At 73.6% G+C, this 55962-nt stretch carries 51 protein-coding genes, 1 pseudogene and 1 riboswitch (2 of these 53 running past the window's edge); of the genes and pseudogenes, 21 read left to right on the top strand and 31 right to left on the bottom strand.

Going from position 1 to position 55962, the window contains the following annotated elements; all coding sequences use genetic code 11:
* Positions 1-422, top strand: partial view of an aldehyde dehydrogenase (NADP(+)) gene (locus tag QUY26_RS30985; RefSeq protein ID WP_289952492.1) — the 3' end only. Its footprint begins 1120 nt before the window's first position; 422 of the gene's 1542 nt are visible here — the last part of the coding sequence; its start codon lies beyond the left edge, outside the window; it ends in the stop codon at positions 420-422.
* A 4-nt stretch (positions 423-426) separates the two neighbouring features.
* Positions 427-1053 carry a DUF1349 domain-containing protein gene (locus QUY26_RS30990; protein WP_289952493.1) on the top strand — a complete coding sequence of 209 codons (627 nt, stop codon included), beginning with the start codon at positions 427-429 and terminating at the stop codon, positions 1051-1053.
* Between the two features lie 3 nt (positions 1054-1056).
* Here the strand turns inward: QUY26_RS30990 and QUY26_RS30995 are convergent, their stop codons facing one another.
* Positions 1057-2178: a Gfo/Idh/MocA family protein gene (locus QUY26_RS30995; protein ID WP_289952494.1), complete on the bottom strand. Its 1122-nt coding sequence runs from the start codon at positions 2176-2178 to the stop codon at positions 1057-1059.
* Between the two features lie 62 nt (positions 2179-2240).
* Here QUY26_RS30995 and QUY26_RS31000 point away from each other — a divergent pair, with 62 nt between their 5' ends.
* The 3 genes from QUY26_RS31000 to QUY26_RS31010 all read left to right on the top strand — a co-directional run bounded on the left by QUY26_RS31000 (position 2241) and on the right by QUY26_RS31010 (position 4743).
* A complete protein-coding gene (locus tag QUY26_RS31000) occupies positions 2241-2624 on the top strand; it encodes a winged helix-turn-helix transcriptional regulator (protein WP_289952496.1) in 384 nt (127 codons plus the stop codon).
* A 99-nt stretch (positions 2625-2723) separates the two neighbouring features.
* Positions 2724-3458, top strand: coding sequence for a DsbA family oxidoreductase (locus QUY26_RS31005; protein ID WP_289952501.1), 735 nt, complete (start codon positions 2724-2726; stop codon positions 3456-3458).
* A 136-nt stretch (positions 3459-3594) separates the two neighbouring features.
* Positions 3595-4743, top strand: a complete 1149-nt coding sequence (locus tag QUY26_RS31010; protein WP_289952503.1) for an aminotransferase class V-fold PLP-dependent enzyme — start codon at positions 3595-3597, stop codon at positions 4741-4743.
* A gap of 49 nt (positions 4744-4792) precedes the next feature.
* Here QUY26_RS31010 and QUY26_RS31015 read toward each other — a convergent pair whose 3' ends face one another.
* Complete coding sequence (locus QUY26_RS31015) at positions 4793-5335, bottom strand: MarR family winged helix-turn-helix transcriptional regulator (protein WP_289952506.1); 543 nt, start codon at positions 5333-5335, stop codon at positions 4793-4795.
* 180 nt (positions 5336-5515) lie between these two features.
* Here QUY26_RS31015 and QUY26_RS31020 point away from each other — a divergent pair, with 180 nt between their 5' ends.
* Positions 5516-6586, top strand: a complete 1071-nt coding sequence (locus QUY26_RS31020) for an alkene reductase (protein WP_289952508.1) — start codon at positions 5516-5518, stop codon at positions 6584-6586.
* Positions 6587-6705: 119 nt separating this feature from the next.
* Here QUY26_RS31020 and thpD read toward each other — a convergent pair whose 3' ends face one another.
* The 5 genes from thpD to QUY26_RS31045 all read right to left on the bottom strand — a co-directional run bounded on the left by thpD (position 6706) and on the right by QUY26_RS31045 (position 11648).
* A complete protein-coding gene (thpD, locus tag QUY26_RS31025) occupies positions 6706-7605 on the bottom strand; it encodes an ectoine hydroxylase (protein ID WP_289952510.1) in 900 nt (299 codons plus the stop codon).
* Positions 7606-7672: 67 nt separating this feature from the next.
* The gene (locus QUY26_RS31030; protein WP_190116602.1) at positions 7673-8074 is read right to left on the bottom strand and encodes an ectoine synthase; all 402 of its coding nucleotides are present in this window, start codon (positions 8072-8074) and stop codon (positions 7673-7675) included.
* Between the two features lie 80 nt (positions 8075-8154).
* Positions 8155-9426, bottom strand: a complete 1272-nt coding sequence (gene ectB, locus QUY26_RS31035; protein WP_289952516.1) for a diaminobutyrate--2-oxoglutarate transaminase — start codon at positions 9424-9426, stop codon at positions 8155-8157.
* Positions 9427-9535: 109 nt separating this feature from the next.
* Entirely contained in the window at positions 9536-10093 is a 558-nt protein-coding gene (gene ectA, locus QUY26_RS31040; RefSeq protein WP_289952518.1) for a diaminobutyrate acetyltransferase, read from the bottom strand.
* Positions 10094-10547: 454 nt separating this feature from the next.
* Positions 10548-11648 (bottom strand): pyridoxal-phosphate-dependent aminotransferase family protein, encoded by a 1101-nt coding sequence (locus QUY26_RS31045; protein WP_289952519.1) that lies wholly within the window; start codon positions 11646-11648, stop codon positions 10548-10550.
* A 152-nt stretch (positions 11649-11800) separates the two neighbouring features.
* Here QUY26_RS31045 and QUY26_RS31050 point away from each other — a divergent pair, with 152 nt between their 5' ends.
* Positions 11801-12898: an amidohydrolase family protein gene (locus QUY26_RS31050; protein WP_289952520.1), complete on the top strand. Its 1098-nt coding sequence runs from the start codon at positions 11801-11803 to the stop codon at positions 12896-12898.
* 167 nt (positions 12899-13065) lie between these two features.
* On the opposite strand, the gene QUY26_RS31055 is transcribed toward QUY26_RS31050, so the two are convergent.
* The gene (locus QUY26_RS31055) at positions 13066-14520 is read right to left on the bottom strand and encodes an arylsulfatase (RefSeq protein WP_289952521.1); all 1455 of its coding nucleotides are present in this window, start codon (positions 14518-14520) and stop codon (positions 13066-13068) included.
* A 349-nt stretch (positions 14521-14869) separates the two neighbouring features.
* Here QUY26_RS31055 and QUY26_RS31060 point away from each other — a divergent pair, with 349 nt between their 5' ends.
* Positions 14870-15811, top strand: coding sequence for an SCO1860 family LAETG-anchored protein (locus QUY26_RS31060; protein WP_289952522.1), 942 nt, complete (start codon positions 14870-14872; stop codon positions 15809-15811).
* A 155-nt stretch (positions 15812-15966) separates the two neighbouring features.
* Here the strand turns inward: QUY26_RS31060 and cobC are convergent, their stop codons facing one another.
* The 6 genes from cobC to cobM are packed head-to-tail and all read right to left on the bottom strand — an operon-like array spanning position 15967 to position 22614.
* The gene (cobC, locus tag QUY26_RS31065; protein WP_289952523.1) at positions 15967-17052 is read right to left on the bottom strand and encodes an Rv2231c family pyridoxal phosphate-dependent protein CobC; all 1086 of its coding nucleotides are present in this window, start codon (positions 17050-17052) and stop codon (positions 15967-15969) included.
* The gene (locus tag QUY26_RS31070) at positions 17036-17980 is read right to left on the bottom strand and encodes a sirohydrochlorin chelatase (protein ID WP_289952524.1); all 945 of its coding nucleotides are present in this window, start codon (positions 17978-17980) and stop codon (positions 17036-17038) included. The genes cobC and QUY26_RS31070 overlap by 17 nt, the downstream gene beginning before the upstream one ends.
* A complete protein-coding gene (locus QUY26_RS31075; RefSeq protein ID WP_289956195.1) occupies positions 17977-18582 on the bottom strand; it encodes a precorrin-8X methylmutase in 606 nt (201 codons plus the stop codon). The genes QUY26_RS31070 and QUY26_RS31075 overlap by 4 nt, the downstream gene beginning before the upstream one ends.
* A 5-nt stretch (positions 18583-18587) precedes the next feature.
* Positions 18588-20420: a precorrin-3B C(17)-methyltransferase gene (gene cobJ / locus QUY26_RS31080; RefSeq protein WP_289952525.1), complete on the bottom strand. Its 1833-nt coding sequence runs from the start codon at positions 20418-20420 to the stop codon at positions 18588-18590.
* Positions 20417-21796, bottom strand: coding sequence for a precorrin-6y C5,15-methyltransferase (decarboxylating) subunit CbiE (gene cbiE, locus QUY26_RS31085; RefSeq protein WP_289952527.1), 1380 nt, complete (start codon positions 21794-21796; stop codon positions 20417-20419). Before cbiE ends, cobJ begins: the two co-directional genes overlap by 4 nt.
* On the bottom strand, positions 21793-22614 hold the full coding sequence (gene cobM / locus QUY26_RS31090; protein WP_289952529.1) for a precorrin-4 C(11)-methyltransferase: 822 nt from the start codon (positions 22612-22614) through the stop codon (positions 21793-21795). The genes cbiE and cobM overlap by 4 nt, the downstream gene beginning before the upstream one ends.
* A gap of 247 nt (positions 22615-22861) precedes the next feature.
* On the opposite strand from cobM, the gene QUY26_RS31095 reads away from it, so the two are divergent.
* Positions 22862-23593 (top strand): ZIP family metal transporter, encoded by a 732-nt coding sequence (locus QUY26_RS31095; RefSeq protein ID WP_289952532.1) that lies wholly within the window; start codon positions 22862-22864, stop codon positions 23591-23593.
* 20 nt (positions 23594-23613) lie between these two features.
* Here the strand turns inward: QUY26_RS31095 and cobI are convergent, their stop codons facing one another.
* From cobI to QUY26_RS31130, 7 genes are all read right to left on the bottom strand, one after another.
* Positions 23614-24354, bottom strand: a complete 741-nt coding sequence (gene cobI, locus QUY26_RS31100; protein WP_289952535.1) for a precorrin-2 C(20)-methyltransferase — start codon at positions 24352-24354, stop codon at positions 23614-23616.
* Positions 24351-25835, bottom strand: coding sequence for a cobyrinate a,c-diamide synthase (locus QUY26_RS31105; protein ID WP_289952536.1), 1485 nt, complete (start codon positions 25833-25835; stop codon positions 24351-24353). Before QUY26_RS31105 ends, cobI begins: the two co-directional genes overlap by 4 nt.
* Entirely contained in the window at positions 25829-26437 is a 609-nt protein-coding gene (gene cobO, locus QUY26_RS31110) for a cob(I)yrinic acid a,c-diamide adenosyltransferase (protein ID WP_289952537.1), read from the bottom strand. Before cobO ends, QUY26_RS31105 begins: the two co-directional genes overlap by 7 nt.
* Entirely contained in the window at positions 26437-28452 is a 2016-nt protein-coding gene (locus QUY26_RS31115; RefSeq protein ID WP_289952539.1) for a putative cobaltochelatase, read from the bottom strand. The genes cobO and QUY26_RS31115 overlap by 1 nt, the downstream gene beginning before the upstream one ends.
* A 148-nt stretch (positions 28453-28600) precedes the next feature.
* Entirely contained in the window at positions 28601-32251 is a 3651-nt protein-coding gene (cobN, locus tag QUY26_RS31120; RefSeq protein ID WP_289952541.1) for a cobaltochelatase subunit CobN, read from the bottom strand.
* Entirely contained in the window at positions 32248-33756 is a 1509-nt protein-coding gene (locus tag QUY26_RS31125) for a cobyric acid synthase (RefSeq protein ID WP_289952542.1), read from the bottom strand. The genes cobN and QUY26_RS31125 overlap by 4 nt, the downstream gene beginning before the upstream one ends.
* The gene (locus QUY26_RS31130; RefSeq protein WP_289952544.1) at positions 33753-34745 is read right to left on the bottom strand and encodes a cobalamin biosynthesis protein; all 993 of its coding nucleotides are present in this window, start codon (positions 34743-34745) and stop codon (positions 33753-33755) included. Before QUY26_RS31130 ends, QUY26_RS31125 begins: the two co-directional genes overlap by 4 nt.
* Before the next feature lie 123 nt (positions 34746-34868).
* Positions 34869-35018, bottom strand: a riboswitch (cobalamin riboswitch).
* Positions 35019-35234: 216 nt separating this feature from the next.
* Here QUY26_RS31130 and QUY26_RS31135 point away from each other — a divergent pair.
* Positions 35235-35441 carry a DUF397 domain-containing protein gene (locus QUY26_RS31135; protein WP_289952547.1) on the top strand — a complete coding sequence of 69 codons (207 nt, stop codon included), beginning with the start codon at positions 35235-35237 and terminating at the stop codon, positions 35439-35441.
* A gap of 257 nt (positions 35442-35698) precedes the next feature.
* On the opposite strand, the gene QUY26_RS31140 is transcribed toward QUY26_RS31135, so the two are convergent.
* From QUY26_RS31140 to QUY26_RS31155, 4 genes are all read right to left on the bottom strand, one after another.
* Positions 35699-36280 (bottom strand): hypothetical protein, encoded by a 582-nt coding sequence (locus QUY26_RS31140; protein ID WP_289952550.1) that lies wholly within the window; start codon positions 36278-36280, stop codon positions 35699-35701.
* Between the two features lie 42 nt (positions 36281-36322).
* Complete coding sequence (locus QUY26_RS31145; protein WP_289952552.1) at positions 36323-37180, bottom strand: helix-turn-helix domain-containing protein; 858 nt, start codon at positions 37178-37180, stop codon at positions 36323-36325.
* Positions 37181-37546: 366 nt separating this feature from the next.
* Positions 37547-37783 (bottom strand): hypothetical protein, encoded by a 237-nt coding sequence (locus tag QUY26_RS31150; RefSeq protein WP_289952553.1) that lies wholly within the window; start codon positions 37781-37783, stop codon positions 37547-37549.
* A 12-nt stretch (positions 37784-37795) separates the two neighbouring features.
* A complete protein-coding gene (locus QUY26_RS31155; RefSeq protein ID WP_289952554.1) occupies positions 37796-39064 on the bottom strand; it encodes an inorganic phosphate transporter in 1269 nt (422 codons plus the stop codon).
* Positions 39065-39502: 438 nt separating this feature from the next.
* Between QUY26_RS31155 and QUY26_RS31160 the strand changes: the two genes are divergently transcribed.
* From QUY26_RS31160 to QUY26_RS31170, 3 genes are all read left to right on the top strand, one after another.
* On the top strand, positions 39503-40207 hold the full coding sequence (locus QUY26_RS31160; protein ID WP_289952556.1) for a class II aldolase/adducin family protein: 705 nt from the start codon (positions 39503-39505) through the stop codon (positions 40205-40207).
* 162 nt (positions 40208-40369) lie between these two features.
* Complete coding sequence (locus QUY26_RS31165; RefSeq protein WP_289952557.1) at positions 40370-41506, top strand: alpha/beta hydrolase; 1137 nt, start codon at positions 40370-40372, stop codon at positions 41504-41506.
* A gap of 121 nt (positions 41507-41627) precedes the next feature.
* On the top strand, positions 41628-43358 hold the full coding sequence (locus tag QUY26_RS31170) for a hypothetical protein (protein WP_289952560.1): 1731 nt from the start codon (positions 41628-41630) through the stop codon (positions 43356-43358).
* Positions 43359-43388: 30 nt separating this feature from the next.
* Here QUY26_RS31170 and QUY26_RS31175 read toward each other — a convergent pair whose 3' ends face one another.
* Both QUY26_RS31175 and ypfJ read right to left on the bottom strand, forming a co-directional pair.
* Entirely contained in the window at positions 43389-43802 is a 414-nt protein-coding gene (locus tag QUY26_RS31175) for a VOC family protein (protein WP_289952561.1), read from the bottom strand.
* Between the two features lie 94 nt (positions 43803-43896).
* On the bottom strand, positions 43897-44784 hold the full coding sequence (gene ypfJ, locus QUY26_RS31180) for a KPN_02809 family neutral zinc metallopeptidase (RefSeq protein WP_289952563.1): 888 nt from the start codon (positions 44782-44784) through the stop codon (positions 43897-43899).
* A gap of 779 nt (positions 44785-45563) precedes the next feature.
* Between ypfJ and abc-f the strand changes: the two genes are divergently transcribed.
* The 3 genes from abc-f (at position 45564) to QUY26_RS31195 (ending at position 48821) form a co-directional block, all read left to right on the top strand.
* On the top strand, positions 45564-47162 hold the full coding sequence (gene abc-f / locus QUY26_RS31185) for a ribosomal protection-like ABC-F family protein (protein ID WP_289952564.1): 1599 nt from the start codon (positions 45564-45566) through the stop codon (positions 47160-47162).
* A gap of 413 nt (positions 47163-47575) precedes the next feature.
* Entirely contained in the window at positions 47576-47797 is a 222-nt protein-coding gene (locus QUY26_RS31190; protein ID WP_016645426.1) for a helix-turn-helix domain-containing protein, read from the top strand.
* Positions 47798-47984: 187 nt separating this feature from the next.
* The gene (locus tag QUY26_RS31195) at positions 47985-48821 is read left to right on the top strand and encodes an enoyl-CoA hydratase/isomerase family protein (RefSeq protein ID WP_289952566.1); all 837 of its coding nucleotides are present in this window, start codon (positions 47985-47987) and stop codon (positions 48819-48821) included.
* Between the two features lie 39 nt (positions 48822-48860).
* On the opposite strand, the gene QUY26_RS31200 is transcribed toward QUY26_RS31195, so the two are convergent.
* Positions 48861-49691 (bottom strand): nucleopolyhedrovirus P10 family protein, encoded by an 831-nt coding sequence (locus QUY26_RS31200; RefSeq protein ID WP_289952568.1) that lies wholly within the window; start codon positions 49689-49691, stop codon positions 48861-48863.
* Between the two features lie 91 nt (positions 49692-49782).
* Here QUY26_RS31200 and QUY26_RS31205 point away from each other — a divergent pair, with 91 nt between their 5' ends.
* From QUY26_RS31205 to amaP, 5 genes are all read left to right on the top strand, one after another.
* Entirely contained in the window at positions 49783-50268 is a 486-nt protein-coding gene (locus QUY26_RS31205) for an Asp23/Gls24 family envelope stress response protein (protein WP_289952570.1), read from the top strand.
* A gap of 208 nt (positions 50269-50476) precedes the next feature.
* A complete protein-coding gene (locus tag QUY26_RS31210) occupies positions 50477-50662 on the top strand; it encodes a hypothetical protein (RefSeq protein WP_289952572.1) in 186 nt (61 codons plus the stop codon).
* A 3-nt stretch (positions 50663-50665) separates the two neighbouring features.
* A complete protein-coding gene (locus QUY26_RS31215; RefSeq protein ID WP_289952573.1) occupies positions 50666-51061 on the top strand; it encodes an Asp23/Gls24 family envelope stress response protein in 396 nt (131 codons plus the stop codon).
* Positions 51058-51741 carry a DUF6286 domain-containing protein gene (locus QUY26_RS31220; RefSeq protein WP_289952575.1) on the top strand — a complete coding sequence of 228 codons (684 nt, stop codon included), beginning with the start codon at positions 51058-51060 and terminating at the stop codon, positions 51739-51741. The genes QUY26_RS31215 and QUY26_RS31220 overlap by 4 nt, the downstream gene beginning before the upstream one ends.
* A gap of 7 nt (positions 51742-51748) precedes the next feature.
* Positions 51749-52327, top strand: a complete 579-nt coding sequence (gene amaP / locus QUY26_RS31225) for an alkaline shock response membrane anchor protein AmaP (protein WP_289952576.1) — start codon at positions 51749-51751, stop codon at positions 52325-52327.
* A 532-nt stretch (positions 52328-52859) separates the two neighbouring features.
* On the opposite strand, the gene QUY26_RS31230 is transcribed toward amaP, so the two are convergent.
* The 3 genes and pseudogenes from QUY26_RS31230 to QUY26_RS31240 form a co-directional block, all read right to left on the bottom strand.
* Positions 52860-53615 carry an SDR family oxidoreductase gene (locus QUY26_RS31230; RefSeq protein WP_289952577.1) on the bottom strand — a complete coding sequence of 252 codons (756 nt, stop codon included), beginning with the start codon at positions 53613-53615 and terminating at the stop codon, positions 52860-52862.
* Between the two features lie 4 nt (positions 53616-53619).
* Entirely contained in the window at positions 53620-55497 is a 1878-nt protein-coding gene (locus QUY26_RS31235) for a glycoside hydrolase family 15 protein (RefSeq protein WP_289952578.1), read from the bottom strand.
* Between the two features lie 391 nt (positions 55498-55888).
* Positions 55889-55962 (bottom strand): annotated as a pseudogene (locus QUY26_RS31240) (SURF1 family cytochrome oxidase biogenesis protein); its annotated part runs 700 nt beyond the window's last position; the annotation flags it as partial.

Here is a 55962-nt window from a genome sequence, read left to right on the forward strand (position 1 = left end):
AAGAGTGCTTCGGGCCGGTCACCGTCGTCGCCCGGTACGCGGACGAGGCCGAGATCAGCGCGGTGCTCGCCCGGCTCCCCGGCAACCTCACCGCGACCGTGCACCTGTCCGCCGACGAGGCCGCGGACGCCCCGGCCGCCCAGGGCCGCGGCCCCCGGCTCCTGGCCGAACTGACCCCGCTGGCCGGGCGGGTCCTGGTCGACGGCTGGCCCACCGGCGTGGCCGTGGCCCCCGCCCAGCAGCACGGCGGCCCCTACCCCGCCACCACCAGCACCTCGACGTCCGTCGGCGGCACCGCCATCGAGCGCTGGCTGCGCCCCGTCGCGTACCAGAACACCCCCGAGGCGCTCCTGCCGCCGGAACTCCACGACGCCAATCCCCTCGGTCTGCCGCGCCGCTACGACGGACGCCTGGAACACTGACGGCATGAACGCCAAGCAGACCGGAAGCCTCACCCTGCCCGAACTCCCCTTCACCTTGCGGCCGTACGGCCCCGAGGGCGACTGGAGCTACGAGAACGGTGTCCTCACCGGCTGGGCGGGCCCCCGCCAGGACCGCTTCGTGCCGCCCACCGGCGAGGCCCTCGACCCGGCGTCCGACGCGCCACGGCTGCTCGGCGCGCCCGAGGGGGACTTCCAGCTGATCGCCCGCGTCACGGTCGGCTTCGCCGCCGCCTTCGACGCGGGGGTGCTGTACCTGCACGTGGGGGAGCGCGAGTGGGCCAAGCTCTGCTTCGAGCGCTCCCCGGACCGCCCCACGATCTGCACGGTGGTCACCCGGGGCCGCTCGGACGACGCCAACGCCTTCGTCGTGGACGGCTCCAGCGTCTGGCTGCGGATCAGCCGCACCGGCACGGCGTTCGCCTTCCACGCCTCGACGGACGGCGCGCACTGGACGTTCGTGCGCATCTTCCAGCTCGGCGACGCGGAGGCGGCCGCCGCGGCGCTCGTGGGCTTCCTCGCGCAGTCGCCGCAGGGCGAGGGGTGCGTGGTGACGTTCGAGGAGATCGAGTTCCGCCCGAACTGGCCGAAGGGCCTGCGCGACGGCTCCTGAGCCTCAGAGCGTGACGCGCGTCCCCGTCGCTGCGGCCCGCTCGACCGCGTCGAGCAGCCGCTGGCGCCGGGCCGCGTGCGCGAAGTCCGGCACGGTAGGGGTTCCTTCGCGCAGGTCCCGCAGGATCCTCGCGTACTGGACCCCGACGTTGTACGCGGGGTCCGCACGCAGCCCGTCCAGCTCGGGTACGTCGAAGTACCGGCCGGGGACGGGGAGTTCGGCGATTTCCGTGTCCGCGCCCCGGGCGCCCCGCACCGTGAGCCGGGCCTGCTGCAGATGCCCGTGGTCACCGGTCACGACCAGGTCGCCGTCCGTGCCGTTGATCTCCCAGTGGAAGTCCGTGCCGCGTGCGAGCCCGCCCCGGAAGTGCACGGAGGCGACGGCGCCGGAGGCGAGCCGTCCGCTGACCGCGATCTGGTCCTCGGCGGTCATCGGGACGGCGCGCCCGCTGCCCTCCTCGGTGACGAGCGGCCGCCGGACCGCCGTCGTCGCCGACACCTCCGCGAACTCGCCGAGCACCATGGTCAGCGCGTCCACCGTGTGACCGAAGGGGATGGTGAGCATCGTGCCGCCGTTCTCCTTGTCCAGGAGGTAGGCGCCGCCCGGCTCGAAGGTGGGACCCCAGCGGCGGCCCGAGGCCACGAGGCTCGTGGACAGCACTTCGCCCACGAAGCCCTCGGCGACGAGGTCGCGCAGGTGCCGCACGGCGGGCGCCACGCGTGCCTGGAGCCCGGCGAAGGTCCGCACCCCGGCGCGGGCCGCCGCCGCGGCGAGGTCCTCGGCCTCCGTGACGCCCCTGCCCAGCGGCCACTCCGACAGGACGTGCTTCCCGGCCGCCAGCGCCGCCAGGACCGCCTCCCGGTGCCGGGGCACCCGGACGCTGACCACGACCAGGTCCACGGCCGGGTCCGCGGCCAGCTCGGCGGCGGACCCGTGGGTGCGCCCGATCCCGTACGTCTCGCCTGCCGCGCGGGCCGACTTCGGCGTCGACGCGGCCAGGGCGCGCAGCCGGTAGCCCGGGAGGCGGGTGAGGGCGGGGAGGTGGGCCCGCGCGGCCCAGCCGGAGCGGGCGGAGAGGCCGACGATGCCGACGCCGACGGCGGTGTTCCCGATGTCCTTGATCATGCCCGGACCGTAGGGCCCGGAGCCCGATCACCCGCAAGGGCCCCAACTATATTCTGGAAACCATGACAGCTCAGAGCCGCTTTACGCCGCCGTCGGCGGCCACGGAGCACCGGCACGACATCTACGGCCTGCTGTGCCCCGGCCGGGAGATCTTCGAACTGCTCGCCACGAAGTGGGTCGGCCTCGCGATCACCGCCCTTGAGGACGGCCCCCGCCGCTTCGGTGAACTCCGCGCCCGCCTGGAGGGCGTGAGCCCCAAGGTCCTCACCCGGACGCTGCGGCGCCTGGAGGACCACGGCCTGGTGCGCCGCACGGTCTACGCGGAGGTCCCGCCCCGGGTGGAGTACGAACTCACCCCCCTGGGCAGGGGCGCCCTGGAGCCCCTGTCCCACCTCCGCACCTGGATCCGCACGAACACTCACCGCTTCGGCCCCGGGGCGGGGTGAGGGCGCGGCGGGGAATGGAAGGGGAATGGAAACGGCCGGGCCCGGGTTGCACAGACGCGGAGGACGTCTCCGTTTACGTACGATCCAAGGAAGAACCACATGCGCGTCGAGATCTGGAGCGACATCGCCTGCCCCTGGTGCTACGTGGGCAAGGCCCGCTTCGAGAAGGCCCTGCGGGCCTTCGAGCACCAGGACGCCGTGGAGGTGATCCACCGCTCCTTCGAGCTGGACCCGAACCGCCCGAAGGGCGACACGGCCGCCGTGATCCCGATGCTGGCGCAGAAGTACGGCATGACCGAGGACCAGGCGAAGGACGCCGAACGCCGCCTCGGCGACAACGCGGCGGCCGAGGGCCTGGCGTACCGCACCGAGGGCCGCGACCACGGCAACACCTTCGACATGCACCGCCTCCTGCACTTCGCGCGGGAGCAGGGCGGCCAGGACACCCAGGACCGCCTCATCGGCGCGTTCTACCGCGCCAACTTCGCCGAGGAGCGCTCGGTCTTCGACGACGAGCGCCTGATCGCCCTCGCCGCCGACGCCGGCCTGGACGCGGACGCGGCGCGCGCGGTCCTCGCCGACCCCGACGCGTACGCCGACGCGGTCCGCGCCGACGAGCGCGAGGCCGCCGAGCTGGGCGCGAACGGCGTGCCGTTCTTCGTGCTCGACCGGAAGTTCGGCGTCTCCGGCGCCCAGCCCGCCGAGGTGTTCACGCAGGCCCTGGAGCAGGCCTGGGGCGCCCGCTCGCCGCTGACGGTGCTCGCCGACGGCGCGGCCGACGGCGCCGACGGCGAGGCCTGCGGCCCGGACGGCTGCGCGGTGCCGCGGGCCTGACCCGCGCCGTACCGGCCCCGCCGATCCGCGCCGTACGGCATCCGCCCTGGTCGGAGGCCATGAGTAAGCGTCGCTAAGCGGTACGGGTCAGGTATCCGCAATGGACCGGGCCCGACCGAGGCGGCACAGTGACCTCATGGAGACTTCCGGCCAGGGCCCCGTTCCGACCGTCCAGACCGCGTCGCACTCCGCCACGACACCGGCGGCCTTCCAGACGCTCGTACGCTCCGAGTTCACCCCCCGCACCACCTACCTGAACAGCGCGAGCACCGGCCTGCTCCCGGCGCGCGCCGTCCGGGCCATGCACGAGGCGACCCTGTCCGTGGCGGAGGGCCGCCCGGCCGACATGTTCGCGGACGTGGAGGCGGCCCGCGCCGCGTTCGCGCGCCTGGTCGGGGTGGCGCCGAGCCGGGTCGCGGCGGGCGCGTCCGTCGCCGTGTACAGCGGCCTGGTCGCGGCCTCGCTGCCCGCGGGCGCCGAAGTCCTCACCGCCGAGGGCGACTTCAGCTCGACGGTGAACCCCTTCCACATGCGCGCCGACCTCAAGGTCCGCATGGTCCCGCTGGAGCGGATCGCGGAGTCCGTGCGCCCCGGCACCGCCCTGGTCGCGGTCTCTGCGGCGCAGTCGGCGGACGGCCGGATCGTGGACCTGCCCGCGCTGGGCGCCGCGACCCGCGCGCACGGCGCCCGCCTCTACCTGGACGCCTCGCAGGCGACTGGGTGGCTGGACCTCGTCGAGCACATCGCCGACGTGGACTTCCTGGCGTCGGTGGCCTTCAAATGGCTCGCGTGCCCGCGCGGCGTGGCGTTCTTCGTGGTCCCCGACGGCCCCGAGGACCCCGACACCCCCGGAGCCTTCGGGGGTGTGCCCGCGCTGCTCGCGGGCTGGGTCGCGGGGGAGCGCCCCTGGGACAGCTGCTACGGCCCGATCGCCGAACTCGCCCGCTCCGCACGGCGGTTCGACGAGAGCCCGAGCCTGTTCGCGTACGCGGGCGCGCGGCACTCCCTCGCCGTGATCGAGGAGCTGGGCGTGGCCGCGATCCGCGCCCACGACCTCGCGCTCGCGGACCGCTTCCGTGCCGGACTTGCGGCGCTCGGCCACGAGCCGGTGGCCGCGCCGGGATCGCCCATCGTGTCCGTGCCCGGACTCGGAGTCCGGCAGCCGGAGTTGAGCGCGGCGGGCATCGAGGTTTCGGACCGCGCGGGCCAGTTGCGGGCGGCCTTCCACCTGTACAACACGGAGGCCGACGTGGACCGGCTCCTGGAGGTGCTCGGCGAGGGCTGAGGAGCCGGGCGGGCCGGGGCGGGCCGCGTCCGCCCGGCGGCCCGCCGCCCTACCTGCCGAGCGCCGCCCGCCGCCGCGCCTCCTCCGGGCAGTCCGCCGTCTCCACGCAGAGGTTGGCCTCGACCCGGCCGAGCAGCCGGGCCAGCTCCGCCCGCTCGGCGGGGTCGAGGCCGGCGAGGGTGTGGTCCTCCAGCTCACCCCAGGAGCGCCGCACGTCGGTGAGCAGGCCGCAGCTGGAGTCGGTGGCCTCGACGAGCACGGCCCGGCGGTCGTCGGGGTCGGGGCGCCGCCGCACGTGCCCGGCCTGCTCCAGGCGCTGGAGCATCTTGGTGACCGTCGACGGGTCGAGGTCGACGGCCTTGATGAGGTCGGACTGGCGCACCGGGCCCGCGTCCCACAGGTGCATCATCACGAATTCCTGGCCGGGGTAGAGGCCGAGGCCCTTCAGGAGCTTGCCCGCCGCGATCCGGTGCAGCCGGGCCACCCGGCTGATCGTCATGCTGACCGGCCCGTCCTGGGCGGCCAGAGGCAGCCGCTCGCTGCACGCGGGGTCGGCCTGTGCGGCCCCCGCCGTTCCTGTCTCGGCCTGCATCGCAGCTCCTGCCCTTCACCGGTCCGGCCCCGTCCGCCGTCTCCGTCCTCCACCAGTGTCGTCCTGGTTCCCCACCCAGATTAACTTGGTCGGCCAAGGAATGCGCTACAGTGGCTCCCGGTTGAATTACTTGGCCGACCAACTGTCGACCGACCGATCTTCGTACGCCCTGGAGCTGTGATGACCACCGCATTCGACCCGATCGACCTGCACGGCGTGTCCCTCACCAACCGGATCGCCCTGGCACCCATGACCCGCAGCCGGGCGGGCGCGGGCGGCGTCCCCACCGATCTCGTCGCCGAGTACTACGCCCAGCGCGCCGGCGCGGGCCTCATCATCACCGAGGGCGTCCAGCCCTCCGCGGTGGGTCAGGGCTACCCCGACACCCCGGGCCTGCACAGCGCCGAGCAGATCGAGGGCTGGCGCAAGGTCACCGACGCCGTGCACGCCAAGGGCGGCCGGATCTTCGCCCAGCTCATGCACGCGGGCCGCATCGGCCACCCCTCGCTGCTCCCGGACGGCCTGGTGAACGTCGGCCCGTCGCCGATCGCCGCCGTGGGCCAGGTCTACACGCACGAGGGGCCGAAGGACTTCATCACGCCCCGCGAGCTGTCCGGCGACGAGGTGCGCGCCACCATCGGCGAGTTCGTCGAAGCGGCCCGCAACGCCATAGCGGCGGGCTTCGACGGCGTCGAGCTGCACGGCGCCAACGGCTACCTCATCCACCAGTTCCTCGCGCCGGGCTCCAACCAGCGCACCGACGAGTGGGGCGGCTCCCCCGAGAAGCGCATCCGCTTCGCCGTCGAGGTGTCCCGGGCCGTCGCCGCCGAGATCGGCGCCGCGCGCACCGCCATCCGGCTCTCGCCCGGCAACGAGCTCAACGGCATCCACGAGCCCGACCCGGACGAGGCCTACACCGCCCTCGCGAAGGAGCTCGGCGCCCTGGACCTGGCGTACGTGCACGTCATGGAGGTCGGCCCGATCCGCGAGCTCGTCAACACCGTGCGCGAGGAGTTCGGGGGCGTGTTCATCCTGAACCCCTCGACCGAGGAGCCCACCGGACCCGACGACCTGCGCCTGATCGAGGACGGCACCGCCGACATCGTGTCCTTCGGCGCCCTGTTCCTCGCCAACCCGGACCTGCCCGCGCGCCTGAAGGCGGGCGGCCCGTACAACACGCCCGACAAGACGACGTTCTTCGGCGGCGACGCCAGGGGCTACACGGACTACCCGACGCTGACGAGCGCGTGAGCGGCCGCGAGGACCTCTGACGGCGGTGGCCCGGCACCTCTCGGGTGCCGGGCCACCGCCGTCAGCCGCATGTCGGGGCGCGGCAGCCGCGACCGGACCAGTTCATCCGCCCCGGGGCTTCACCCCACCGGCGTGAAGTCCCGCGCCCCGATGTACTCGGGCCGCCGCACCGGTGCCGCGAACGGCTCGACCGCGGTGTTCTCCACGCTGTTGAAGACCAGGAAGACGTTCGAGCGCGGGTAGGGCGTGATGTTGTCGCCGGAGCCGTGCATGGCGTTGCAGTCGAACCAGGTCGCCGAGCCCGCCTCGCCGGTGAACAGGCGGATGCCGTAGTCACCGGCGAGCCTGGTCAGCGCCTCGTCGGACGGCGTGCCCGCGTCCTGCATCTGCAGGGACTTCTTGTAGTTGTCCTTCGGCGTCGCGCCCGCGCAGCCGAGGAACGTCTTGTGCGAGCCGGGCATGATCATGAGCCCGCCGTTGGTGTCGTGGTTCTTGGTGAGCGCGATCGACACCGAGACGGTGCGCATGTTCGCCAGGCCGTCCTCCGCGTGCCAGGTCTCGAAGTCCGAGTGCCAGTAGAAGCCCGACGCCCCGAAGCCCGGCTTGACGTTGATCCGGGACTGGTGGACGTACACGTCGGAGCCGAGGATCTGGCGGGCCCGGCCGACCACGCGCGGGTCGGCGGCGAGGCGGGCGAAGACCTCGCTGATGCGGTGCACCTCGAAGATGGACCGGATCTCCTGGGAGCGCGGCTCGACGATGGAGCGCTCGTTGGCGCGCATCTCTGGGTCGCTCGTCAGGCGCTCCAACTCGGCGTGGTACTCCGCGACTTCCGCGGGCGTGAGCAGCTGCTCGACGGTCCTGAAGCCGTCACGCTCGAACCCCGCCAGGTCCTCGCCGGTGAAGGGCCCCGGCGTACCCGGCGCGGACCACACCACGGGGTCCTTGCGCTCGATGAGCACCTCTTCGGCGCCTCGGGTCGGGTACAGGTCGGCGATTCGTCCGGGTGCGGTGGTCATGGTGTTGCCTGCCTCTCCTCTCTCGTACGGCCCTGTGCGGGATGTCTCTCCGCCCGCCAGTCGCGGCTCACGCCTCCGGCTCGGTCAGCAGCGGGTACACGCCGTTCTCGTCGTGGTCCTCGCGGCCCGTCACCGGCGGGTTGAACACGCACAGGCAGCGGAAGTCCTCCTTGATCCGCATGGTGTGCTTCTCGTGCCCGTCGAGCAGGTACATCGTTCCCGGCGTGATGGTGAACGTCTCGCCGGTCTCGTCGTTGGTCAGCTCGGCGACGCCCTCGGTGCAGACGACGGCCTCGATGTGGTTGGCGTACCACATGCTCGTCTCCGTACCGGCGTAGAGCACGGTCTCGTGCAACGAGAAGCCGACGCGCTCCTTGGCGAGCACGATGCGCTTGCTCTCCCAGGTGCCCGACGCGGCCTTGACGTGCCGGTCGGTGCCTTCAATGTCCTTGAACGAACGGACGATCACGGTCAGTCAGTTCCTCTTCTGTGCGTGCTGTACGGGTGCTGAGTGGGGTACGGGGGCGGGGCCGCCGCGCGGGCGAGCGCTCAGGCGGTCTCGCGGATCGCGCGGGCGAGCGTGCGCAGGCCCTCGTCCAGTTCGTCGGCGGTGATGGTCAGGGCCGGGAGCAGCTTGACGACCTCGCTCTCGGGGCCCGAGGTCTCGATGAGCAGGCCGAGTTCGAAGGCGCGCTTGGCGATGGCGCCCGCGCGCGGCTTGTCGCGGAACTCGATGCCCCACACCAGGCCGCGGCCGCGGTACTCCTCGATGGCGTCGCCGTTCTCGTCGGCGATCGCGACCAGGGCCTGCTCGATCTGCTCGCCGCGGGCCCGGGTCTGCTTCTCCATCGCGGGGCCGTCGGACCAGTACGCCTCCAGGGCGGCGGCGGCCGTCACGAACGCCGGGTTGTTGCCGCGGAAGGTGCCGTTGTGCTCGCCCGGCTCCCACACGTCGAGCTCCGGCTTGAACAGGCAGAGCGACATGGGCAGTCCGTAGCCGCTGATGGACTTGGACACCGTCACGATGTCCGGCACGATGCCCGCCTCCTCGAAGGAGAAGAACGCGCCGGTGCGGCCGCAGCCCATCTGGATGTCGTCGACGATCAGGAGCATGTCCTGGCGGCGGCAGAGGTCGGCCAGCGAGCGCAGCCACTCGGCGCGCGCGACGTTGATGCCGCCCTCGCCCTGCACGGTCTCCACGATCACCGCGGCGGGCTTGTTCAGGCCCGAGCCCTGGTCCTCCAGAAGCCGCTCGAACCAGAGGAAGTCCGGCATCGAGTCGTCGAGGTAGTGGTCGAAGGGCATCGGCGTGCCGTGCACCAGCGGGATGCCCGCGCCCGCCCGCTTGAAGGCGTTGCCGGTCACCGCGAGCGAGCCCAGCGACATGCCGTGGAAGGCGTTGGTGAAGGACACGATCGACTCGCGGCCCTTGACCTTGCGGGCCAGCTTAAGTGCGGACTCCACCGCGTTGGTGCCCGTCGGGCCCGGGAACATGACCTTGTACGGCAGGTCGCGCGGACGCAGGATCAGGTTCTGGAACGACTCCAGGAACGCGCGCTTGGCCGTCGTCGACATGTCGAGGCCGTGGGTGACGCCGTCGCGCTCCAGGTAGTCGATGAGGGCGCGTTTGAGGACCGGGTTGTTGTGGCCGTAGTTGAGCGAGCCGGCCCCGGCGAAGAAGTCGAGGTACTCATGACCGTCCTCGTCGAACATGCGGCTGCCCTGCGCGCGGTCGAAGACAGTGGGCCAACCGCGGCAGTAGCTGCGCACCTCCGACTCCAGGGTCTCGAAGACGCTCAGGTCGGGCTGGGTGATGGTCACAGCGAATCTCCTGGGAGACGGATTGATCGTGAGGGGTTCTGAGTGGACTGGGATCGTGCCGGGGGCGATTGACGGTGCGTCAGGCCCACGGGTGCGGCTGCCGGGCCGGTCAGCGAAAGAGCGGGGCGATGGCGTACAGGACCTCGGGCTCGTGCCCGCCGTCGTCGCCGGGAAACAGGGCCGCGTCGAACAGCACGGTCCGCTCGACGCGCGCGCCGTGGCGCTTGGCGAACGAGGTGAACAGGCGCTCGGAGGCGGTGTTGCCCGGGGAGATGGTGGTCTCCAGGGCGTCGAACCCGGGGTGGGCGGCGACCTTGGCGGCGAGCCCGTCGAGCAGCGCACCGGCGAGGCCGCGGCCACGCTGCGCGTGGTCGACGGCCACCTGCCAGACCACCAGGGTGCGGGGCTTGTCGGGGCGGACGTAGCCGGTGATGAAGCCGACGATCGCGCCGTCCGCATCCCTGGCCACGGCGGATGTCGCCGCGAAGTCGCGGCACCACAGCAGGTAGCTGTACGAGGAGTTCAGGTCGAGGACCTTCGAGTCGCGGGCGATCCGCCAGATCGCGGCGCCGTCGGCGACGTCCGGGGTGTCGAGCCGCAGGCCCTCGGGCATTTCAAGGAATTGCGCTTGCAGGTCGGTCGGTAGATCGGCTTGTGCAGCGGTCATGCGGATTGAATTTACCGAGCAATTTCTGGGATTGCATCGGGGGAAGGGGTTACGCGCGGCGCTCTCGTGTGTTATCACGCAGGCGCGGGCGCCCGCACGAATGGCCGGGGTTTTGTGGGGGTATTGCCGGATTTATTTCCGACAAAACGGCCTTGCTGTGGAGTGCGTCACAGCAACGTAATCCCTGCGAGACGTGCCCGAATTACGACGTTTGACGATGGCGAAACCTTAGTGTTTAGGGCCTCGAAAAGCGGGCAGAAGAATACGGGAAGCTGCACTCATAAAGAATTCATGAAAGCGCTCGGGGTAATTGCCCTGGAGCGCTTTGCCGCAGTGCGCGCATCGTGTTTTCGGCGGGTGCCGGACGGGCTGTCCCGTTCGTGGTGCGGCAGGCACGAACAGCCCGTCCGGCGTTCGAGGGCGAGCGCGGAGTGCGATCGGCGCTCACCCAGGCCTACGCCCAGGCGTGGGTGACGGCGCGCCGAGCGGCCTCCAGGTCCACGGCGAGCCCCACCTCGCCCATCGCCGCACCGAGCGCCGCCAGCGACGCGTGCACCACGCCGCGCGTCGCGTCCGGGCCGTAGTGGTTGACGCGGATCATCTCCTTGGCCAGCGTGCCCCCGCCCGCCACCAGCGGAAGCACCGGGTCGGCGGCCAGCGCCCGCGCCACCAGGTCGGAGGCGTCGACGCCCCGCGGCGCCCGCAGCGTCGTCGCCACCGGCGCGGCGTCCGCGGCCTCGTACACGTACGGCTCCAGGCCCCCGCCGAGCGCGAGGGCGCCCGCGCGCGTCGCCGTCGCCGCCGTCGCGTGCCGCCGCATCAGCGCCTCCAGGCCCTCCGCCTCGATGCGCTCCACACACGCCTCCAGGGCCAGCATCTCCAGCTGCGCCGGGGCGTGCAGGAGGGCCTTGCGGCCGCCGTCGATCCACCGCTCCTTCCAGTCGAGGAGGGAGAGGTACGAACGGCGCGGGGCCTCGGGATTGGCCGCCATGCGCTCCCAGGCGCGCTCGCTCACCGACACCGCCGAGACGCCCGCGGGGCCGCCCATCGCCTTCTGCGCGCCGATCACGCACAGGTCCACGCCCCACGCGTCCGGAAGGAGCGGCTCGGCGGCCACCGAGGCCACCGCGTCCAGCATGAACAGCGCGCCGTGCGCCCGTACGACCTCCCCGATCTCCGCCACCGGGTTGGTGTTGCCGGTCGCGGCCTCCGCGTGCACCAGGGACACGAAGTCGATGTCCGGGTGCTCCGCGAAGGCCGCCTCGACCTGTGCGGCCGTCACGGCGGTGTGGAACGGCACCGCGAGGTCGACGACGCTCGCGCCGCAGTCCCGCAGCCAGTTCCCGAAGGTCTGCCCGTACGGACCGGTGATCACGTTCAGGGCCTTCGTGCCGGTCCTCGCGGCGCCCCGGATGCAGCCCTCCAGGGGAAGCAGCGCCTCGCCCTGCATGATCACGACGTCCTGCCGGGTGTCCAGGAGCCGGGCCACCCGGTCCTCGATGGCGGCGAAGTGCGCGGCGCCGAGCGGCGTCAGGTCAAGGAAGGGGTGCGTCACGCTGCTGCTCGCTTCGGTAACTCGGTAACGGGGCCTCTACGGCGGGTCGGTGCGGCGGCCGCGGGCCTCGGCCCGGGGTCGCCCGCCGTCGAGCGTACCCACTGCCCCCGTCAGCCCTGTCGCCTCCCACGCTGCTGTCTAAGCTGACGCACATGAGCGAACGCGCGGTGCTGCACGTGAAGGGGCGGGTGCTCGTAGGGCCCGAGGACGTACGCGACGAGCTGTGGGTGGTCGGCGGGCGGGTGACCTACCGGCGGCCCGCGTCGGCCGCCGGTAGGGACACCGTGACCGTGCGGGGGTGGGCGCTGCCCGGCCTCGTCGACGCGCACTGCCACGTCGGCCTCGACGCCCACGGGCCCGTCGCGCCGGACGTCGCCGAGAAGCAGGCCCTCACCGACCGCGACGCGGGCACCCTGCTCCTGCGCGACGCGGGCTCGCCCTCCGACACCCGCTGGATCGACGACCGCGAGGACCTGCCGAAGATCATCCGCGCCGGGCGGCACATCGCGCGCACCCGCCGCTACATCCGCAACTACGCCCACGAGATCGAGCCCGACGACCTCGTCGCCTACGTCGCCCGCGAGGCGCGGCGCGGCGACGGCTGGGTCAAGCTCGTCGGCGACTGGATCGACCGCGACGCCGGTGACCTCACCGCCTGCTGGCCGCGCGGTGCCGTCGAGGCCGCCATCGCCGAGGCCCACCGGCTCGGGGCCCGCGTCACCGCCCACTGCTTCGCCGAGGACTCCCTGCGGGACCTCGTCGAGGCCGGGATCGACTGCGTCGAGCACGCCACCGGGCTCACCGAGGACACCATCCCCCTCTTCGCCTCCCGCGGCGTCGCCATCGTGCCCACCCTCGTCAACATCGCCACCTTCCCGCGGCTCGCCGACGGCGGCGAGGCGAAGTTCCCCCGCTGGTCCGCCCACATGCGCCGACTGCACGCCCGGCGCTACGACACCGTCCGTGCCGCCTACGACGCCGGTGTCCCCGTCTACGCCGGCACCGACGCCGGTGGCGCCCTCGCCCACGGCCTCATCGCCGGTGAGGTCGCCGAGCTCACCAAGGCGGGCATCCCGCCCGTCGAGGCACTGTCCGCCGCGGTGTGGCGTGCCCGTTCCTGGCTGGGGCGCCCCGGGCTCGTCGAGGGGGCTCCGGCTGACCTCGTCGTGTACGCGGAGGATCCGCGGGCCGATGTGCGGGTGCTGGCCGCGCCCTCCGCGGTGGTGGTGAACGGGAGGGTGGTGGGCTGAGGCGGGGGCCTTGCCGGGGCTGACGCCGGAGGAGCTGTCCATGGCGCCGGTGCGGCAGGGCTTCAGCCCGTCCGGCGCTTGAGGACGAGGCGCGAAGCGCCGATCCGGCGGGGGCCGTCCCACCCGTACGGGACACCCGCCCCTGGGGGCCGGGGGCGGAGCCCCGGTTACGGGCAGGGGCGGGGTCGGGGCGCCTCCGGCAGGACCTCCAACGGCGCGCGGCCGGGGCGCAGGGCACCGTCCATGACGTAGCCCTCGGGGCGGGAGGCCAGTTCGGTGGTGAGGCGGGTGCGCCAGCGGGCCACCGAGTCCGGGCGGGACGGGGCCAGGTCGTGGCGTTCCTGGGGATCGTCGGCCAGGTCGAAGAGCTGGTCGTGGCCGCTCCCGGAGAACCACACGTACTTCTCGCGCCCGTCGGTGAGCCACTGCACGGACTCCCCGAAGAGGGTGTGCTCGCCGTGGAGCCAGGGCCGGGGCGAGGGAAGGGGCTCGCCCCGGGCCGCGGGGAGGAGGCTGTGGCCGTCGAGGCCGCCCGGCACGGGCAGCCCCGCGCAGTCGAGCAACGTCGGCATGACGTCCCGCAGTTCGGCGAGGGAGCCGGAGACGACCCCGCCCGGGGGCAGCGCGCCGGGCGGCCCGGCGAGCAGCAGGGGTACCCGGGCGGACCCCTCGTAGGGGTAGGCCTTGCGCCACAGCCGGTGCTCACCGAGCATCTCGCCGTGGTCGGAGGTGAAGCACACCCACGTGTCGTCCCCGAGCCCGAACTCGGCGAGCGCGGTGAGGAAGCGATGGAGCTGCTGGTCGATGTGGGCCATGTGGCCGTAGTAGCCGGCCCGCGCGCGGCGGACGGTGTCGGGGGAGTGGACCGCGGAGTTGGCGTCGGCCCGGCTGTCGTCGCGCCAGTGGGCGAGCGCGTCGGCCCAGTCACCGACCACGGGATCCTCCTGGGGCACGCCGAGGAACTGCTCGAAGGCCCAGGCGGGCGGATCGTACGGCGGATGGGGCCGGTGGAAGGAGAGGTGCAGGAGGAACGGGGAGGTGACGTCGCGGCGGTACAGGAAGTCGATGGCCTCGGTCACCACCCAGTTGGTGGGGTGCAGCCGCTCGGCCCGGGGCCAGGGACGGGCCACGACGCTGTTGCAGTCGAGCCCGGTGTCGGCGTAGTCGGCCCCGGCCCGCTCACCGGGCTGTCGTTCGAGCCAGGACAGGTAGTCGTCGTGGAAGCGAGGGTCGACGCGGCGGTCCCGGGCGGCGTGCAAGTACCCGTCGTGCAGGGTCACTTCGTCAAAGCCGATGCGATTGCGCTCCGGGAAGGCGTGCAACTTGCCGATGGCGCGCGTCTGGTAGCCGTGGCGGCCGAACTCCGAGGCCAGCGTGACCGGGTACTCCCACGGCACGCCGTCCCGGTAGCCGGTGCGGCGGTGCGAGGTCTGCGCGAGGCCGGTGTGCAGGGCCGCGCGGGCCGGGATGCACGACGGCACGGCGGAGTACGCCTTCTCGAACCGGGCGCCGCGCCCCGCGAGCTGGTCCAGGTAGGGCGTGCGGACCACGGGGTGCCCGGCGGCGGACAGACAGTCGCCGCGCCACTGGTCGGCGGTGATCAGGACGACATTGCGAGGCATGCGGCTCCTGTTGACGGAGAGTGACGCGACGGGATCCGGCTCGTTGTACGTAACTTTGCCGCGACCCCGGCTGTCAACGTGACGATCACGCTTGTCACCGGCACGTGCGGGATGCGAGAGGTCCGAGGGAACGCCCGTGCCGCCGGATTCGAATGCATCAGCGGAAACCTCTCCTTGGGGTGAACTCACGCCACGTTGCTGCCTGTTCACTCTCAGTGCGTAAAGATTCCGGGAGTCGGGAGGGCGCCGCCAGGCGCATCCCCGGCATCCCTGGTGCCGCGCGCACGCGATGTCCCCGTGTGGCGTGCGCGGTCGGTACTTCCGTGACTCATGTGGGGGTTCCACCACCTTGACCAGCAACGCCTTCCGCAGACTGCCCGGGCGCCGCATCGGCGCGCTCACCGCCGCCACCGTCGTCGCCGCGGGCTCCACGGCGCTCGCCGCCACGGGCACCGCGCACGCCACCGACGACCACCGCGGCGGCCGCGCCGACGCCGTCGTCCTGCGCACCGGACTCAACGTCTCCCTGCTCAACAAGACCGTGAACCTGCCGCTGAACGCCGTCCTCAACGAGGTGTCCGCCCCCGCGAGCGCCGAGAAGACCGCGCTCACCGTGAAGCTGGACGGCGTGGACGGAGGCCGCCCCTTCAGCGTGCTGCGCGCCGACGTCGCGACCGCGCGGGCCACCGTGAAGGGCGGCACGGCGCAGGGCTACAGCAACGTCGCCCGCGCGAAGGTGAACCTGCCCGGACTGCCGATGCTGCCCCTCGTCGAGGTCGACCAGGTGACGTCCAAGGCCCTGTGCGTGTCCGGCAAGCGGCCCGTGGCCGAGTCCAAGCTGCTCGGCGGGGTGACGGTGCTCGGCAAGCGCGTCTCCGTGAAGGCCTCCGGCACCACCCAGGTGTCCGTCCCCGGCGTCGGAGACGTCCGGCTCGACCTGTCGTCGGCGCGCACCACGTCCCGTACGGCCGCCGCGGTCGCCCTGCGTCTCAAGGTGTCCGTCGACCCGCTGAAGCTCGGTGTCGCGGCGGTCGACGGCACCGTCACCCTGGCCGGCGCCACCTGCACCACCCCCGGGCCGGGGCCCAAGCCCCTGCCCGAGCCGCAGAAGGCCGACCCCGCCCCGCAGGGCAGGCCCGCGGAGCCGGTGGCCGCCAAGAAGGAGGCCCCCGACGACAACCTCGCCGAGACCGGCGGCAGTTCGTCCACCCCGTACGTGGCCGGGGGAGCGGTGGCCCTGGTCCTCGCCGGGGGCGGCGCCCTCGTCCTGACGCGTCGCCGCCACCGCTGAGCCGGACCCCGGCCGGGGTGCCGACGCCCCGGCCGGGGCCTGCCGGAGGCTCCCCGGCCCCGCCCCTTCCCGAAACCGGGGGCGCGGCCCCCGGCCCCCGGGGTGGGTGTCCCACCCGAAGGGAGCACCCGCCAAGGAAACACCCACCCCCGGCCTCAGGGCCCCCCGGCCAGAACCCCTCGCAACGCCCCCAGAAACGCGTCCGTCGTCCCCCGGTCCCGCACCGCCACCCGAAGCCACCGCGCCCCGAGCCCCGGAAACGTATCGCCACGCCGCACGGCGAACCCCCGCTCCCGCAACCGCTCCCGCACCACGAGCCCGTCGGCCACCCGCACAAGGACGAACGGCCCCGCCGCGGGCCCCGCCACCGACACCCCGGGCAACTGCCCCAGCCCGTCCACCAGATACCGCCGCTCGGCGGCGACCCGGTGGGCCACATGGCCCGCCTCCGCGAGCGCGCGCGGCGACACACACGCCTCCGCGGCGGCGAGCGCGGGCGACGACACCGGCCACAGCGGCTGCGCGCGGGACAGCTCGGCGACGACAGCCGGTTCGGCGAGGACGTAGCCGATGCGCAGCCCGGCGAGACCCCACGTCTTCGTGAGGCTCCGCAGCACCACGAGCCCGGGCACGTCGACCCGCCCCGCGAGGGCTTCGCGCTCGCCCGGCACGGCGTCCATGAACGCCTCGTCCACCACGAGGACCCGCCCCGGCCGGGCGAGCCGGACGACGTCGGCGGCGCGGTGCAGCACCGAGGTGGGGTTCGTGGGATTGCCGATCACGACGAGGTCCGCGTCATCGGGCACCAGACCCGGATCGAGGCGGAACCCGTCCGAGGGCCGCAGCAGCACCCGACCCACCGTGTGCCCGGCGTCCCGCAGCGCGGCCTCCGGCTCGGTGAACTGGGGATGCACCACCACGGGCCGCCGCACCCGCAGCGCCCGCGCGAGCAGCACGAACGCCTCGGCGGCCCCCGAGGTGAGCAGCACCCGCTCCGGCGGGACCCCGTGCCGCGCCGCCACCGCGGCCCGCGCCGCCCGCCCGTCCGGGTAGGCGGCGAGCCCGTCGAGCGAGTCGGCGACACACTGCTTCAGCCACGCGGGCGGCGTACCGGCACGGACGTTGACGGCCAGGTCCACCAGATCGCCCTCGCCCCGCACCTCCACGTCCCCGTGGTGACGCAGGTCGACGTCGGCCACCGCCGGGCCGCTCACGACCCCGGCCTCAGTGGGAGTGCGCATGGCTTCCGTGGTGGTCGTGCCCGTGGCCATGGCCGTGTCCGTGCCCGTGGTGGTGACCGTCGTCGTCCGGGTGGAAGTGCGGCTGCTGCGGCAGCCCCACCTTGTCCTCGAAGCCCGGCAGCGCCACCCGGTACACACAGGTGTCGCAGTTCATCCGCAGGTCTCCGCCCACGGCCTCCCGGTACCGCTCCATGACCAGCTCGACCAGCTCCTCCTCGGGGCCGATCACATCGGCGGACCGCACCTCCACGTCGGGGTGCGCGGACGCCCAGCCGTCGGTCTGCTGCCGCACCCGGTCCGGCAGGATCCCGGTGAACAGGAAGTACGGCAGGACCACGATGCGCCGCGCGCCGAGTGCCACGCACCGGTCGAGCCCCGACGGCACGTCGGGCGCGGCCAGCGACACGAACGCCGTCTCCACGCCCGCGTACCCGCGGCCCTCCCACAGCAGCCGCGCCGCCTTGAACACCTCGGAGTTGGCGTCGGGATCCGTCGAGCCGCGCCCCACCAGGAGCACGGTGACGTCGGCCCGGTCCTCCGGCGTGCGCACCGAGTCGCCGAGCGCCTCGTCCAGGCGCCGCTCCAGGACCTTCAGGATCGAGGGGTGCGGGCCCAGCGGACGGCCGTAGGAGTACGAGATGCCGGGGTGGCGCTCCTTCTCGCGGGTCAGCGCGGCCGGGATGTCGCCCTTGGCGTGCCCGGCGGACACCAGCATCAGCGGCACCGCCGCGAACCGTTTCACGCCCCGCTCGACGAGTTCGGTCACGGCTTCGCCGAGCGGCGGCGGCGACAGCTCGATGAAGCCGCCCGCGACGGGCAGTTCGGGGTTGCGGCGCGCCAGCTCCTCGACGAAGTCGCGGAACGCCGCGGCTCCGGCGTCGTCACGGGTGCCGTGGCCGGCGATGAGCAGTGCGGGCGGGGTGGTCACGTGTTCTCCTCGGGTCGGATCCCGGCGCCCGGCGCCGGGGGGTGGTACAGCAGGGCGTTCAGAGCGGCCGACGCGACCGCCGAACCCCCCTTCTCGGACACGTTGCTGACGGCGGGAAGCCCGCTTGCGCGGAGCGCCTCCTTGGACTCGACGGCGCCGACGAAGCCGACCGGAAGGCCGATCACGAGCGCGGGCCTGGCGTCGAGCAGCAGCAGTTCCTCCAGGGCGGTGGGCGCGCAGCCGATCACCCAGAGCGCGCCGGGACCGACCTGTTCGTACGCGAGCCGCACCGCGTGCGCCGAACGCGTCAGATCGGGGCCGGACGTGGCGTCCTTGAGCCTGCACACGGTCTCGCGCCGCGTGATCCCGGCGGCGACCATCTCCACGTCCACCACGACGGGCGCGCCCGCGTGCAGGGCGGCGTGGCCGCGTACCAGCGACTCCTCGTCCGTCACCAGGTCCCGCGCGTAGTCCAGGTCCGCCGCGGAGTGGATGACGCGCTCCACGACGGCCCGCGTCAGCGGCGGGAAGTGAGAGGTGTCGAGCCGGGAGCGCAGCCGCCGGAACGACTCCCGCTCGATGGGGTGCACCACGCGTTCCACGGCGGTCACACCCCCTGCCAGCGGTAGCCGCGCGGGGTCACCATGCGGCCCGCGACGGCGCGGGTCGCGGTGTTGCCGACGGTCACGACGGTCATCATGTCGACGCTGTCGGGGTCGAGCTCGGCCAGCGTGGTCAGGCGCACGCTCTCGTCGGGGCGCGAGGCGTTGCGCACGACACCGACGGGCGTCGACGCCGCCCGGTGCTCGGCGAGCAGCGCCAGGGACTTCGGCAGCTGCCAGTCCCGGCCCCGGCTGCGCGGGTTGTAGAACGTCACGACCAGGTCCGCCTCGGCCGCCGCGCGCACCCGGCGCTCGATGACCTCCCACGGCGTGTGCAGGTCGGACAGGCTGATGGACACGTGGTCGTGGCCGAGCGGCGCGCCGAGGAGCGCACCGGCGGCCAGCGCGGCGGTCACGCCCGGTACGCCGACGACGTCGATGTCGTCCCCGGCCTCCGCGAGCGCGGGCGACGCCATCGCGTACACGCCCGCGTCCCCCGACCCGATCAAGGCCACCGCCCGGCCCTCGCGGGCCTCGGCGACGGCCGTACGGGCCCGCTTCTCCTCGGCGCCGAGCCCCGACTCGATGATCCGCGTCCCCGGCCGCAGCAGATCCCTGATCTGGTCGACGTACTGGTCGAGGCCCACGAGCACGGCGGCGCGCCGCAGTTCGTCGCGCGCCCGGGGCGTGAGCAGGTCCCGGGCACCGGGCCCGAGCCCCACCACGGCGAGCCGCCCCCGCGCGGGCCGCCGCACCACGGCACACGTGGCCATCGCGGGCCTGCCGTCCGCCCGCTGCGACTTCCGCTTCGGCACGACGAGTTCACCCCCGCCGCGCAGCGCAGCGGCCTCGGCGACGGACGGCGTCCCGACGGCGGCGAGCGGCGCCTTCGAGGGGTTCGGCACGTCGACCCCGGCCAGTTCCTCGGCGGTGTACGTCACCAACGGCACCCCGAGCCGCCTCGCCGCCTCCACGATCCCCGCCTCGTCCCGCTTGGCGTCGACGGTGACCAACTCCCGCACACAGAGCACGGAGAGCCCGGCCGCCCGCAGGGAGTCCCGTACGAGTTCCAGGATCTCGTCGGCAGGCGCCCCCTTGCTGGCCCCGACCCCGACGACCAGGGAAGGCGGCCGGAGGGTGACCTCGCGCAGCGAGGACGCGTGGGCGCGGTCGGTGACCCGCACCGTCGCCTGCTCGCGTTGCGGCTGATCGGCCGGCCCGGGGTGGCGCTCGCCCCGCTCCTCGCTCTGTGGGCGATCGTCCCGCCGGGCGACAGAGCTCTCCCCGGCCCGAGCGGAGCCGAGAGCCCGGGGAAGGGCGGGCGCGGCCCCGTCCGGCGGCGCCATGACGTTCGAGGGCAGGGCAGGCAGGGGCCACGCCAACTCCGCCTCCAGGGCGACGGGCTCCCCGTCCAACATGGCCCGGGTCACCCCGGCGACGTCCCCCTCGACAGGGAACCCGAGCGTGTCGAGCCCCGGCACGGCCACCGCGTCCGTGGCGGTGGTGACCACGGGCTCGGCCCCGAGCACCTCCCCGACCTCCCGCGCCAGCGCGTTCGCGCCCCCACCGTGCCCGCCCAGCAGGGCGACGGCGAACCGACCGCCCTCGTCGACACACACGACCCCGGGGTCCACCGACTTCCCCGACAGCAACGGCGCGGCCAGCCGCACCACGGCGCCCGTGGCGAGAAAGCACACCACCTGCTCGCACTCGCGGAACGCCCGCTCGAAGGCGTCTCGTACGGGACCCTCGTACACCCGCGTCCGGGCGGGCCAGGCACCGGCGAGTCGCGCGCACGCACGCCCGCCGGCCTCCGTGGCGGAGATCAGGCCGATCACTGAACTGCTCCTTCGTTCAAGGAAGTTGACGCTTCGGGTGCCGCCGGGTCGGACGCCGACGACACGGCGCCGGCCCCGCCTCGCGTACCCCACAGCAGAAACACCGGATTGGTCGCGGCGAGCCGCGTGACCGCACCCGGCAGCGGCGCGAGCCGCGACGACTGCAACAGCACCCCGTCGCAGTCGAACCCGGCCCCGAGCAGCGCGGCCCGCACCGCAGGCACCCGGTCGACCGCGGCCAGGGACACCACGACGGCCCGCCGCGCCCGCCGCGCGCACGCGGTCACGATGGCGGGCAGCTCGCGCCCACCGCCGCCGACGAACACGGCGTCGGGATCGGCGAGGTCGGACAGGACGGTGGGCGCCGCCCCGTGCACGGCGAGCACGTCCACGCCGTGCGCGGCGGCGTTGGCGCGGATCCGCTCGATGCCGTCGGCGGTCTTCTCCACGGCCGTCACGGCCGCGCCGAGCCGCGCGCACTCCACGGCGACGGAGCCCGAGCCCGCGCCGATGTCCCACACCAGGTCCCCGACGCGCGGCCCGAGCCGGGCCAGCGCGAGGGCCCGCACCTCGAACTTGGTGATCATCGAGTCCCGGTGGCTGAACTCCTCCTCGGCCAGGGCCCACCGGCCGGGCCCGGTCCTCGGCCCCGCGACGGTCCGGGCGGCCGCGGTGACCGCGCGGTCCTCGTCGAGGCAGAGCACGACGCTGACCGTGGCACCCCAGTCGCGGGCGGCGGCCTCGGCGGGGGTGACGCGCTCCACGCGTTCCGCGGCGGGGTCGCCCAGGGCGGTGGCCACCACCAGGGTGCGGCCCTCCGCGCGGCGGGCCAGTTCGGCGCCCAGTTCGGCGGGGCCCGCGCCGGGGCCGGTGAGGACAGCGACCTTCGGGTGGGCGCGGCAGGCGTTCACCGCGGTGCGCAGGTCGCGGCCGTGGGCGCTGACCACGACCGCGTCGTCCCAGGGCAGGCCGACCCGGGCGAAGGCCGTCGCCACGGAGGAGACGCCGGGCCGGACGTCGAGGGCGTCCGGCCCGAAACGGGCCGCCAGCGCGCGCACTATGCCGAAGAAGCCGGGGTCCCCGGAGGCCAGGACGACCACGCGTGGGCTGCTGCCGTCGGCGTCGGCGCGCTCCTCACACGGTGTTGCCGATCGGCCTTCGGCCTCGTCCGCACACGCCGGACGGGCTGTTCCCACCTGCTCGATCGCCTCCAGCGCGGGCTCCAACGGCCCGAGCACCACCTGCCGCACCCCCGCCGGGACCCCGGCCGCCTCCAGGTGACGGCGTCCCCCCACCACGAGCGCGGCGCCCCGCACCGCCGCGCGGGCCGCCTCGCCCAGGGGTGCCCCCGTCCCCGTACCGAAGACCGTGATCACCGTTCGGACCTCTCGGCGCGCAGCGCCGCGCGGGCCCCGGGGTCGGCCTTGCGGAAGCCGTGGAAGTGGCCGGGGTGGTACAGGTGCGAGCGGGTGCCGTGGGCTCCGAGCGCCGGGCCGACCAGGAACAGGGTGTGCTTCCACAGCCGGTGTTCCTTCACCGTCTCTTCCAGCGTCCCGACGGTGCAGGTCAGGACCAGCTCCTCCGGCCAGGTGGCCTGGTACGCGACGACGACGGGCGTGGTCGTCGGGTAGCCGCCTTCGAGGAGTTCGCGCACGAGCTGGCCGCTGCGCGCCGCCGACAGGAACAGCGCCATCGTCGTGCCGTGCCGCGCGAACTCCCGTACCTCCTCGCCCGGCGGCATCGGTGTCTTGCCGCCGCCGAGCCGGGTGAGGATCACGGACTGGGCGACCTCCGGGATGGTCAGCTCGCGCCCGGCGATGGCGGCGACGGCCGAGAACGACGAGACACCCGGCACGATCTCCGTCTCGACGCCGAGGCCGGCGCACCGGTCGAGCTGCTCCTGCGTGCCGCCCCACAGCGCCGGGTCCCCGGAGTGGATCCGCGCGACCTTCAGGCCGTCCCGGGCGGCCCGCTCGTACACGGCCACGACGTCCTCCAGGGACATCACCGCCGAGTCCAGGATCTCGGCGCCCTCGCGGGCGTGCTCCAGGACATCGGCCTGCACGAGGCTGGCGGCCCAGATCACCACGTCGGCGTCCGCGATGGCCCGGGCGGCCCGGAACGTCAGCAGATCGGCGGCGCCGGGACCGGCTCCGACGAAGGTCACCTTGCCGGTGGGGGCGGCATCGGCCATGAGGGGATTCCTCTCGTACGGACTCGTACAGGACGGGGACTGATGAAACAGAACGGGGACTGTTGAAGGGGAGACGCGGGCTGAGAACGGGGGCTGAGGACTGGGCTGAGGACGGGAACCTGAGACGGGGCTGAAGACGGGGGCTGAAGCAGGCGTGCGGCCCGGGGACGGGGCCGGGGGAGTGGCCCGTGGGGCCGTGGGGCGGGTGCGCGATGCGGGGACGGGCTCAATCGGCTAGCAAGAGCGCATGGCGGTGTTCGTGGCGCTCGGCGCGTTCGTGATGACACTCGTCGGCGGCTGGACCGCCGGGCGGGTCACCGACCGGCGCCATCTGGTGCTCGGTCTCGCGGGCGGCCTGATGCTCGGCGTGGTCGGCCTCGACCTGCTGCCCGAAGCCCTGGAGGCGGCCGGCGGACCCGTCTTCGGCGTACCGGCGGCGCTGCTCCTCGCCGTGGCGGGCTTCCTGTTCGCGCACGTGGTGGAGCGGCTGCTCGCGCTGCGCCGGTCGGCGCACGGGGCCGCCGAGCACCCGGGCGGCCGGGTCCCCGAGGTCGGCCTGACGGCGGCCGCGGCGATGGTCGGCCACAGCGTGATGGACGGCGTCGCGATCGGCGCCGCGTTCCAGGTGGGCGGCGGCATGGGCGTGGCGGTGGCGGTCGCCGTCATCGCCCACGACTTCGCGGACGGCTTCAACACGTACACGATCACCCGGCTGTACGGGAACGCGCGCCGCAGGGCCGTGGCGATGCTCCTCGCGGACGCGGCGGCCCCGGTCGTGGGCGCGGCGACCACGCTGGCCTTCACCATTCCGGAGCAACTGCTCGGCGGATATCTCGGCTTCTTCGGCGGCGCCCTGCTCTACCTCGCCGCCGCCGAGATCCTGCCCGAGGCCCACCACGACCACCCGGCGCGCTCGACGCTGCTGTGCACGGTGGCGGGGGCGGCGTTCATCTGGCTGGTGGTGGGCATCGCCGAGTGAGGCGCGCGCCCGGTCGAAGGTCACAGCTTCCCGCCCCGCCCGCCCTCGCGCCGCGCGGGCGCGATGAGCGTCGACAGGTACGGCAGCGGCCCGTCGCCCAGTTCGGCGGCGCCGCGAATGGACTCCTCGGGCAGCCCGAGGGCCGACCCCCACACCGCGTCCCCGGTCCGCCCCGTCTCCCGCAGCGCCGCCGCGACCTCGTGCGCGAGCCGCCCGAACTTGTACGCCACCACGGTCCCGGGCCCGGCGAGCGCGTCCTTCAGGACGGCGGCCCCCGCCGTCACCGGCACCAGCGTCAACGGCTCGGTGCCCTCGGTGAGGACGGCCCCGCTGCGCGCCGCGAGGTCCTGCATGGCCGTGATCCCGGGCACCGTCTCGACGCCGACGCCCGGCACCAGCTCCTCGATGGTCTGCGCGAGATAGGTGAACGTCGAGTACACATTGGGGTCGCCGATGGTGGCGAACGCCACCGTGCCGTGCTCCCGCAGCAGTTCCGCGACGCGCTCCCCGGCCGCGTCCCAGGCCGCCTCGCGCCGCGCCCGGTCGGTGCGCTCGTTCAACGCGAACACGACCCGGACGACCCGCTCCGCCGGAACGTAGTGCAGCACCGTCGCCTCGGCCCGGCCCCGCTCGCCGGTGTCCATGACGGGGACGACGACGACATCGGCGGCGCGCAGCGCGTTCACCCCCTTGACGGTCACGAGCTCGGGGTCACCGGGGCCCACCCCGACCCCGATCAGCCTGCTGTCGCTGTCACTCATGCCTTGCACCTCTCCATGAACCGACGGGCGATCCCGGGTTCGGCGGCCCAGTGCGTGTGCACGTAACTCGCGTGCACACCCTGTTGTACGAAACCTTCGACGCGCCGTTCAGGAGCGTGCAGCCCCCACGCGGGAGCCGCCCCCGCGCCCGGCTCCACGACCGTGCGGTGGAACTCGTGCCCGCGCATCCGCGTACCCACGCCCGCGAGGACACTGTCCGACACGGCGACGGCCTCGCGATACCCCAGCGTCAGCCGCTCCGACATCCGCGCCGTCGCGTCCAGCACCCCGCACATCGGCTTCCCGTCCAACTCCCGCGCCAGATAGAGCAGCCCCGCACACTCGGCGGCGACGGGCGCGCCGCTCCCGGCGAGTTCCGCCACGGCCTTCCGCAAGGGCTCGTTGGCGGACAACTCCGGCGCGTACACCTCGGGAAACCCACCACCGATGACGAGCCCTCGGGTGCCGCGGGGCAACTCCTCGTCGTGCAGCGGATCGAAGGTCACGACCTCGGCTCCGGCGGCGGTCAGCAGCTCGGCATGCTCGGCGTAGGAGAAGGAGAAAGCGGCGCCTCCGGCAAGGGCGACGACAGGTCGCCCACTTTCGGGCCCGCCCGGCGAAGTTGCAGCCCGTCCGGCGTTTGAGGACGAGGCGCGAAGCGCCGATTCGGCGGCGGCATGTCCCACCCGCACGGGAGACCCACCCCCGGGGTCCGGGGCGGAGCCCCGGTTTCGGGAAGGGGCGGGACTGGGGAAGGCCCCGCAGGGCGACCACCCCGCACCCGAAAGCCCCGGCGCACTCCGCGCCAACGCCAACACTGCCTCAAGGTCAACCCCGCCCCGCACCTGCGAGGCCAACGCGGCCACAGCCGCAAGAGCTTCCCCCCGCCGCTCGGCAACAGGTACGAGCCCCAGATGCCGCGAGGGCGCCCGAACCTGAGAAGCCCGCCGCAAGGCACCCAGCACCGGCACCCCGGAAGAATCCAACGCCTCCCGCAACAACTCCTCGTGCCGCTCCGACCCCACCTTGTTGAGAATCACCCCACCGACCCGAACCTCCGGATCCCAAGAGGCGAACCCATGCACGAGCGCGGCCACGGACCGGGACTGCGACGACGCGTCGACGACCAGCACGACAGGAGCCCGCAGCAACTTGGCGACATGCGCGGTGGAGGCCAGCTCCCCCTGCCCGGCGGCCCCGTCGTACAGCCCCATCACACCCTCGACCACGGCCAGATCACACCCGGCGGAGCCATGCGCGAACAGCGGGGCGACCAGCTCGGGCCCGCACAGATACGCGTCGAGGTTCCGCCCCGGGCGGCCCGTGGCCAGCGAGTGGTATCCGGGGTCGATGTAGTCGGGCCCGACCTTGTGCGCGGACACGGCGAGCCCGGCCTGCGCGAAGGCGGCCATCAACCCGGTCGCGACCGTCGTCTTCCCACTCCCGGAAGACGGCGCCGCGACAACGACACGTGCTACCACTCGATGCCCCGCTGCCCCTTCTGACCGGCGTCCATGGGGTGCTTGACCTTGGACATGTCGGTGACGAGGTCGGCGTACTCCACGAGCGCGGCCGGCGCGTTGCGCCCGGTGATCACGACATGCTGGGTCCCGGGCCGGGCCTTCAGCACGGCGACGACCTCCTCGACGTCGATCCACCCCCAGTGCATGGGGTAGGCGAACTCGTCGAGGACGTACAGCCGGTACGTCTCGGCGGCGAGGTCCCGCTTGACCTGCTCCCACCCCTCACGGGCCTTGTCCTCGTTGCTCATCTCGCCGTCGGCCGGGGCACGCTGGATCCAGGACCACCCCTCACCCATCTTGTGCCAGTCGACGGACCCGCCCTGGCCGCTCGCGCCGAGCACCCGCAGCGCGTTCTCCTCGCCGACCTTCCACTTCGCCGACTTCACGAACTGGAACACTCCGATCGGCCACCCCTGATTCCAGGCCCGCAGCGCGAGCCCGAAGGCGGCGGTCGACTTGCCCTTGCCGATCCCGGTGTGCACGACGACGAGCGGCCGATTGCGCCGCTGACGCGTCGTGAGCCCGTCGTCGGGCACGACACTCGGCTGACCCTGAGGCATCAGGCGACCCTCCTCGCGGAGCCGTACGACCCCTGAACGTCCTTCACGAGCCCGGCGATCGAGTCCGCCCGCAGCTCGTCCAGCGTCACCGCGGTCCCGCCGAGCTCCCCGGCCAGCTGCCCCGCGAGCCCGAGCCGCACCGGCCCCGACTCGCAGTCCACGACCACCGAGGCCTGCCCCTCGGCGGCGAGGAGCCGCGCGGCACGCCCGGCCTGCGCGACCGGCTCCACACCACCGGTGGCCCGGCCGTCGGTCACCACGATCACCAGCGGCCGCCGCGCGGGATCCCGCAGCCGCTCGACCCGCAGCACCTCGTGGGCGCGCAGCAGCCCGGCCGCGAGCGGCGTACGCCCGCCGGTGGGCAGCGACTCCAGGCGCGCGGCCGCCGCGTCCACGGACGACGTGGGCGGCAACGCCACGTCCGCCCCCGTCCCCCGGAACGTCACGAGCCCCACCTTGTCCCGCCGCTGGTAGGCGTCGAGCAGCAGCGAGAGCACCGCGCCCTTCACGGCGCTCATCCGCTGCCGCGCCGCCATCGACCCCGACGCGTCCACGACGAACAGCACGAGATTGCCCTCGCGCCCCTCGCGCGTGGCCTGCCGCAGATCGTCCCGGCGCACCACGAGCCCCCGCCCGGACCGCCCGCGCGCCCGCTGATGGGGCGCGGCGGCCTGCACGGTCGCCGCCAGGTGCAGCTTCGTGAGCGCACCCCGCGGCCGCCGCGCACCCGTCGTGCGGCCGTGCTCGGTGCGCGCCCGGGACCGCCGCCCCGCCGCGCCCTCACCGAGCCCCGGCACGCTCAGGACCTTCGTGCGGAACGGCTCACCGGCGCGCACGGCCTGCTGCTCGCCCGCGCCGCCAGCCCCCGGCTGCCCGTCGTCGGCGGCCTCGGGCGTCGCGGCGGCGCCGTCCCCGGACTGCTCGGGACCGGAGTCCTGGGGCGGCTGCCCGCCCCCGCCGTCGGGCCCGCCACCGTCGGGGTCGGGCTCGTCGTCCCCGTCGTTCTCCCCGAACTCCTCAAGGGTCTCGTCCAGCTTGTCCTCGTCGAGCCCCGGCGCGTCGAAGGGGTTGCGCCGCCGCCGGTGCGGCAGCGCGAGCAGCGCGGCCTGCCGCACGTCCTCGGCGAGCACGTCCTCACGCCCGGCCCAGGCGGCAAGGGCGGTGGCCGTCCGCGCCATCACGATGTCGGCGCGCATGCCGTCCACCTCGAAGGCCGCGCAGGTCGCCGCGATCTGCCGCAGCGCCCCGTCCCCGAGCCGCACGCGTGGCAGCAGCGCGCGGGCGGCGACGATACGTCCGCGTACGGCACCCTCCTCATCGCCCCAGCGCGCCGCGAACCCGTCCGGGTCGTCGTCGTAGGCGAGCCGCCGCCGCACGACTTCGACGCGCTGGTCGGGCTCGCGGGACGCGGAGACCTCGACGGTGAGCCCGAACCGGTCGAGCAACTGCGGCCGCAGCTCGCCCTCTTCGGGGTTCATGGTCCCGACGAGCAGGAACCGCGCGGCATGCCGTACGGAGACGCCTTCGCGCTCGACGTACGAGGCGCCCATGGCGGCGGCGTCGAGCAGCAGGTCGACCAGGTGGTCGTGCAGCAGGTTGACCTCGTCGACGTACAGGATCCCGCGGTGCGCGTCGGCGAGCAGCCCCGGCTCGAACGCCTTCACGCCCTCGGCGAGCGCCCGCTCGATGTCGAGCGCCCCCACGAGCCGGTCCTCGGAGGCCCCGACGGGCAGCTCGACCATGCGCGCGGCCCGGGCGACCCCGCCCCCGGCTTCGTGCGGCCCGTCCGGGCAGGAGGGATCGGGCGCCCCCGGAGCACAGGAGAACCGGCAGCCCGGCACGACGTCCACCTCGGGCAGTAGTGCCGAGAGCGCCCGCACGGCGGTGGACTTGGCCGTCCCTTTCTCCCCCCGAACCAGTACGCCACCGACGGCGGGGGAGACGGCGTTGAGCAACAGGGCAAGCCGCAGGTCGTCCTGTCCGACGAGGGCGGTGAAGGGGTAGGGGGTGCTCACGCGACGACCTCCAGCGTTTTCCGGGCTTCCGGCGACGATTCAGCCCGTCCGGCGTTTGAGGACGAGCCGCGCAGCGGCGATACGGGGGTCCGGGGGCGGAGCCCTCGGTTTCGGGAAGGGGCGGGACTGGGGAACGCCCCGCAGGGCCTCACTCCGCACCCCCTTCAAGCTGCCCCTCAAGCTCCAGATAAGTGGCCCGCAACCGCTCCAACGTCTCCGCGTCCGGCTCCGCCCAGAGCCCCCGCTCCGCCGCCTCCAGCAACCGCTCGGAAATCCCCCGCAGCGCCCACGGGTTGGACTTCTCCATGAAGGCTCGGTTCTCCGGGTCGAACACGTACTCCGCCGACAACTTCTCGTACATCCAGTCGTCCACGACACCCGCGGTCGCGTCGTACCCGAACAGATAGTCCACGGTGGCCGCCATCTCGAAGGCCCCCTTGTACCCGTGCCGCCGCATCGCGGCCATCCACCGCGGATTGACGACGCGAGCCCGGAAGACCCGGTGGGTCTCTTCCCCCAACGTCCGCGTCTTCACCTGATCGGGCACGGCCGAGTCCCCGACGTACGCCTCGGGCGACTCACCGGTCAGATGCCGCACCATGGCGACCATCCCGCCGTGGTACTGGAAGTAGTCGTCGGCGTCGACCAGATCGTGCTCACGCGTGTCGACATTTTTCGCCGCCACAGCGATCCGCCGGAACGCCGTCTCCATGTCCCCCCGGGCGGCCCGCCCGTCGAGCCCCCGCCCGTAGGCGTAGCCGCCCCACACCGCGTACACCTCGGCCAGATCGGCGTCGGAGCGCCAGTTGCGGGCGTCGATGAGCGGCAGCAGCCCCGCCCCGTACGCGCCGGGCTTGGAGCCGAAGATGCGGGCGGTGGCGCGCCGCCTGTCGCCGTGCTCGGCGGCGTCCTCGTCGACGTGGGCGCGTACGTAGTTCTGGTCCGGAGCCTCGTCCAGCTCGGCGACCGCCCGCACGGCGTCGTCGATCAGTCCCACGACGTGCGGGAACGCGTCGCGGAAGAAGCCGGAGATGCGGACGGTCACGTCGATGCGGGGCCGCCCCAGCTCGGCGACGGGCACGATCTCGAAGCCCGTGACGCGGCGCGACGCGTCGTCCCACACGGGCCGGCAGCCGAGCAGCGCGAGGATCTCGGCGATGTCGTCGCCCTGGGTGCGCATGGCGGAGGTGCCCCACACGGTCAGGCCCACGGACTTCGGGTACGCGCCGGTGTCGGCCAGATAGCGCGCGATGAGCGAGTCGGCGAGGGACTGTCCGACCTCCCAGCTCAGCCTGGACGGGATGGCCTTGGGGTCGACGGAGTAGAAGTTGCGGCCGGTCGGCAGGACGTTGACGAGGCCGCGCGTGGGGGAGCCCGAAGGGCCCGCGGGGACGTAGCCGCCGTTGAGGGCGCGCAGGATGTGCCCGATCTCGTCGGTGGTGCGGGCGAGCCGGGGCACGACCTCCTCGCAGGCGAAGCCGAGGACGGCGACGGCGGGCGGCAGCTCGACGCCGATGACGTCGCGGACCAGTCCGCGCACGGCGGCGAGGTCCCAGCCGCGCTCCTCCATGCCTTCGGCGAGGCGGCGGCACAGCTGTTCGAGGAGGTCGATGGCGTCGGCGGCGGTCCGGGCGGGCCCGTCCACCAGAGCCGTGAGACCGTCGGCGACCTTCACCGCCGCGCCCGGCTCGCCGAGGAGTTCCTTCTCGTCCAGGCCGAAGTGCTCCGCGAGACAGGCCCGAAGCCCCGGCAGCGCGTTGGCGGCACCGCCCCACACCTGCGAGGCGCGAAGCACCGCGAGGACGAGGTTGACGCGCGCCTCGCCGACGGGCCCGCCGCCGAGGATGTGCAGGCCGTCGCGGATCTGCACGTCCTTGATCTCGCACAGATAGCCGTCGATGTGCATGACGAACTCGTCGAAGTCGTCGTCGTCCGGCTGGTCGTCGACGTGCAGGTCGTGGTGCAGCTCCGCGGCCTTCACCAGCGTCCAGATCTGCGCCCGCACGGCCGGTGCCTTGACCGGGTCGAGGTCGCTCACCAGGGCGTACTCGTCGAGGAGTTGCTCCAGCTTGGCCAGGTCCCCGTAGGTGTCGGCGCGCGCCATCGGAGGCACCAGGTGGTCCACGACGGTGGCGTGCCCGCGCCGCTTGGCCTGGGTGCCCTCGCCGGGGTCGTTGACGATGAAGGGGTAGACGAGCGGCAGGTCGCCGAGCACGGCGTCCGGCGCGCAGCCACCGCTGAGCCCGAGGCCCTTGCCGGGCAGCCACTCCATGGTGCCGTGCTTGCCCATGTGCACGATGGCGTCGGCGCCGAAAGTGCGGTCGAGCCAGCGGTACGCGGCCATGTAGTGGTGGGACGGCGGCATGTCCGGGTCGTGGTAGATCGCGATGGGGTTCTCGCCGAAGCCGCGCGGCGGCTGGATCATCACGACGACGTTCCCGAACCGGAGCGAGGCGAGCACGATGTCGCCGCCGTCGACGTAGAGGCTGCCCGGCGGCTCGCCCCAGGCCTCCAGCATGCCGTCGCGCAGCTCGGGGTCGAGGGCGCTGAACCACGCCTGGTAGTCGGCGAGCGGTACGCGCGCGGGGGCGGCGGCGAGCTGCTCCTCGGTGAGCCATTCGACGTCGTGGCCACCGGCGTTGATGAGGGTGTGGATCAGCTCGTCGCCGTTGTCGGGGTGGCCCTCGACGACGTAGCCCGCGTCCCGCAGGGCGTCGAGGACGCGCACGGCGGAGGCGGGGGTGTCGAGGCCGACGGCGTTGCCGACCCGGCTGTGCTTGGTCGGGTACGCGGTGAAGACCAGGCCGAGCCGCTTCTCGGCGTTGGGCTTGTGCCGCAGCGCGCCGTGGCGGACGGCGATTCCGGCGACGCGCGCGGCCCGCTCGGGGTCGGCGACGTACACGGGGACGTCGTCGGGGCCCTGCTCCTTGAAGCTGAACGGCACGGTGATGACGCGGCCGTCGAACTCGGGGATCGCCACCTGCATGGCGGCGTCCATGGGGGAGAGGGCGGCGTCGGAGTCCTGCCAGGCGGCGCGCGACGAGGTGAGGCACAGGCCTTGGAGGACGGGGATGTCGAGGTCGGCCAGGGCGCCGATGTCCCAGGCCTCCTCGTCGCCTCCCGCGCTGGCGTCGGAGGCGTGGGTGCCGCCCGCGGCGAGGACGGTGGCGACGAGGACGTCGGCCCGCCCGAGGATCTCGTACAGCCCGGAGTCGGCGCCGCGCAGCGAACCGCAGTACACAGCGAGGGCGTTGGCGCCCTTGGCCTCGATGGCGTCGCACAGCGTGTCCACGAACGCGGTGTTCCCCGACAGCTGGTGCGCGCGGTAGAAGAGCACGCCGACGGTCGGGCGCCCCTCCACGTGCGCGCGCTCCCCGTGCACCCCGTACTCGGGCATCTTCACCGGCTCGGCGAAGCCGTGGCCGGTCAGGAGCACGGTGTCGGACAGGAACCGCTCCAGCTCCACGAAGTTGGCGGGCCCGCCCTCGACGAGATAGCGCAGCGCCTCGGCGACGACGCCGGCGGGCACCGACGACTCGGCCATCAGCTCGGCGTCGGGCACGGACTCGCCGCCGAGCAGCACGGTCGGGATCCCGGCCGCCTTCAGCGCGGCGAGCCCGTCCTCCCAGGCGCGCTTGCCACCGAGGAGGCGTACGACGGCGATGTCCGCGCCGTCGAGGAGCGCGGGCAGTTCCTCGCGCACGTCGACGCGGGTCGGGTTGGCGATGCGGTAGGGCGCGTCGGAGGCGCGGGCGGCGAGCAGGTCCGTGTCGGCGGTGGACAGGAGAAGGACGGTCATGAGGGTGCCCCCGGTGCGATGAAGGGGAGACCGGACGGAGCGCCGGTCTCGATCAGGCGCAGCAGCGCGTCGGTGTCCGCGTGTTCTTCGATGAGGTCGCCGAGGAGGTCGAGCTGTTCCTCGCGCAGGGCGGCGAAGCCGGTGTCGGGCGCGGGCACGAAGCGGCGGCCCGCGGCGCGCGCGACCTCGGTGAGGAAGCGGCGCCGGAACGCGTCGCTCTCCAGCGACCCGTGCCAGTGGGTGCCCCACACGGCCCCCACCCGGCACCCGTCCAGGAAGGGGTCCCCGCCCAGGACTTCGGCGACGCCGTGATGGATCTCGTACCCCTCGACGTGCTCGCCGAGGGCCTCGCCGACGGGCCGGGCCAGGGTCTTCTCGCGCCGGAAGGTGACGCGCACGGGCAGCAGCCCGAGCCCGTCCACGGTCCCGGCCCGCGACTCGACGTCGTCCTGGATCCGCTCGCCGAGCACCTGGAAGCCGCCGCAGATCCCGAGGACGGGCCGCCCCTCGGCGGCCCGCCGCGCGAGCGCGTCCGCGAGCCCGCGCTCGCGCAGCCACTGAAGGGCGCGCACGGTCCCGCGCGTGCCCGGTACGACGACGAGGTCCGCGTCGACGAGCTCCTCGGCCCGGTCCACGAACCGCACCACGACGCCGGGTTCGGCGGCGAGCGCGTCCACGTCGGTGAAGTTGGACATCAGCGGCACCGCGCACACGGCGACGCGCAGCACGTCCTCGCCGACGGGCGCCGCCACGACGGACTCCCGGACGGCCCCGCGCAGCGAGACCCTCAGCCCGTCCTCCTCGTCGATGCCGAGCCCGTGCCGGAACGGCAGTACGCCGAGGGTCGGCCGCCCGGTGAGGTCGCGCAGCATGTCGAGCCCGGGTTCGAGCAGCGACACGTCTCCGCGGAACTTGTTGACGAGGAAGCCCGCGACGAGCTCCTGGTCGGCCGGGCTCAGCAGCGCCACGGTCCCGAAGAACGAGGCGAACACACCCCCGCGGTCGATGTCCCCGACCACCACGACCGGGAAGCGGGCGGCCCGCGCGATCCCCATGTTCACGATGTCGGTGCGCCGGAGGTTGATCTCGGCGGGACTCCCCGCCCCTTCGCAGATCACGGCGTCATACGTGCCCCGAAGCTGCGCCAGGCATCCCACGACGGTGTCGAGCAGTGCCTCCTGCCGGCCCCCGTGATAGCCCCGGGCACTCATCTCGCCCACCGGCTTCCCCATGAGCACGACCTGACTCGACCGGTCGCTCCCCGGCTTCAGCAGCACGGGGTTCATCAGCGCGCTGGGCTCCACCCGCGCGGCCTGCGCCTGCATGGCCTGCGCCCGCCCGATCTCGGCCCCTTCCCGGGTGACGAACGAGTTCAGGGACATGTTCTGCGCCTTGAAAGGCGCGACGGAGACGCCCTTGCGGGCGAGCCACCGGCAGATCCCGGCGGTGACGACACTCTTCCCGGCATCGGAGGTGGTCCCGGCGACAAGCAGCCCACCGCTCATGTCCCACCGCCGATCCGCTGCGACTTCCCCTGCGCTGCCGGGCACCGCTTGGTCGCACGCGCACCCCGGGCAAGGTCGACGGCGACCGCCACACCCAGGGCGAGCCACCCGACCCGCCGGGACAACTTCACAGCCCGCTCGATGTCCCCCACGGCGACGGAGCGCCCCCCGCCGTTGAGAACAGGTCGGTGCTCCACGCGCCCCGCGTAGGCCAGCGTGCCCCCGAGCCGCACCCCCAACGCCCCCGCGAACGAGGCCTCGACGACCCCGGCGTTGGGGCTCGGATGCTTCGAGGCATCGGCATGCCACGCCCGCACCGCCCCCCGAGGAGACCCCCCGGCGACCACGGCGAGCGCAGCGGTGAGCCGAGCCCCCGGCCACCCGGCGACATCGTCGAGCCGGGCGGAGGCCCACCCGTACCGGAGATACCGCGAAGACCGGTGCCCGACCATCGCGTCGAGCGTGTTCACGGCCCGGAACCCCACAAGCCCCGGCACGCCCCCGACGGCCCCCCACACCAACGCCCCCACGACGGCGTCGGAGGTGTTCTCGGCGACGGACTCCACGACGGCACGGGCGATCCCGTCGGCGTCCAGCGCCTCGGGGTCACGCCCGCACAGATGAGGCAGCCGCTCCCGGGCGACCTCCACGTCCCCCGCGGCGAGGGCGCCCCCGATGGCGCGGGCCTCCCGCCCCAGCGAGGTCCCGCCGACGACGGCCCAGGTCGCGGCGGCGGTCAGCCCGACGGAAGCGGCACGCGACCGGCGTGCGGCGAAGGAGGCGAGCGCACCGGCGCCGACGGCACCCCCGGCGCACACCAGGGTGTGCAGCGCGCCCCACCCGCGGTGGTCGCGCCACAGGACCCGCTCGACGGCCCCCGCCGCACGCCCGAACGCGGCGACCGGATGGCCCCGGCGAGGATCGCCGAGCAGCAGGTCACCGAGGAGTCCGGCGGCGGCGCCGTACGCGTAGTCGCGATCGGCACACATGGGAGTCAGCCCGCCGATACGCGGTGCGGGGCTCTCGGCCGCGACGGGGCCCCGGGCGGGGCAGGGGACGGCAACGGGCGGCCGCGCATGGCGATATGTCCTCACTCAGGGTTTCCGCGCCCTGGTTCGACGAGACCGGCGGCGAGAGTTCCTGGCTCCCGGGGATCGTCGGATCACCCGGTGACAGTGGCGGGACCGCGCCGGATTCGCACCGGCTTCCTCTCCTGCCGCCGTAAATGGCTCCGGCAGTCCACCATGGCCCGCGACGCCCGTCAACTCGCTGTTGACCTGCGACGGGAGTGTGTGCGGAGGCCCACATGGACCTGCGGCCAGGGCCGGTTTACGGCTAGGCGGACGCAACCACTCTCCGTAAGCTTGAACATGACAGCAGGAGAGCGACGCGGAACGCGAACCCGGCAGGGCGCGGTCGACTGCCGCCGGGCCCCGGCACCGTCCGACTCTCGTGACGGCAGCAGGCAAGGGGGCGGTGTGGCCGACGAGTACTTACCGGCAGTGCAGTGGTTCAAGAGCAGTTACACCGTGACGGGCGGCGAATGCGTGGAAGTGGCGCACCCGGCCGGTGCGGTGTGGGTCCGTGACTCGAATCACCGCGACGAAGGGCACATGAACGTGACGCCGACGGCGTGGCGCGCGTTTGTCAGGGGGGTGGCCTCGGGGAGAGTCGGGGGGAAGTGAGCTGTCCCAGCGTGCGCACGAAAGGCTGGAGACCATGGGGGTTGAGAGCAGGCAACTGCCGCTGAGCCGGCATGCCGCAGGGCCCGCCCGGCGCTTCGTCTTCGTGCTGTACTGCGCGCTCAGTGGCGCTGTCGCGGTGGCCGCGGGCGCTCTCGCCTCCCTCCTCGTGGAAGGGCTCCACGTCCGGCTCGCGGTCTGGCTGGCGACGGCCGCGGTCGTGGCGGCGGGGGCGGGGGCCGTGTGGGAGTTCACGCCGCTCATCCCGCGCCGGCGCGTGGAGCGGGACCGTCCGCGGACGCTCCGTCAGCCGGAGGGCCGGCGCCGGTCGTAGCAGCCGACTCCTGCCGGCGACCGCGGCGCAGGGTCCGAACGAGCCATCCCACCGCGGCTGTCAGCAGTCCGCAGCCGCCCGCCAGCGCGACGACGAAGTGCCAGGGGTCGATGTCGTGGCGTACGACGACGCCCTGGGCGAGGATCCCGGCCGGCACCAGCGCCACGACGACCACAGCGAGGCACACCGACACGCAACCGGCCTTCGCCAGGAAACTCAGTGTCTGCTGCTCCTGTGTGTGCAGGCTCCGCTGGTGCTCGCTGTGGAGGAGACGGTCCAGTTCGCGGGCGAACGCCGGATCCTTCATCCCCTCTCTGAAGAGGTCGTGGAGCTGGGAGGAGGGGGCGGTGGGTTCGGCGGGGACGGGCTCGCCGCCGTCCAGGGGATCGGCGGCCGGGCCCCCGTCGGGGCCCGTGGCGCCGACGGGGGGAGCGGGGTCGGCGGGGTTCCTGGTGTCTGAGGCCGTCAGGCAGCGCGACAGCCACCGTAATAACGTGACGACCAGCATCGTGCCAGCCCTCCCCTCGTCCCGGAGCGGACGGCTCCGGAATCAGCCTGCGAAGCCTTCCTTGACCTGGTTGATCAGGTCGATCGCGCGGTCGTCGCTGTAGGCGATCTGCCGCAGTTGCTCGAAGCAGTCCTGGAAGTTGGCGACCATCTCGTAGTCGTCCCGGGTGGCGACGACGGACTGGGCGCTCTCCAGGTAGATCAGGTCGTCGTCGTCCTTGAAGCCGAGGAGCACGAACGCGTTCTGCGTGCTCAGCAGCGCCCCCGCCGTGTAGGGCAGGACCTGGAGGGTGGTGCGGGGGTGCTCGGCGACCTCGATGAGCCGCTGCAGTTGCGCGCGCATCACCGCGGGCCCCCCGATCTGCCGGTGCAGCGCCGACTCGTCGACGACGAAGTGGAGGTCGTCGATCCCGCTCTCGTCGAAGACCCGCTCCTGGCGGGCCGTGCGGAACTCCACGAGGCGGCGGCGGGTACCAGGGTCGACGACGTCAGGAGTGGCCAGGGCGTCCGCGTACTCCTCGGTGTGCAGGAGGCCGGGCATGATGATCGGGTGGTACGTGCGCAGTGAGTCCGCGGCGGCCTCGAAGGGGAGGTACTCGGTGAACCGGGGGTTCGCGATGTCCGACCACTGCACCCACCACGACTGGCCCTTCGAGCCGCGGGCGGCGGAGACCAGCTCGGTCACCCTTTCCTCGTCGTCCACGCCGTACTGACGCAGCAGCGCCCGAAGATCTGTCACCGAGACGCTGACAGTGCCCTTTTCGATGCGGTTCAGCTTCGACAAGGACCATTCGAGATCGGCTGCTGCCCCGCCCTGGGTCTGCCCGGCCTCCTCACGGGCCTTGCGCAGGGCGATGCGGAGCTTACGGCGATTCAGGCTCGGGTCTACTTCGCTGGGCATGAGGCTCCTTCACTACGACCAGGAGTCAGCTCGCCATGAAGCCGTGCGAAGGGCAGCGGTGAGAAGGTATGCCTAACGAAGACTGGCCCTCCGCCGTGCAGCGCAGCGCAGCCGCTCTGTCTGACATATGTGCGGCCGACCCTAGCAGACAGCTGCTACCCAGTATGCCATATGTCTAATCGAACTTGAGCGAGTGGGGGCGCGTCCTGATCAGGGAGATACGGTGATGCGCGCTTCCGATCTTCCCTGTCGCGCCGTGGGCCGGGCCCTGGGATGCGAAAGCCCTGGGGGGCGACCGACGCGGTCGTCCCCCAGGGCTTGTGCTGTGGGTCCGGGTCGCACGCCGTCGTGCGGCGACCGGACGTGTCAGGCGACGATCAGCGAGATCCCGTACGCCACCGCGCCCGCGCAGAGCGCGAAGCACGCGTACGCGCCCACGCGCGCGGGGAGCGCGGATGCGGAGCTCCCGTTCGCCTGCGCGGTCCGCGCCTGCTCCTGCTTGGAGAGGCCGACGATGCCGAGGGTGAACAGGCCCACGAGGGCGACGGTCACCACGAGGCTGACTCCGAAGACGGAGCCGAGAGCTGCCCAGTCGATCTTCATGCTGCTTCTTCCTTACACCGTGGCGGGCCGGGCGGAGTCCGCCACGGAGGGGGCGGGTGCGACGCCGTCGGCCGCGGGGGCCGCGGTGCTCGCGGCCACCGGGCCCGCCGGGGGCGGGGTGACGGCGGCGATGGCGGTGGTCACGACGCCCGCGGGCTCGGCGGCGCCGGGGGTGCCGATCTCGTCGGCCGTGACGTTCGTGTGGTCGACCGGCTGGCGGCGCGACAGCGACCAGATGAGGGCGGAGCCGCCGACCAGGAGCGCGGCCGTGGTGGCGATGCCCCAGGTGCCCTGCTTGGTGAGGAGCTCGGCGCCCGCGCCGACCAGACCGGCGGCCGGCAGCGTCAGGCCCCACGCCACGAACATCCGGGTCGCGGTGGACCAGCGGACCACGCCGCCCTTGCGGCCGAGGCCCGCGCCCATCACGGCGCCGGAGCAGACCTGGGTGGTGGAGAGGGAGAAGCCGATGTGCGAGGAGGCGAGGATGGCCGTCGCCGCGGACGTCTGCGCCGCGAAGCCCTGCGGCGGCGCCAGCTCGGTGAGGCCCTTGCCCATGGTGCGGATGATGCGCCAGCCGCCCAGGTACGTACCGAGCGCGATGGCGACACCGGCGGAGACGATGACCCACATCGGGGGGTTCGCGCCCGGGTTGAGCACACCGCCGGTGATCAGGGCCAGCGTGATGATGCCCATCGTCTTCTGGGCGTCGTTCGTGCCGTGGGCGAGCGAGACGAGTCCGGCCGAGGCGATCTGCCCGGCGCGGTAGCCCTTCGAGGTCGCCTTCTCGTCCGTACGGCTGCTGAGCTTGTACGTCAGCCGGGTGGCGAGCGTCGCCGCGATGCCGGCGACGAGCGGGGCGGCGACCGCGGGCAGCAGCACCTTGGTGACGACCGTGCCGCCGTTCACCGAAGACCAGCCCATCGACATCACGGCGGCGCCGATCAGGCCGCCGAACAGGGCGTGGGAGGAACTGGACGGCAGGCCGAGCAGCCAGGTCAACAGGTTCCAGAGGATCGCGCCCACCAGGGCCGCGAAGATCACTTCGGTCTTGAGACCGTCTTCATTGATGATGCCGCCGGAGATCGTCTTGGCGACTTCGACGGAGAGGAACGCTCCGACGAGGTTCAGCACGGCGGACATGGCCACCGCCGTCTTGGGCTTGAGAGCGCCGGTCGAGATGGTCGTCGCCATCGCGTTGGCTGTGTCGTGGAAACCGTTCGTGAAATCGAACACGAGAGCGGTAACGATCACGATCCCGAGGAGAAGCGTGATGTGTTCCATTTACCCAGGCTTCTGTTGGACGTCAGTGGCTCGTGGAACGTAGGCAAGCTGGATGAACGGAAAGTGAACTGGGTCGGGCCGCACGGTGACTCGAACCGGGATGCCGTCACTCCACATCCTTTCGGCATACACCCGCTCGGACGGCGGGGCCTCGGCGAGGGCCCGTGGTGGGCCCGGAATTAGGCCGTCCGTGGTCCTTTCGGGCGACCCCCGTTCGAACCACTGAGCTGGGCCGTCGGTCCGCAGAAGAGATCCTGATCACCTGTCGGCGCCGATGCCCCCGTCACGCCGTCCGAAGGTCTCAAACCTCCAGCCGTGTGGCGGTGCCGTGTTCCAAGGCTCCACGGACTCCCCCCATTCCATTCCATGGCCCGCGCCGAAGCCCGGACGCCGCGATCACCCGGTCCCTGCGGGCGCGCCCTCTGGCAGGATCGCCGCATGACTGAGCAGCGGCACCACACCACTGCGGACGCGGGGCGCGAGGCGGTCGCGCGGGCCTGGGACGAGCTGGTCGCGACCGCCCGCAGGACCGTCACGGACGGCCTGGTCGTCGGCACCTCCGGCAATGTCTCCGTGCGGGTCGGCGACACCGTCCTCGTCACCCCGAGCGGCGTCCCGTACGACGAGCTGACGCCCGCGGACGTCCTCGGCGTCGACCTGGACGGCGAACGGCTCCTCGGCACGCTCGGCCCCACCAGCGAGCTGCCCATGCACCTGGCGATCTACCGCGCCACCGACGCCGGAGCCGTCGTCCACACCCACGCCGTGCACGCCACCGCCGTCTCCACCCTCGTACCGGAACTCCCGCCCATCCACTACATGACCGCCGCCCTCGGCGGCCCCGTCCGCGTCGCCCCCTACGCCCTCTACGGCACCGACGAGCTCGCCGAGAACATGCTCCACGCCCTGCGCGACCGCACGGCCTGCCTGCTCCAGAACCACGGCACGGTCGCCTACGGAGCCTCCCTCTCCCAGGCCTTCGACCGCACCGCCCAACTGGAGTGGATGTGCCGCGTGTGGCTGACCGCGACCTCGGCGCCCGGCCGCACCCCGAGCATCCTGTCCGCGGAACGGGTGAGCGAGGCGGGGCGGAAGTTGAAGGGGTACGGGCAGCGGGGGCCCGGGGCGGCGGACGAGGGCTGAACCCGCCGATGGTGTGAGGTGGGTGCGGCCCGCGGTGGAGGTGCCGGCTCGGCGGGCCGGGGGAGTACCTACCGGCCGAGACCGGTCGGTGCCCCCGTGCGGAGGGCACTCCCGCGCCGTCGCCCACTGGCCGCCTCCCCCAACCCCGCAGACACTGTGGGGGTGCGCCCTGTCAAAGCGACGACCGCAGCCGTCACCACCGCAACCGCCGTCCTAGGCGCCACCGCCCTGGCCATCGCGGCCGGGCGCTACGCCAGCGACGCCGCCCTGAAGGCCCCCGCGGGCCGCCCCCTGCCGACGGAACCACGCCTGACCGTGCACTCCACGGCCGCCGGACAGATCGCCCTCACCCGCTCCCTGGCCTCCCGGCGACCCGGCCTGTACGGCCTGAGCGGCAACGGCTGCCACGCCGTCGTCGGCCCGGTCCTCGACGCCGCCCCGCACGAGGCCGACACCGTCGTACGCCGACTGGAACGCGTCACCCACGGCACCCTGGAGCCCGGCACCCGGGTCTGGCTCACGCCGCAGGTCCACATCGGCGACCCGCGCGGCGCCCTCGGCATCGACCACGCCGACGTCGACGTCCCCGGCGAACTGGGTCCGCTGCCCGCCTGGTTCGTGCCCGGCGCCCGCGACACCTGGGTGATCACCGTGCACGGCCTCGGCACCACCCGCGAGCACCCGATGGTCGTCATGGACTTCCTGCGCCGCCAGCAGCTGCCGGTGCTCGACCTCGCCTACCGCGGCGACCTGGGCGCGCCCCGCCCGCCGGACGGTCTCGGCCACCTCGGCGAGACCGAATGGCGCGACCTGGACGCCGCCATCCGCTACGCCGTGCGCTACGGAGCCCGCGACGTCGTCCTGTACGGCTGGTCCACCGGCGCCTCGATGGCCCTGCACGCCGCCGCCCGCTCCGCCCTGCGCGACCGCGTCAAGGGCCTGGTCCTGGACTCGCCCGTGCTCGACTGGGAGGCCACGCTGCGCGCCCTCGCCACCGCCCGGCGCACCCCAGGACCGCTGCTCCCGCTGGCCGTGCGCGCCGCCCAGGGCCGCACCGGGCTGCGCGGCGACCGCATCCCCGACGCCGCCGACCCCGCAGCCCTGCGGGTGCCGACCCTCCTCCTGCACGGCCCCGGCGACACCGTCGCCCCCTGGGCACTGTCCCGGAGACTGGCTGGAAAACGACCTGACCTCGTCACCCTGCACACCGTTCCGGATGCGCCCCACGGCGCCATGTGGAACGCCGATCCCGCACGGTACGAAGAGGCGCTGCGCCGCTTCCTCACCCCCTTGATGTAGCCGATGCGGACCCCTCCTCACCCCTGGGCCTGACGCTCCGCGATCGCCGTCGGGCCCGCCCGCCGGGCTGCCGACGGGATTCCGTTTGGGTTTTCGGACCGTCAACAGGAAGACTGCTCCTGTGACGTCCCGTATCCCGCGCGACTCCCGGCTCCACCTCGTCCGCACACCGTCCCCGAGGGCCGAAAGGCGAGCGGAGGCCGAGCGCGGCCGAGCACGCGGCTCCCTCGGCGCCCCCGGCGCGGTGACCCAGCGCCGCTCGCGCCGTCCCGCGCCCCCACCGCCGGAGGGCACACCCGCCCCCGCCGAACTGGCCCGCATGGCCCGCGCGGGCCTGGCGAGCGCCGTCCGCGTCGCCCGCTGGGCCGACCACGCCCTGCGCCCCGACACCGGCCCTCTGCGCGCGGCGGGCAGGGGCGCCCCTACGACGGGCGCCACGAACGGCACCGCGAAGGGCGGCGGCAGCGGCAAGGACGGCCGTACGGGAGCCGACCCGAAGGCCGGACCGAACGCCGACGCCGACGCCGGGACGGGCAAAGGGGCCGGCGGCACCCTCTCCGACGCCACCGCCGAGCGTGCCGCCGCCGAACTGGACATGACGGTCCACCAGGTCCGCGCCGACTGGGACACCGCCCGCCTCGCCGGACTCGTCGAGGTGCACGGCGGCACCGCGCGCCCCGGCTGGCGGCTGCGCGCCTGGGACCGGGACGACGCCGCGGTCCTGCGCGGCTGGGTCGCCCTGTTCGACGCCTGGTCGCTCGTCCGCCCGGCCCCCGCCGAACTGCCGCCCGCCCCCGTCGCGGAGGTCGTCGAGGCCGTCCCTCAGCTGCTCTCCTTCCTCCAGCTCTCGGCGGGCCCCGTCCCTGTGCCGCAGCTCCTCGACCTCTTGGACCAGCGTGTCCGGGAACTGCGCACGGAGCGCTGCGAGATCCCGTACGGACCGCGGGCGGAGCCCGAGCCCTCGTCCCGGCCCGCGCCGCACCAGGAAGCGGTCCCGCCTCCGGCTGCCGCACCCCTGTCCCCCGCAGCCCCGACCACCGCGCCCGCCACCGGCCCCTCCGGCACCTCGGGCCCCACCGGACCCGCCGGACCCGCCGGCCTCACCGAGCCCGACGACTCCGCGGCAAAGGCCCCGCTGCCCGCCCTGCTCGACTGGGCGCTGAACGCCCTGTCCGCCGTGGGCGCCCTCACCTGCGCCGACGGCCAGGCCACCCTCACCCCCCTGGGCAGTTGGGCGGTGTGGGTCAAGCTGGAGCGGATCTGCGTGGCCGCGCAGAGCCCGGCAGGGCACATCGAGCAGTCCGCCGAGGACATGCTCCGGGGCTGTGCCCGGCTGCGGCCCAACGCGGCCCGCGCCGAGTACCGCGCCTGGCTCGCCGCACGGGACACGGGCACCGCCGTCACCGAACTCCTCGACGCCGCACGGGGCGAGGACGCCCTGCTGCGCGGCCTCGCCTTCGAGGCCCTGCGGGTCGTCGGCGCCCCGGCCGAGCCGGACGTCCGCGCCGTCGTCGACGTGGCCTCGCTCAGGCCCTACGCCCTGCTGTGGCTCGCCGAGCACGAGGGCACCGACCCCGAGGACGTCCATCTCGTCCTGACCCGGGCGGAGTCCACCTGGCTGTGGGTCGACACGGCGGCGGCCGTCGCCGACCACGGCGAGGCCGAACTGCTCGTGCGCCACCTGGAGTCGGCGCCGCAGCCCACTGTGCCCGCGCTCCTCGACGAGGTGCGCACCGTCGGTCATCCGCGCACCGTGCAGGTCCTCGTCGCGCTCGCCGCGGCCCATCCGGACCCGGCACTCGCCAAGGCCGTGCGCCGGGCGGCGTTCCAGGTGCACACCGGCGGCATGTGAGGGCCGCGCCCGCCCCGTGCCCGGGGCGGGTCAGCCGGGTATCTCCGGGGCGTACGTACCGAAGCTCCAGATGTTGCCCTCCGCGTCCCGCGCCATGTAGTCCCGCGAGCCGTAGTCCTGGTCCGTCGGAGGCATCAGGATGTCCGCGCCGTGCTCCACGGCACGCTGGTGATGGGCGTCGACGTCGTCCACCACGACGTACGTCGCGGTCGGGCCCGCGTCCTTCATCGCCTCGGCGAACAGCCCGCCGCGGCTCTTGGAGCCCAGCATCACCGCGCCGTTGCCGTGCGCGAGTTCGGCGTGCAGGACCGTGCCGTCCTCGCTCTCGTACACACTCGTCTCCGTGAAGCCGAAGGCCTCCGTGAGCTCCTTGATCGCGGCCTTGGCGTCCGCGTACGACAACGTCGGGAAGATGCTCGGACGTCCCCTGGCAGCGCCTGCCATGGCGATCACTCCTTCGTTCGACGTGACCTGTTCCACAGTCTGGCACCCGGGTCTGACAACGGCCCGGGACCGCCCGCCGGGCCCGCCGCGACACTCAGCGGAAGGTGTTGCACCGCGCCATGTCGCCGGTGCGGAAGCCCTGGTAGAACCAGTCCTGGCGCTGCTTCGCCGAGCCGTGCGTCCAGGACTCGGGGGTTACCCGGCCCTGGAAGCGCTCCTGGATCCGGTCGTCGCCGACCGCCGCCGCCGCGTCCAGGCCGTCCCGGATGTCGTCGTCCGTCAGCTTCTTGATCACCGGCCTGCCCTCCTCGTCGGGCGTCCGCGTGGCGTGGTGCGCCCACACCCCCGCGTAGCAGTCGGCCTGGAGCTCGACGCGGACGGCGTTGCTGCCCTCGCCCGTGCGGCCGTCCTGCGCCCGGCCCAGCGTGCCCATCAGGTTCTGCACGTGGTGCCCGTACTCGTGCGCCACGACGTACGCCTGCGCGAACGGGCCGCCGCTGGAGCCGAACTTCGTCCGCAGCTCCTCGAAGAACCCGAGGTCCAGGTAGACCCTCCGGTCGCCGGGGCAGTAGAAGGGCCCGACCGCCGACGACGCCGCGCCGCACGCCGTGCCGACGCGGCCGGTGAAGAACACGGTCTGCGCGGACGCGTACTGGCCCTGGCGGCGCGGGAACTCCTGGCGCCAGTAGTCCTGGACGCTGTTGACGACCGCGAGGACGCGGCAGTCCTCGCGGGCGTTCGCGTCCTTGCCCGTGTGGCAGCTCCGCTTGACCTCGGCGAGCGAGGAGGACGAGGCCGCGGGCTCCTCGCCGCCGTCCGTCAGACCGAGCTGGTCCGGACCCACGCCGAAGAAGAGACCGAGGAGCAGCGCGACCAGACCGGCGACGCCGCCGCCGATGGTCGCCTTGCCCCCGGGGACGCGGCTGCCGCGCACATCCCGCACCTCCGAGGAGTCAAGATTCGCGTCGTCGTCGAACTGCATGGGCGCACCACCCTCTGCCTCGCGTACGAGCCGCGCTGCCTCACCTGCGGGACGACGCTCCGCCACCCGCGCCGGACCCCGGCCACTTCATCCTGGTACGCCCCCCACCACCCGGCGCCGGACAGAGGTCCGAACGGGCTACGCCCCCCTGCCCCGCCGTGTCGCGCCCACCTCCGGACCCCTGCCGCCGAGCGCCGCGGTTACGCTCTGCGCCTGATCCGTGGCCAGGGGTACCGCTGCCGCTGCCGGAGGAGCGAGGGGCGCCATGACCACAGGTCCCGCCACCGCAGGTCCTACGGCGACAGGGCCTACGGCGACAGGGCCTACGGCGACAGGGCCCGTGACCGCGGCCCCACGACCACCGTGCCGACCGGACCGCCCGCCCCGACCGTTCCGCAAAGCCGTACCGAGGCACTGAAGCCGACCACAACGCCCCACCCGGCAGCCCGGCACTACGCCGAAGACCACCCGGAGACCCGCCCGGCAGGATCCCCGCGCCTCACCGGCCCGGCCCCCCGTCGCGGCGGCACGCTCCTGGTCGCCCAGCCCTGCCGCGACCGCGCGACGGCGTGGACCGCGCAGCTGGTCGCCGTGGACGGCTCCGGCCGGGCCGCCGGGGGCCGCGCCGGAAAAGCGGTTGCGGCGCCCCGTTAGAATTGGCCCATGGCCATTCTCCTGCTGCATTAGACGGCTGAGCGGCGCGCTCCGCGCGACAACGCATCGTGCATCGTCCTTGCCTTCCTCCAGCCGTCCATATCCCCTGTCCAGGAGTCTGACCCGTGATCACCGCCTCCGGTATCGAGCTGCGTGCCGGCGCCCGCATCCTCATCGAGAACGCCTCGTTCCGCATCGCCAAGGGCGACCGCGTCGGCCTCGTCGGCCGCAACGGCGCGGGCAAGACGACGCTCACGAAGTGCCTGGCCGGTGAGGGCACGCCGGCGGGCGGCACGATCAGCCGCTCCGGAGAGGTCGGCTATCTCCCGCAGGACCCGCGCACGGGCGACCTCGACGTCCTCGCCCGCGACCGCGTCCTGTCCGCGCGCGGCCTCGACGTCCTCATCCGCAAGATGCGCGAGAACGAACAGCGCATCGCGAACGGCTCGGGCGCCACCCGCGAGAAGGCCCTCAAGCAGTACGAGCGCCAGGAGACGGAGTTCCTCACCAAGGGCGGGTACGCCGCCGAGGCCGAGGCCGCCACCATCGCCGCCGCCCTGAACCTCCCGGACCGCGTGCTCGGCCAGCCCCTGCACACGCTCTCCGGCGGTCAGCGCCGCCGCATCGAGCTGGCCCGCATCCTCTTCTCGGACGCCGACACGCTGCTCCTCGACGAGCCGACGAACCACCTCGACGCCGACTCCATCGTCTGGCTGCGCGACTACCTGAAGACGTACCGCGGCGGCTTCATCGTGATCTCCCACGACGTCGACCTCGTCGAGACGGTCGTCAACAAGGTCTTCTACCTGGACGCCAACCGCGCCGCCATCGACGTCTACAACATGGGCTGGAAGCTCTACCAGCAGCAGCGCGAGTCGGACGAGAAGCGCCGCAAGCGCGAGCGTCAGAACGCCGAGAAGAAGGCCGCGGCCCTGCACTCGCAGGCCGACAAGATGCGCGCCAAGGCCACCAAGACCGTCGCCGCGCAGAACATGGCCCGTCGCGCCGACAAGCTCCTCGCGGGTCTCGAAGAGGTGCGCCAGAGCGACAAGGTCGCCAAGCTGCGCTTCCCCGAGCCCTCGCCCTGCGGCAAGACGCCCCTGACCGCCGAGGGCCTGTCCAAGTCGTACGGCTCCCTCGAGATCTTCACCGATGTGGACCTGGCCATCGACAAGGGTTCGCGCGTCGTCATCCTCGGCCTCAACGGCGCGGGCAAGACGACCCTCCTGCGGCTGCTCGGCGGCGTCGAGAAACCCGACACCGGCCAGGTCGTCGAGGGTCACGGCCTCAAGCTCGGGTACTACGCCCAGGAGCACGAGACCCTCGACCCCGAGCGCACGGTCCTGGAGAACATGCGCTCCGCGGCGCCCGACCTCGACCTGGTCGAGGTGCGCAAGACGCTCGGCTCCTTCCTGTTCTCCGGAGACGACGTCGACAAGCCCGCGGGCGTGCTCTCCGGCGGTGAGAAGACCCGGCTCGCGCTCGCGACCCTCGTCGTCTCCTCCGCGAACGTGCTCCTGCTCGACGAGCCCACGAACAACCTCGACCCGGCGAGCCGCGAGGAGATCCTGGGCGCCCTGCGCACCTACAAGGGCGCCGTCGTCCTTGTCACGCACGACGAGGGCGCCGTCGAGGCACTGCAGCCGGAGCGGATCATTCTGCTCCCGGACGGCGTCGAGGACCTGTGGGGCGCGGACTACGCCGACCTGGTGGCTCTCGCCTGACGATCCCCCGGTCGGGCCCGCCCCGGGCGCTTGCCGGGCGGGTCCGGAAGACCCCCGTCCGGGGTCCATCGGATGTGATCGAATGACTGATCCACTGCGTATGGATCATTCGGCCGATCCGTGATCCTTCATCTGTGTGAGGCGTCCTCGTACCGAGGTGTGGCATACACGGATTTCTCCGTCCCATGGGACCCGCAGGCCCGCCTTTCCTCGGCACGGCGCTGACCTGCCACTTCCTTGCAGAACCCATTCGGCGGTACGTCCCGCGACGTGCGGAATCGTTAATTCCGCTCGTGATGGCCGCTTGACTCCCGGCGAATCAAGTCGCATGGACCTTGCCGAATGGGTGGCCAGGAGGCTCGGAAGGGGTGATCATGAGAAGTCCAGAGCGCACTTCCCATGAGGAGGCACGGGTGGCCGAGACTCTGAAGAAGGGCAGCCGGGTTACCGGCGCCGCGCGCGACAAGCTCGCGGCAGACCTGAAGAAGAAGTACGACGGTGGTGCGAGCATCCGGGCGTTGGCCGAGGAGACCGGCCGTAGCTACGGGTTCGTCCACCGGATGCTCAGTGAGTCCGGAGTCACGCTGCGGGGACGCGGCGGGGCAACGCGAGGCAAGAAGGCCGCTTCCAGCTAGCCGACTTCCCGCGGCCGTCCGGCTCCGGGTGGTCCGATGTGGCCACCCGGTCGATCGGCTGATCGACCGGGTGGTTACTGTGCAGTCACTTGTGGGCGTGTCCGTGCCCGCAGGGCGCGCCGACACGCGTCCGCCAGGGCGCTGACCCGCGTGTGTCCACCATGACTGCACCCACCCGGAGGCACTGATGGCTTCGCCCGACAGCGATTCGCCCGAGAGCGGTCCGAGCGTCCCGAGCACGACGGCGCCGGTCCTCGACCGGGACGGCGTACGCCTCACGGTCGACGAGGCCGTCGCCACGGTGACGCTGACCAACGCGGCCAAGCGCAACGCCCAATCTCCCGCGCTGTGGCGGGCGTTGACCGAGGCCGGCCGGGTGCTGCCCGGCAGCGTCCGCGTGGTGCTGCTGCGCGGAGAGGGCAAGTCCTTCTCCGCGGGCCTCGACCGGCAGGCGTTCACGCCCGAGGGCTTCGACGGCGAACCGTCCTTCATCGACCTGGCACGCGGCGCGGACGACGAACTCGACGCGACCATCGCCGAGTACCAGGACGCCTTCACCTGGTGGCGGCGCGGCGACCTCGTGTCCATCGCCGCCGTCCAGGGGCATGCGATCGGTGCCGGGTTCCAGCTCGCCCTCGCCTGCGACCTTCGGGTCGCCGCCGACGACGCGCAGTTCGCCATGCGCGAGACCAGCCTCGGTCTGGTGCCCGACCTCACCGGCACCCACCCGCTGGTCTCCCTCGTCGGGTACGCCCGCGCCCTGGAGATCTGCGCCACGGGCCGCTTCGTCCATGCCGTCGAGGCCGAGCGCATCGGCCTCGCCAACCTCGTCGTGCCCGGCGACCAACTCGACGCCGCCGCACGGGACTTGGCCGCCGCGCTGCTCGCCGCGCCGCGCGACGCGGTCATCGAGACCAAGGCGCTCCTTCAGGGCGCCGTCGGACGCTCGTACGAGGAACAGCGCCAAGCCGAACGGGCCGCGCAGGCACGCAGGCTGCGGGACCTGGCGGGCATCGGGGATTAGGGCTGCCCGGCCGGACAGGCCCTCGGGGGTCCCTGGGCGTCAGCCCACCGCTGTGACCAGGACCGCCACCGACGGCCGGTCCGGCAGGGACTTGGCGACGGCCGCGCGGACCGCGCGGGCCACGTCCAGGGTGCGGTGCCGGGCGTCCGCCGCCAGCTCCACCCGGACGTGGCGGCGCGGCAGCGTGAGCGGCGCCTCGTGCTCCTCGAAGTGAACGGCCCGGGCCGGGCCGCCGAGGACACCCGCCAGCCGCGTCACGCCCGGCACCGCGAGGACGGCCCGAGCCACGCGCTCCTCGTCGTCGGCCGACGGTTCGTCCCCGCGGCCGGGGCGAGGAGCGGCGGGTCCTGCGACCGCGTCGTCGCCGGCCGAGAGGGCATCCGCCGAGGGCGTGCCCCCGGACACCGCCCTCGCGGGCACGGGGTCCTCTGGCGTCACGTCCCCCGGCGCGGCGTCCCCCTCGATCAGCCCCGTGATCCGCAGGTCCACCTCCGTCACCACCAGGCCCAGCCGCTCCGCCGCGGCCGAGCCGAGCGCCGCGCGCAGCCGGTCCGCGGCCGTGGCCAGCGGCTCGGCCGTCGCGGCCTGGAACTCCGCGCTGATCCGCAGCGGCCCCGGCGCCAGCGCGCTCGGCGGCGACGGCACCGCGGAGACGTACGCGTCCGGAGAGAGCGGTGCGGCGTGCGGCTCCGCGAGGGACACCCGCAGGCGGGTCACACGGGCCCCCACCACCCGCGCGGCCGAGTCGCGCAGCACCGAACGCGCCGCCGACTCCGCGAGCCAGGCGCCGTCACCCGGCCCGCCCAAGGGGAGCATCCGGCCGAGGCCGAGTTGGCGTCGTACCGCCGAGGTCCAACCGTCACCCGTCATGGGTCCAGCGTGCCGCATCCAGGGCGCGCCGGTCCCGGGCCGCGCTTAGTGTGGACGAAAGAGCAGATCCCCTGCTGAAAAGGACCACGCGATGACCGACACCGGAGAGCGCACGACGTCCCAGACGCTCGCGAAGGAGTCGCCCGACGATCACGGGACGGGCGGCACGGCACGGCGTGGGGGAGGCGACCCCGCGACGCGCGGGCGCACCAGCATCGCCGACGGTGTGGTCGAGAAGATCGCGGGCCTCGCCGCCCGCGACGTGGTCGGCGTGCACGCGATGGGCGGTGGCCTCGCGCGGACCTTCGGGGCCGTGCGGGACCGGGTGCCCGGCAGCTCGAAGTCGGTCACGCGCGGAGTGAAGGCCGAGGTCGGGGAGGTGCAGACGGCCCTCGACCTGGAGATCGTCGTCGACTACGGCGTCTCGATCGCCGATGTCGCCCGGGACGTACGCGAGAACGTCGTCGCCGCTGTCGAACGGATGACGGGCCTTGAGGTCGTCGAGGTGAACATCGCGGTGAGCGATGTGAAGCTGCCGGACGACGAGGACGACGAGCAGGCGTCACGGCTTCAATAGGAGCGGCTGCCCGCGGCGGCGGGCCGTTCGCGCCCGCGGGTGAGGCCCGAGCGTGGCCCTTGGCCGCGTGCCGTACACCGCGGGTGTTCCGCGCCCGCGGTGAGGCGGTCCCGCCGCGCGGCCTGGGTATGCGAGAAGCACGGGGCGGACGCGGCGGCGGGCGCGGACGCCGGGGAGCACGAGGCGCGCAGGAGCGAAGGAGCGCACGATGAGCTTTGCCGTGATCGGCATGATCGCCGGAATGGCCCTCGGATTCGCCGGGTACTTCGGCGGGTTCGGGGCCTTCCTCCTGGTGGCCGCCCTGGGCGCCATCGGGTTCGTGGCCGGGCGGTTCCTGGAAGGGGACCTGGAGCCGGGGGACTTCTTCCGCACCCGCGGCGACCGGCGGCGCTGAGCGGTGGCCGCCGACGTCGTGGGGCAGGTACCGCCCGGCGAGCGCGGCGCGACCCGGATCGCCGACCGCGTCGTCGCGAAGATCGCCGCACGCGCGGCCCGTGAGGCGCTGCCCGTGCTGCCCGAGGAGGCGGCTCCGCCGCACGCCACCGTGAGCGTGCGGCCCCCGGCCGGCGGCTCCGCCCGGTCGGGCGAGACCCCGCACGGGAGCGCGCGCGTCCGCGTCAGCGTCGAACTCGACTACCCCAGCGACATCGGCCGCCAGTGCGGCGCGGTGCGTCACCGGGTCGTCGAACGGGTAAAGGCGTTGGCGGGCATGGAAGTGCCCGAGGTCGCGGTCCAGGTGGAGCGGTTGCACTCGGCGCAGGCGCGGGCCGCGGCGCAGGGGAGGACCCGATGAGCGAACCCCGGACCGGCGGAACCGACCTGACCAAACAGGGCGAGGCCGTGCCCGTCATCGAGCGCGCCGAACCCGAACTCGACCAGTCCGCGTCCGCGGCCGCCTACCAGCCGCTGCCCACCCTCGGCGACGAGGACGGCTCCCCCCGCTTCTGGTCGGCGCGGCGCGTGCCCGCGGGGCTGCTCGCGCTGCTGATCCTCGGCGGGGCCGGGCTGCTCCTGTACGACATCGTCGCCGTGCGCGCCGACCACCCCGCGATGCGGTGGCGCCGCGACCTCGCCCGCGAGCTGGCCGAACGGCCCCTCGACAGCACCGCGGTGCTCGCCGGCGCCGCCGCGGCCGCCGCCGTCGGCCTCTGGCTTCTCGTCCTCGCCGTGACGCCCGGTCTTCGCGCCCTGCTCCCGATGCGGCGCACCCACGCCGACGTGCGGGCCGGGCTCGACCGGGGCGCCGCCGCGACGGCCCTGCGGGACCGGGCCATGGACGTGTCGGGCGTACGGTCGGTACGCGTCCGCATGAGCCGCTCCAAGGCGGACGTGCGGGCCGTCTCGCACTTCCGTGAACTCGACGACGTACGCGGCGACTTGGACGCCGCCCTCGCCGACGCCATCCACGACCTCGGGCTCGGCAGGCCGCCCGCGCTGTCCGTGCGGGTGGCGCGGCCGGGCCGGAAGGGGTGAGCGCACCATGCTGCGGACCGTGAACCGTGTGCTCCTCGGCCTCATCGGCCTCGCCCTCGTCCTGCTCGGCGGGTCCGTCCTCGCCGTCGGGCTCGGCGTCGAGCCGCCCTCGTGGTGGGTGCACGACTCCCGCGACGACGTGCTGCTCAGCGACGCCGATCGGGCGCGGTGGCGGGACGACGGCTGGTGGTGGCCCACCGTCATCGGTGTGCTCGCCGCCGTCGTGCTGCTCGCCCTGTGGTGGCTCACCGCCCAGCTGCGGCGGCGGCGCCTCGCGGAGGTGCTCGTCGAGACCGGGGACGGGGAGGGCGCGTTGCTGCGGGGGCGGGCCATGGAGGGCGTCCTCGAGACCGAGGCCGCCGCCCTCGACGGCGTCGAGCGCGCCCGGGTGCGGCTCACCGGGCGGCGCAACGCGCCCGAGGCGCGGGTCGGGCTCGTCCTCGGCGCGGACGCCGTGCCGGCGGAGGCCCTGCATCGCACCTGCGAGGAGGCGTTGGCGCATGCGCGGGACTCCGCGGGCCTGGGGCGGCTGCCGGCGACGGTGCTGTTGCGTGCGGTGCGGCATCGCGCCGAGCGCGTCAGCTGACCAGCCGCACGCGCGGCCTCCGCCCCGCCGCTGCGCGGCGGCTTCCCCCACCCGCCCGCCCGTTTCTGTGGGGCCCGGCTCACCCCCGCGCGGCTTCCGCTGTCCGGCTTGGCCTCGTGCCCGGTCTGGCCCTTGTCGTGGGCGGCTCCCGCCCCGCCGCTGCGCGGCGGCTTCCCCCACCCGCCCGCCCGTTTCTGTGGGCCCCGGCTCACCCCCGCGCAGCTCCCGGCCGCCGACTTCACCCCGATCCCGAGCCCCGATCCCGAGCCCCGATCCCGAGCCCCAAGCCCGCTCCCGCTCCCGACCCCGAGCTTGCCCCGGCCCCGCCCGGCGGGCTCGCGCCGCGCGGCCGTGCCTTCGGGGAGCCGCACTTGGGCACCTGCCGCCCGTGGCCCCGGGGCGTTCGGGCCTGCGGGTGCCGGCCGTCCAACTCGGACCCCCGCGGGGCCCACCCCGCGTCCCACGGCAAACGGGTGGGAGAGGCCCCGCCGCGGTAGCGGCGGGCGCCGGCCGCCCGGCCGCAGACGGCGGCCTAGAAGCCGTGGCGGGCGCCGCCGTCCACGGGGAGCATCACGCCGGTGAGGTAGGACGCCGCGGGGGAGAGGAGGAACGCGGCGGTGCGGCCGAACTCCTGGGGGGTGCCGTAGCGGCGCAGCGGGATGCGGGACTCGTGGGCCGTGCGGGTCGCCTCCGGGTCGGCGGAGAACCCGTCGAGCTCGCGGACGCGGTCCGTGTCGATGCGGGCCGGCAGGAGGCCGACCACACGCACGCCGCGCGGCCCCAACTCGTCGGCGAGGGACTTCGCGAAGCCCGCGAGGCCGGGGCGCAGGCCGTTGGAGACGGTCAGGCCGGGGATCGGCTCGTGCACGGACGCGGACAGGACGAAGCCGATGACGCCGCCCTCGCCCAGCTCCGCCGCGGCGGTACGGGCGAGACGTACCGCACCGAGGAAGACGGAGTCGAACGCGGCCTGCCACTGCTCGTCGGTGTTGTCGGCGACGAAGCCGGGCGGCGGCCCGCCGACGCTGATGAGGACGCCGTCGAAGCCCCCGAAGTGCTCACGCGCCGCTGCCACGAGCCGTTCCGCGGTGCCCGGATCGGCGTTGTCCGCGCCGACCCCCACCGCGTTCGGGCCGAGCTCCGCGGCCGCCGCGGCGGCCGTCTTCTCGTCGCGCCCGGTGAGGACGACCTTCGCGCCGTCCGCGACCAGCTCACGGGCGGCCGCGTTGCCGAGGCCACGGGTGGCGCCGGTGACGACGTACACACGGTTGTTCAGTCCAAGATCCATGGTCCTATCCTGCCGCGTCCGGGCCGAAGAGGGCGAGGGCGGTGCCCACGAGCCCCACGTGGCTGAAGGCCTGCGGGAAGTTGCCCAACTGCCGCGCGGCCACGGGGTCGTACTCCTCCGCGAGCAGCCCCACGTCGTTGCGGAGCGCGAGCAGTCGCTCGAAGATGTCGCGGGCCTCCTTGGTGCGACCGGTCAGGTGCAGCGCGTCGGCGAGCCAGAAGGAGCAGACGACGAAGGTCCCTTCGCCGCCGGGCAGCCCGTCCACGTTGTCCGCGGGGGCGGTGGGGTCGACAGCGGCAGGAGGGGCGGCGCCGCCCGCATCCCCCGCCCCGCTGGCGCCCGCCCCGACTCCCGTAGCCGTGTAGCGCCGCAGCAATCCCTCCCGTGTGCTCAGCTCCTCCCGCACCGCCTCGATCGTGCCGAGCACCCGCGGGTCGTCGGGCGGCAGGAACCCCACGCGGGGGATCAGCAGGAGCGCGGCGTCCAGTTCGCGGGAGCCGTACGACTGCGTGAAGGTGCGGCGTTTCGCGTCGTAGCCGCGCGCGCAGACCTCCGCGTGGATGTCGTCGCGCAGGCGGCGCCAGCGCGTCACGTCGCCGTGCAGCGCGGGGTCGTCCTCCATCGCGCGCACGGTGCGGTCCGCGGCGACCCAGGCCATCACCTTGGAGTGCACGAAGTGCCGGCGCGGGCCGCGTACCTCCCACAGGCCCTCGTCCTTCTCGCGCCAGCAGTGCCGCAGGAACTCCATGAGCGAGAGCTGGAGCCGCCAGCCGTGCGGGCGGGTGATCATGCCCGAGCGGCGGGCCAGTGTCAGGGAGTCGACGACCTCTCCGTAGACGTCGAGCTGGCGCTGTCTGACCGCCCGGTTGCCGATGCGCACCGGCGCCGAACCCTCGTACCCGGGCAGCCACCCCGCCTCGTACTCGGGCAGCCGTCGCTCACCCGCGAGGCCGTACATGATCTGGAGGTCGGCGGGGTCGCCCGCCACCGCGCGCAGCAGCCAGTCGCGCCACGCCTCGGCCTCCTCCAGATAGCCCGCGGCGAGCAGCGCGCCGAGCGTGAGGGTGGAGTCGCGCAGCCAGCAGTAGCGGTAGTCCCAGTTGCGGACGCCGCCGATCTCCTCGGGCAGGGAGGTGGTGGGGGCGGCGACGATGCCGCCGGTCGGGGCGTAGGTGAGGGCCTTGAGCGTGATCAGGGAGCGGACGACCGCGTCGCGGTGCGGTCCTTCGTAGCGGCAGTGGGCCGCCCAGGCCTGCCAGTCCGCGACGCTGTCACGCAGGGCCTGTTCGGTGTCGAGCAGCCTCGGGGTCGGTTCGTGCGAGGGGTGCCAGGTGAGGACGAACGTCACGCGTTCCCCGGCGGCCACGGTGAACTCGGAGTACGTGGTGAAGTCGTGGCCCTCCGTGCGGACCGGCGGATCGGTGCGCAGCCACACGGAGTCGGGGCCGGCGACCGCCACCCGGTGGCCGTCGGCGCGGCGCATCCAGGGCACGATCGAGCCGTGGTCGAAGCGCAGCCGGAGCGTGCTGCGGACGGTCACCTCGCCCTTGAGTCCCTCGACGACGCGGACGAGGTCGGGGGCGCGGTCGCGCTGCGGCATGAAGTCGGTCACGCGGACCGAGCCGTCCGGGGTGTCCCACTCGGTGTCGAGGACGAGGGTGTCCGGGCGGTAGGCGCGGCGGGCGCACACGTCGGCTTCCTTCGGCGCGACGCGCCAGTGCCCGTGCTCGTCGTCGCCCAGGAGCGCGGCGAAACAGGCTCCCGAGTCGAAGCGCGGCAGACACAGCCAGTCCACCGAACCGGTCCGGGAGACCAGGGCGGCCGTCTGGTGGTCGCCGATCAGGGCGTAGTCCTCGATGGGGCGGCGCGGTCGTTGTGACACGAGTGACGGCTTCCCGGTTGGGCGGCGCGTCAACCGGGGCCCGAGGGAGAAGGGGCGGGAACAGCCGGAACCAGGTCGAGGGCGGGCCTGGCGGGAACGGGGTCGGGCCCCGCCGGAACGGGGTCGAGGGCGGGGCCGGGAGCGGTGCGCGTCCCCGCCGCGCCGGTCGGCCGCGCGCGGTGGGACGGCGGCGTCAGGCCGTCGCGGGGGAAGCCCGCCCGGCCTCCGCGCCCTGCCCGCCCCCGTCCTCGGCTCCCTGCTCGCCCACGGCGTCCTCGGCCCCCCGCTCGCCTTCGGCGTCCTCGGCGCTCTGCCGGCCTTCGGCGTCCTCGGCCCCCGGCTCGGCCTCCGCGCCTGCGGCGCCCGCTGCGACCTCCGTGCCCTCCGCGCGTCCCTCGGGCTTCTCCGCCGCCGACCGCGCGGCCGCCTCAAGCCGGTCCTTGCGCTCGCGCCGGACCAGGACGA

This window comes from Streptomyces flavofungini (assembly GCF_030388665.1).
Classification (GTDB): domain Bacteria; phylum Actinomycetota; class Actinomycetes; order Streptomycetales; family Streptomycetaceae; genus Streptomyces; species Streptomyces flavofungini_A.

What these genes read in the sequence shown, in the direction of transcription:
- cobC (WP_289952523.1), bottom strand. Translation starts at nt 17,052, where the DNA reads ATGCGCACTCCCACTGAGGCCGGGGTCGTGAGCGGCCCGGCGGTGGCC.
- QUY26_RS31220 (WP_289952575.1), top strand. Translation starts at nt 51,058, where the DNA reads ATGAGCGAACCCCGGACCGGCGGAACCGACCTGACCAAACAGGGCGAG.
- ypfJ (WP_289952563.1), bottom strand. Translation starts at nt 44,784, where the DNA reads ATGCAGTTCGACGACGACGCGAATCTTGACTCCTCGGAGGTGCGGGAT.
- cobN (WP_289952541.1), bottom strand. Translation starts at nt 32,251, where the DNA reads ATGACCGTCCTTCTCCTGTCCACCGCCGACACGGACCTGCTCGCCGCC.
- QUY26_RS31210 (WP_289952572.1), top strand. Translation starts at nt 50,477, where the DNA reads ATGAGCTTTGCCGTGATCGGCATGATCGCCGGAATGGCCCTCGGATTC.
- QUY26_RS31160 (WP_289952556.1), top strand. Translation starts at nt 39,503, where the DNA reads ATGACTGAGCAGCGGCACCACACCACTGCGGACGCGGGGCGCGAGGCG.
- QUY26_RS31200 (WP_289952568.1), bottom strand. Translation starts at nt 49,691, where the DNA reads ATGACGGGTGACGGTTGGACCTCGGCGGTACGACGCCAACTCGGCCTC.
- cobO (WP_289952537.1), bottom strand. Translation starts at nt 26,437, where the DNA reads ATGCCTCAGGGTCAGCCGAGTGTCGTGCCCGACGACGGGCTCACGACG.
- QUY26_RS31055 (WP_289952521.1), bottom strand. Translation starts at nt 14,520, where the DNA reads ATGCCTCGCAATGTCGTCCTGATCACCGCCGACCAGTGGCGCGGCGAC.
- QUY26_RS31230 (WP_289952577.1), bottom strand. Translation starts at nt 53,615, where the DNA reads ATGGATCTTGGACTGAACAACCGTGTGTACGTCGTCACCGGCGCCACC.
- QUY26_RS31005 (WP_289952501.1), top strand. Translation starts at nt 2,724, where the DNA reads ATGCGCGTCGAGATCTGGAGCGACATCGCCTGCCCCTGGTGCTACGTG.
- QUY26_RS31175 (WP_289952561.1), bottom strand. Translation starts at nt 43,802, where the DNA reads ATGGCAGGCGCTGCCAGGGGACGTCCGAGCATCTTCCCGACGTTGTCG.
- QUY26_RS31010 (WP_289952503.1), top strand. Translation starts at nt 3,595, where the DNA reads ATGGAGACTTCCGGCCAGGGCCCCGTTCCGACCGTCCAGACCGCGTCG.
- QUY26_RS31145 (WP_289952552.1), bottom strand. Translation starts at nt 37,180, where the DNA reads ATGCCCAGCGAAGTAGACCCGAGCCTGAATCGCCGTAAGCTCCGCATC.
- thpD (WP_289952510.1), bottom strand. Translation starts at nt 7,605, where the DNA reads ATGACCACCGCACCCGGACGAATCGCCGACCTGTACCCGACCCGAGGC.
- QUY26_RS30995 (WP_289952494.1), bottom strand. Translation starts at nt 2,178, where the DNA reads ATGATCAAGGACATCGGGAACACCGCCGTCGGCGTCGGCATCGTCGGC.
- QUY26_RS31000 (WP_289952496.1), top strand. Translation starts at nt 2,241, where the DNA reads ATGACAGCTCAGAGCCGCTTTACGCCGCCGTCGGCGGCCACGGAGCAC.
- QUY26_RS31050 (WP_289952520.1), top strand. Translation starts at nt 11,801, where the DNA reads ATGAGCGAACGCGCGGTGCTGCACGTGAAGGGGCGGGTGCTCGTAGGG.
- QUY26_RS31020 (WP_289952508.1), top strand. Translation starts at nt 5,516, where the DNA reads ATGACCACCGCATTCGACCCGATCGACCTGCACGGCGTGTCCCTCACC.
- QUY26_RS31015 (WP_289952506.1), bottom strand. Translation starts at nt 5,335, where the DNA reads ATGCAGGCCGAGACAGGAACGGCGGGGGCCGCACAGGCCGACCCCGCG.
- QUY26_RS31140 (WP_289952550.1), bottom strand. Translation starts at nt 36,280, where the DNA reads ATGCTGGTCGTCACGTTATTACGGTGGCTGTCGCGCTGCCTGACGGCC.
- QUY26_RS31205 (WP_289952570.1), top strand. Translation starts at nt 49,783, where the DNA reads ATGACCGACACCGGAGAGCGCACGACGTCCCAGACGCTCGCGAAGGAG.
- QUY26_RS31130 (WP_289952544.1), bottom strand. Translation starts at nt 34,745, where the DNA reads ATGTGTGCCGATCGCGACTACGCGTACGGCGCCGCCGCCGGACTCCTC.
- QUY26_RS31195 (WP_289952566.1), top strand. Translation starts at nt 47,985, where the DNA reads ATGGCTTCGCCCGACAGCGATTCGCCCGAGAGCGGTCCGAGCGTCCCG.
- QUY26_RS31125 (WP_289952542.1), bottom strand. Translation starts at nt 33,756, where the DNA reads ATGAGCGGTGGGCTGCTTGTCGCCGGGACCACCTCCGATGCCGGGAAG.
- amaP (WP_289952576.1), top strand. Translation starts at nt 51,749, where the DNA reads ATGCTGCGGACCGTGAACCGTGTGCTCCTCGGCCTCATCGGCCTCGCC.
- QUY26_RS31095 (WP_289952532.1), top strand. Translation starts at nt 22,862, where the DNA reads ATGGCGGTGTTCGTGGCGCTCGGCGCGTTCGTGATGACACTCGTCGGC.
- cobI (WP_289952535.1), bottom strand. Translation starts at nt 24,354, where the DNA reads ATGAGTGACAGCGACAGCAGGCTGATCGGGGTCGGGGTGGGCCCCGGT.
- QUY26_RS31155 (WP_289952554.1), bottom strand. Translation starts at nt 39,064, where the DNA reads ATGGAACACATCACGCTTCTCCTCGGGATCGTGATCGTTACCGCTCTC.
- QUY26_RS30990 (WP_289952493.1), top strand. Translation starts at nt 427, where the DNA reads ATGAACGCCAAGCAGACCGGAAGCCTCACCCTGCCCGAACTCCCCTTC.
- QUY26_RS31150 (WP_289952553.1), bottom strand. Translation starts at nt 37,783, where the DNA reads ATGAAGATCGACTGGGCAGCTCTCGGCTCCGTCTTCGGAGTCAGCCTC.
- ectA (WP_289952518.1), bottom strand. Translation starts at nt 10,093, where the DNA reads ATGACCGCTGCACAAGCCGATCTACCGACCGACCTGCAAGCGCAATTC.
- cobM (WP_289952529.1), bottom strand. Translation starts at nt 22,614, where the DNA reads ATGGCCGATGCCGCCCCCACCGGCAAGGTGACCTTCGTCGGAGCCGGT.